Source organism: Tessaracoccus yangjingae (genome assembly GCF_055326235.1).
Genome location: NZ_JBUZNN010000002.1, coordinates 1 through 55,743, shown reverse-complemented (window position 1 = coordinate 55,743; position 55,743 = coordinate 1). Strand labels below are relative to the sequence as shown.

Here is a 55,743-nt window from a genome sequence, read left to right as displayed (position 1 = left end):
CTGGCGGTGCCTGATCCGGCGCCAGTCCCCACCCCCTGATCCACGCTTCACCGACCCCGAGGACAGGGCGAGGGTATGGCGGGTCTACAGTTCAAGCATGGTTGAACCAACCGTCATCGAACTGTCACTGCGCGAGGACCGAGCCGTGGCCGTTCTTCAGGCCGTGGCGGACCCCGTCCGGTGGCGGGTGCTGACGCGCCTCTCGTCGTCCACGCAGTGCGTATGTGACCTCCAGTCCGCGATCGACGTCGCCCCCAACCTGCTCAGCTACCACCTCAAGGTGCTGCGCGAGGCCGGACTCATCGTCGGCACGCGTCGCGGCAGATGGATCGACTACACCCTGGCCGACGGGGCCGCCGAGCTGGTCCGCTCCGCTCTGCCCGGCGAGCTGAGGCTGTGACCGGGATGTCCGCCACGCTCACCCCCCGCTCCACCACCGCCCTGGTCGGTGCCCTCGCAGCCGCCGCCGTCGCGTGGGCCGGGCTGTACGCGCTCAACGAGGTGCTCTGGGACGCGCTGTTCGAGCGCGTCCTCGGGCTCGACCTGGCGCAGCGCATTCCGGGCGCCGTCCACTTCTTCCTGTACGACACGTCGAAGATCCTCCTGCTGCTGATCGGCATGATCTTCGCGATCGGGATGGTGCGCACCACGCTGCGCCCCGAACGCGTCCGGCAGTTCCTCGAGGGCAAGCCGCTGTGGCTCTCCCTCGTCCTGGCAGCCCTGTTCGGCGCCATCACACCGTTCTGCTCCTGCAGCTCCATCCCGCTGTTCATCGGCTTCGTGGGCGCGGGCATCCCGCTGGCCGTCACGCTGACCTTCCTCATCGCATCGCCGCTGGTCAACGAGGTCGCGGTGGTGCTGCTGGCAGACACCTTCGGCATCCCCACCACCGTCGCCTACGTGGCCGCAGGGCTCACCGCCGCCATGACTCTGGGCTTCACCTTCAGCCGGCTCAAACTCGACCACCTCGTCGCCGACTTCGTGTTCAAGACCCCCGTGGCCGTCCTGGACGCCGACGGCCATCGCCCCACGCTGCCCGAGCGGGTGGAGGCGGCCATCGACGAGACGCGCGACATCGTCGGCCGGGTCTGGAAGTGGATCCTGGTCGGCGTCGGGGTGGGGGCGTTCATCCATGGCTGGGTGCCCACCGAGTTCTTCGCCACCTACGCCGGCCCGGACAACCCCTTCGCCGTCGTCCTGGCCACCCTGGCGGGCGTGCCGCTCTACGCCAATGCTGCGGGGGTCATCCCCATCGCCGAAGCCCTCTGGAGCAAGGGCATGGCCCTGGGCACGGTGATGTCGTTCATGATGGCCACCGTCGCGCTCTCCCTCCCCGAGTTCATCCTGCTCAAGCAGGTGCTCAAGCCCAAGCTGCTGGCGCTGTTCTTCGGCAGCGTCGCCATGGCCATCATGCTCATCGGCTTCGCGTTCAACCTGTTCTCCTGACCACAACAGATAAGGAAAGACATGCTCATCAAGGTCCTCGGCCCCGGCTGCAAGAACTGCACCACCCTGGAGAAGAACGTGCGCGAGGCGCTGGCCCGCCTCGGTGTCGACGCGGAGGTGGAGAAGGTCACCGACTACGCCGACATCATGGCCCACGGCGTGATGTCGACGCCCGGCCTGGTCATCGACGGCGACGTGGTCTCCTACGGCCGCGTGCCCACCCCCACCCAGATCGTGGAGCTGATCGAAGCCCGCTAGGGGCCGCTCGGGGCACCCCGATAGGGTCGGGGCATGCGTGGTGAGTACAAGGTCCCGGGCGGCAAGCTGGTCGCGGTCGACGTCGAGACCGACGACGGCCAGATCACCGAGGCAGCGGTCTCGGGAGACTTCTTCCTGGAGCCCGACGAGGCTCTCGACGACATCAACGGGGCCCTGCTGGGCATGCCCGACACGTCGTCGGTGCAGGATCTCGCCGCCGCCATCGTCGCCCGCCTGGACCCGGCAGCGACACTGATCGGGTTCACCCCCGAGGCGGTGGGCATCGCCGTGCGCCGCGCTTTGGGCCACGCCACGGACTGGTCGCAGCACACCTTCGACGTCATCGGCCCGGTGTCGATGGACCCACGGATGCACGTCGCGTTGGACGAGGTGATCGCGGCCCGGCTTGCGCGCGGCGAGATCAACCCCAGCCTGCGGATCTGGGACTGGGATCAGCCGCTCGTGGTGATCGGGTCCTTCCAGTCCTACCGCAACGAGATCGACGACGAGGGCCGGGCCCGGCACGGCATCAACGTGGTGCGCCGGATCACCGGTGGCGGGGCCATGTTCATGGAGCCCGGCAACTGCGTGACGTACTCGCTCGTCGTGCCGGCGTCCCTGGTGGAAGGGCTGAGCTTCGAGCGCAGCTACGAGTTCCTCGATCAGTGGGTGATGGGCGCGCTGGCGGAGCTGGGCGTCAACGCGCGCTACGTGCCGCTCAACGACATCGCCTCGGACAAGGGCAAGATCGCCGGCGCCGCCCAGCGCCGGGTGACGGGCGGCGTGGTGGTGCACCACGTGACGATGGCCTACGACATCGACGCCGACAAGATGCTCGAGGTGCTGCGCATCGGCCGCGAGAAGCTCTCGGACAAGGGCACGAAGTCGGCGAACAAGCGCGTGGACCCGCTCCGCTCGCAGACCCGCCTCCCCCGCGACGAGATCATCGCATCGTTCCTGGCGCACTTCGAGGGACGGTACGCGACCCAGCGTCGGGGCTACGCCGAGGAGGAACTCGCCGCGGCGCAGCACCTGGTGGAGACGAAATTCTCCTCGGACGCGTGGACCAGACGCATCCCGTGAGTCACTCGCCGGGCTGGCGGACCCCGACGGTGAGGATCAGGTTCGCGTACAGGCGCTGATCGGCGCTGACGATGACGACGGACACGTCGTCGGACTTCGCCACGTCGTAGAAGTCCCACCGGGGGATCTCCACCACCTCGATGCCGGGGAGGGCAGCGCGGTACTCGTCGTGCGCCGGGATGGAGTCGGGCACCTCCGTCGCATCCGCTGCGGGCACCATGATGCCCGCCTGCTCGATGGGGATGGTGAGCTTCAGAACCTCGAGGATGTCGGAGACGGTCAGAAGCCCGGGCGCGAGGTTGAGGTAGATCCGCTCGGCCGAGGCGGGGGCGCCCGTGGCCGCCGGGTAATTGCCGTCGGTGATGAGGACCTTCGAGCTGTGACCGGCGCGGCCGAGGGCGCCTAGAAGCTGCGGGTGGGTCATGGGTCCGTAGAGCATGGTTCTCCTTCTTTCTGAGCCGGCGCGGGGGCGTCCGGTTGGTTGTCCTGGAATTGGAGGCCGGGGCGTGAACCGCGCGGGTGCGCGGCATCCCACGGCCGTGGTGATCACGTGCTCGCTCGCACCACCAGGATGGGCGTGATGGTGACCGACTCGGCGGGATCGCCGGTGAGGAGCAGGTTGAGCGCGGCCACGGCCGCCTCGCCCACAGCACGGAAGTCCTGGCGCACCGTGGTGAGCGGCGGCAGGAACGACTCCGACCCCAACGCGTCGTCGAACCCCACCACCTTGACGTCGCCCGGCACCCGCCGGCCCGCCATCTGCAGCGAGGTCATACAGCCCAGCGCGAGGTGGTCGTTGGCGGCGAAGACCGCGTCCACCCCACGGTCCAGACCCGACATCAACGGTCTGGCCGCCGAGGCGTCCCACGACCCGGCCGGAAGGATCAGCGGCTCGAGGTCCGCGGTCGCGCACGCCGCGAGGTAGCCCTCGTACCGCAGCCGCGCATCCACCCACTCGGTGGGACCCTCGACGTGCGCGACCCTCACCGCCCCGCGCCCCACCAGATGCTCGACGGCCAGCTGTGCCCCCAACCGGTGGTCCACGGCGACCCCGACCGCCTGCTCCGGCAGGTCGTTCAGCTGGCCCACGTACACGGTGGGCAGGCGGGAGGCGACGGTGCTCACCCACTCCCCCGGCTCGTAGCGCCCGCCGAGGATGATCACCCCGTCGGCACCCACCGGCACGAGTTCGCGCAGCGCCAGCCCGTCGAGCTCGGATCTGATGACGGAGGTCGAGATGTGCAGGCCCAGGGCTGCCAGCTGCTGACAGATCACGACGTAGGTGGTGGCGTGACCGTGGAGCAGCGGCACGGCGTCGATGATGTGGATGGAGCCGGTGCGGCGCGCCGACAGCGAGCGGGCCGCCATGTTCGGCTGGTAGTTCAGCTCCTCGATGGCGGCGAGCACCCGGACCCGGGTGGACTCGGCCACCACGTCGACGCCGCGCACCACGCGCGAAGCCGTCTGCATCGACACTCCCGCGGCCTCCGCAATGTCGCGGAGATTGGCCCGCTCCCCCCGCCTGGTCATGCCGGCTCGTACCTGATGGTCCGGGCGGAGGCGGCGATGACGGCGTTGCGGTCCTTCGGATCCAGGGTGCCCATGATCTCGAGCTGCGCCAGGAGCGATCCCAGGACCGATGCCTCCACCGGCCCCGCGACGACCGAAACCCCGACGGAGTCCGCCGTGAGCTGGCACAGGAGCGCATTGCGGGAGCCACCGCCCACGAGATTGAGCTGCCGGGCGGGGATGCCCGTCAGGGCGGACAGGTCGGCGACGCCCCTGGCGTACCGCGCCGCGAGCGACTCGAGGATGACGCGGACCACAGCGCCCTCGCGGAGCGCGCCGATGCCGGAGTCCTGGGCGCGCAAGGCGTCGGTGATCCTGCCCACCATGCCCCCGGGCTGGGCGAACTGCGGCTCGTCCGGGTTGATGAGAAGGCCCGTCGACGGCACGGACGCGGCGAGTTCGACCAGTTCGGCGATGCCATGCACGCCACCTGCGGCCTTCCACTCGCGCTGACACTCCTGCAGGATCCACAGCCCGGTGATGTTGAAGAGGGGGCGGAGACCGCCATCTGCCCGCGCCTCGTTGGTGAGGCCCAACTGGTACGCCTCCCGCGACATGAGCGGCTCGTCGCGCAGCACGCCGAGCACGGACCAGGAGCCGCAGGACAGGAAGTAGGACTCGTCGGCCGTGTCGCGCTGCAGGGCGTGGACGGCGCAGGCGGTGTCGTGCGCGCCGGCCCGCACGACGGTGAGCTGCTCGAGCCCCTCAACCGTGCAGGGACCCGCGACGGTGTGCTCGCGGGTGATCTCGCCAACCCAGGAGCGCGGGATGCCCAGCGCGGCGAACACCTCGTCGCTGAACTCGTGCGCGCCGGGCCGCGTCAGGCCGGTCGACGAGGCGTGCGAGCGCGACCATCCCCTCTCGCCTGAGAGGAGGTACGTGAAGTAGTCCGGCAGCAGGAGGATCTGTTCCACCCCCGCCGCGACATCCGGCTCCTCGGCGAGGAAGGCGAACAGCTGGTTGGCGGTGTTGATGGTGGCGGGCGCGATGCCGGTGGCGTCCCAGGCCGCCTCGTCACTCAGGCGCCGGCGGAACGCCTCGTGGCTGCGGGCGGTGCGCTCGTCGCGGTAGGCGCGGCCGGGTGTGACGGGACGACCGGACCCGTCGACGGGCACGTAGTCCACCCCCCAGGTGTCGACCGAGACGCTGACGGCATCCGGAAAGAGGGCGAGGGCGTCCCGCAGCCCGGCGACCACCTCGGCCCAGATGAAGTCGAGGTCCCAGGCCAGGTAGGCGTCCCTCATGGTGGCCTCGTGCGCGAAACGCCGCACCTCGACCTCCTCCACCCGACCGTCGCGGTAGGTGCCGGCGATGACCCGACCAGACGAAGAGCCGAGGTCCACTGCCAGCGCGGTGACGGGCTTCACGGTGTCCTCCAGGAGATGGTGGGCGGGCGGCGGGGTGGTGCCCCCCGTCGCGCCCAGTATGGAGCGCGACGGGGGTCATCACCTCAGGCGGGGGGTGCCTGAGGGATCAGTTGTAGAGCGGCCCGAACTGCGCGCAGGCGCGGTAGTCGGCGCTCTCCAGATCGGCTGTGCCGAAGCCCATCCAGTTCTTCGGGCGGAAGATCCGCTCCCGTGACACGTTGTGCATGTTCACGGGGATACGGAGCATCGAGGCCAGCGTGATGAGCTGGTGGCCGATGTGGCCGTAGCTGATTGCGCCGTGATTGGAGCCCCATGCGTTCATCACGTCGTAGACGGAGGTGAATGCGCCCTCGCCTGTGATGGTGGGCACGAACCACGTGGTGGGCCACCCCGGGTCGGTGCGCAGTTCGATGGCCTTGGCCACCTCGTCGGGCAGTTCGACGGTGTAGCCCTCGGCGAGCTGCAGCACCGGCCCGAGGCCGTCGACCCAGTTGACGCGGGTCATGGTGACGGGCACCTCACCCGCCGAGCGGAAGTGGGTGGAGAAGCCGCCTCCCCGGAAGTATCCGGTGTTGGCCGGGTGGAAGGTGGTGGCCTCGGTCATCGCGGCGATGTCCTCGTCCGTCAGCTCCCACCAGGGCTTGATGCATGCGTTGCCGTCGGCGTCCCTCGCGGCGAGGGTGCCGTCGAGGGTGGTGGCGCCGGAGTTGCGCAGGTCGATGATGCCGGCGGCCGCGCGGCCCTCGGGGCGGTGGCCGGTGACGCGCTCGATGGCGTCCGCGCTCCAGTAGGTGCGCACGTCGGAGAAGATCTGCGCACGGTTGGTGAGCAGATAGTTGAAGAGCATGGAGGCGCCGTTGAGATTGTCGTTCTCGGTGGCCATGACCTGCGGCTGTCGCTTGCCGTTCCAGTCGAACTGGGTGTTGAGCAGGGTCTCCATCAGGTCGCCATTGGGCAGGTAGTCGGTCCACTGGCGCTGACCCTGGAAGCCGGAGACGAGCGCGCCGTGGCCCAGCGCCTCCTCGGCGAACCCCTTCTCTGCCAGCTTCGGGTTGCCGATCATGAGGTCGCGGCCGATGAGGACGAGCTTGGTGACGTAGGCCCACCACTCCTCGTGGTCCTCTGCGGAGCGCTGCCACTCCTCCGGATTGAAGTCCTCACCCTGGACCAGGTTCTCGCGGACCCAGGCGTAGGCCTTCTCGTACTCCTCGTCGTCGTAGATGCCGAGCTTGATGCGGCGCTCCAGCTCCACCATGTCGACGTACTCGTTGCGCATGCCCAGCCAGTAGTTCCAGAACTCCTCCTTCACCACGCAGCCGGCGATGCCCATGGACACGCCGCCGATGGAGAGGAAGGACTTCCCCTTCATGAGCGCGACGGCGAGCCCGGCACCGGCGTAGTCCAGGAGCCGCTGGCGCACATCGTCGGGGATGGAGTCGTCGTCGGCGTCGCGGACCTCCTCGCCGTAGATGCCGAAGGCGGGGATGCCGAGCTGGGTGTGGCCGGCGAGCGCCGCGGCGAGGTAGACCGCGCCTGGGCGCTCAGAGCCGTTGAAGCCCCAGATGGCATGGGGCATGGTGCGATCCATGTCGATGGTCTCCGAGCCGTAGGCCCAGCAGGGTGTGACCGAGAGCGTCAGCCCGACGTTCTCCCGCTTGAACTTCTCCGCGGTGGCCTGAGCCTCGGGCACGCGGCCGATCGTCGAATCGGCGATGACGACCTGGACAGGGGTACCGTCCGGGTACCGCAGCTCGGCCTCGTAGAGCTCCTTGACGCGCAGAGCCATGTTCATGGTCTGGTCCTCGAGGCTCTCGCGGACGCCGTTGCGCCGCCCGTCGATGATGGGTCGGATGCCGATCTTGGGGTAGTTGGTCACGAATCACACCTTCTTAAATCAGTTACTTCTGTGTTCTTGTCTGGGTGTCCGGCGCGGTGTGGGGGTGGCGCAGCTGGCCGGGCGGGGGCTGCGCCGAAGTGTCAGGGCGTGGGACGGGGTGGGCCCGAAGGCCCACCCCGTGACTCTCACTCGTAGAGGTTGGCGGCGATGTCGGGATCGTCGATGTTGGTGGCGTCGTACCAGGCGAAGCCGGAGTCGATGATCTTCGGCAGCTCCTGGCCGTCGATGGCGCGGATGGCCGCGACGACGGTCTCGTAGCCCATCTTCACGGGCGACTGGGTGATGGCGCCGGCCTGCTGGCCGTTGCGGATGGCGTCGAGCTGAGCCTTGCCGGAATCGAAGCCCACCACGGTCAGTTCCTTGCCGGACTCGATGGCGCCCTGGAGCGCGCCGATGGCCGAGGCCTCGTTGGAGCCGTAGATGCCGGTGATGTCCGCGTTGGCCTGGATGAGGGCCTTGGCGGTGTTGGCGGCGAGACCCACCTCGCCCGCGTACTGCGGGTCAAGGACCTTGATGTCGGGCGCGTTGGCGGCCATGTACTCCTGGAAGCCCTCGCAGCGCTGCTTGCCGGTGGCCGAGGTCTGGTCGTGGCAGACCATGCCGACGGTGCCGGTGCCGCCGAGCAGCTCGACCATGTTCTTGGCCGCCTCAGCAGCCGCGGCCTTGTTGTCGGTGGAGACGGTGGTCAGCGGGATGTCGGAATCCACACCCGAGTCGAAGGCGATGATCGGGATGTTGGCGGCCTGGATCTCGGCCAGGACGGGGCCGGCTGCGCCGGAGTCCAGGGCGGCGAAGCCGATGGCGGCCGGAGCCGACTGCAGGGCGGTGCGGAGCTGATCGAGCTGCTGGGTGACGGCCTGCTCGTTCTCCGGGCCGACGAACTCGACCTTGTAGTTGTATTCCTTGCCGGCCTCCTCCGCGCCCTGCTTGACGGCCTGCCAGAAGCGGTGCTGGAAGCCCTTGGAGACGAGGTAGATGGTCTGGGTGCCGTCGCCCATGGGGACGTCACCCTCGGCGGGAGCCGAGGACTCGGCGGGAGCCGACGACTCGGCGGGAGCCGAGCTGCTCTCTGCCGGGGCCGGCGCGGAGGAGGTGGCGGTGGACGAGGTGGAGCAGGCGGTGAGGCCCAGGACGAGCACTGACGACACTGCCAGTGCGGAGCGCAGCATGCGCATGGCGGTTTTCCTTTCGGTTTTGGGAGGACCGCCCTCCCGTGATGTGGATGAAGTTGTGTTGGCTAGACGGCGGAGGCGCGCTGGCGGCGGAGGATGTCCGCGTAGACGGCGAGCAGGACGACGATGCCGGTGACGACGAGCTGCCACTGCTGGGCCACGCCCATCATCTGGAGGCCGACGGTCAGCGTCATCATGAGCAGGGCGCCCATCATGGTGCCGACGATGTTGGCCCGGCCGCCGGAGAGGGAGGTTCCGCCGATGACCACGGCGGCGATGACCTGGAGCTCCATGCCCAGACCCTCGGCGGGCTGGACGAAGCCGAAGCGGCCCGAGTACAGGATGGCGCCGAAGGCCGTGAAAATGCCGGCCGTCACGTAGACCAGGGCCTTCCAGAATTTGACGTTGATGCCGGAGAGCCTGGTGGCCTCCTCGTTTGAGCCGATGGCCAGGGCGTAGCGCCCGAGCAGGGTCTTGCCGAGGATGACCGCGGCGATGATGCCGAGGATGACGAAGATGAGGGCCGCGTTCGACAGGAACGGGATCAGGCGGCCGTTGGAGATGGCCGAGTAGTCCGGGTTGGCGATCTTGATGCTGGAGGCGTTGGAGATGATCAGCGACAGCCCTCGGGTCACCATCATCATCGCCAGCGTCGCGATGAACGGCGGGATGTGCAGGTAGGCGATGAGGAACCCGTTGACCAGGCCCATCGCCGCGCCCACCACGATGGTGAGGAGCAGCCCGATGCCCAACGGCAGGTTCATGAACTCCGCCGACATGAACACGCCCGCCATCACCGCGGCGAACGTCATGCCGGTGCCGACGGAGAGGTCGATGCCGCCTGTGGCGATGACGAAGGTGGCACCCAGCGCCATGGTGCCGATGGCGGCGGCCTGGAGCAGGATGTTGGGGATGACCACGCCGGCGTTGAAGTTGGGCGCGAAGATCATGAAGAACACGAAGACGACGATCAGCGCGGCGAAGACGAACAGCTGCTGAAGCGACGACTTGATGAACTGCTGCACCTGCGAGGGCTGGGCGGGTGCGGCCTTGGTGGCGGCGTCAGTGCTCACGCTGCGGTTCCTTTCAACTGAGCCTTGCCGACGGTGGCGAGCTCCATGATGTTTTCCTGGGAGGCGTCCTCGTTGTCAAGGAAGCCTGTGATGTGTCCGTGCGCCATGACGGCGATGCGGTGCGAGACGCGCAGCACCTCCGGCAGCTCGGACGAGATGACGATGATGGCCTTGCCCTGGCCGGACAACTGCTCGATGAGGTTGTAGATCTCCTCCTTGGCGCCGACGTCGATGCCGCGGGTGGGCTCGTCGAAGATCAGCACGTCACAGTTGCGCACGAGCCACTTGGCGATGACCACCTTCTGCTGGTTGCCGCCCGAGAGCTTGCCCAGCAGCTGGTTGACGTTGGGCGTCTTGACCCGCAGCTTCTGCGAGTACTCGGTGCCGACGGTGCGGATCTTGCCGTCGAGGATGAAGCCGCCGATGTGGAAGTCCTTCATGGCCGCCATGGCCGTGTTGGCCTTGACGTCCTGGTCCAGCAGGACCCCGAACTGCTTGCGGTCCTCCGAGAGGTAGCCGATGCCGGCGCGCACCGCGTCCGCCGCCGTGCGGATGTTCACCTTGCGGCCGTGGACGGTGATGTCTCCGCTGGTGCGCGGGTCCGCGCCGAAGATGGCCCTCGCCACCTCCGTGCGCCCGGCGCCCATGAGGCCGGCGAAGCCGAGCACCTCGCCCTTGCGGACCTCGAAGCCGACGTCGCGGACGAGCTTCTTGGTGCTGAGGCCCTCCACCTTGATCACGACCTCGTCGGAGACGCGGGCGGTGCGCGGCCGGGCGTCCCCCGAGACCTCGCGGCCCACCATCATCGAGATGATCTCGCGCATCTCGACCTCCTTGGTGGTGACGGTGCCGATGTACTGGCCGTCCCGCAGCACCGAGACCCGGTCCGTGATCTCCTCGATCTCCGGCATGCGGTGCGAGATGTAGATCAGGCCCGTCTCGGGGGTGATGAAGTCCCGGATCATGACGAACAGCGCGTCGGTCTCCGCGAGCGTGAGCGCCGCCGTCGGCTCGTCCATGACGAGGATCCGCGAGTCGTAGGACAGCGCTCGGGCGATCTCCACCATCTGCTGACGCGCCACGGACAGGTCCCGCACGTAGCTCTTGGGGTTGAGGTTCATGCCCAGCCGGTCGAACAGCTCCCCCGCGTCCTTGTTCAGCTTGGCGTCGTCGATGTAGCCACCCTTGTGGCTGCCGGGACGACCGAGGAACAGGTTCTGGGCCACCGTGAGGTCCGGAACCATGTTGAGCTCCTGGTGGATGATGCTGAGGCCCAGGTCACGCGCATGGTTGGTGTTGCGCACCTCCACCTGCTTGCCCTGCAGCCAGATCTCCGCCCCGGGATCCGGGGTGTAGATGCCGGTGAGGATCTTCATCAGCGTCGACTTGCCGGCGCCGTTCTCACCGCAGAGGCCGAGCACTTCACCCGCATTGAGATCCAGGTGGACGTTGCTCAGCGCCTTGACGCCTGGGAACGTCTTCGAGACGTTCTTCAGCTCGAGAAGTTTGGTCACACGTACTCCTTCGTACCTGCCGGATCGGCGGGCTTTGAGCGCCCAGCCCGACGAATGCTAACGCTATCATTCGTCCGGCGGGCGCGCCACCTCCGTTACCGAACTGTGACGAATCGATACCCGTGGGGGTATATGATGACGGGCATGAACCTGACTCGAACCCTGCTCTCCCTCGTCGTCGCCGTCGCCGCTCTCCTGGGGCTCAGCGCCTGTACCGACGCGGGTGCCGACGCCGCGCGCACCGCCATCTCCGAGGGCGCCACCGTGATCGACGTGCGCACCCCGGCCGAGTACGAGGCGGGCAACATCGACGGCGCCCTCAACCTCGACGTGCAGGCCGCGGACTTCGCCGACCGGGTCTCCGAGCTGCCCAAGGACGACACCTACGTCGTCTACTGCCGCTCGGGGAACCGCTCCGCGGCCGCGATCGACATCATGGAGGACCTCGGCTTCACCAGCCTCGTCGACGGCGGCGCGTACTCCTCGCTCAAGTAGCGGACAGCACAGACGGCGAGTGGCCGGCCCCCGGAGGGACCGGCCACTCGCCGTCTGTCAGTTCAGAGCGTCAGCTCACTTGGCGCCCATGGTGGTGCCGGCGGAGCGGAGGTTCTGGCAGGCCTCGACGATGCGGGCGGCCATGCCGGCCTCGGCCAGCTTGCCCCACGCGCGGGGATCGTAGGCCTTCTTGTTGCCCACCTCGCCGTCGACCTTCAGCACGCCGTCGTAGTTGCTGAACATGTGCCCGGCCACGGGGCGGGTGTAGGCGTACTGCGTGTCCGTGTCGACGTTCATCTTGATGACGCCGAAGTCCACCGCGTCGGAGATCTCCTGGGCGGTGGAGCCGGAGCCGCCGTGGAAGACCAGGTCGAACGGCTTGTCCTTGCCGTACTTGGCGCCGACGGCGTCCTGGATCTCCTTGAGCACCGACGGGCGGAGCTTGACCGCACCCGGCTTGTACACGCCGTGCACGTTGCCGAAGGTGAGGGCCGTCATGTAACGGCCCTTCTCGCCCAGGCCGAGCACCTCGATGGTGCGCATGCCGTCCTCGATGGTGGTGTAGAGCTTGTCGTTGATCTCCGCGGAGACCCCGTCCTCTTCGCCACCGACGACGCCCACCTCGATCTCGAGGATGATGTTGGCGGCCTTGGTGAGGGCGAGCAGCTCGTCAGCGATCTGCAGGTTCTCCTCCATGGGCACCGCGGAGCCGTCCCACATGTGGGACTGGAACAGGGGCAGCTGGCCGTTCTTCACGCGCTCGGCCGAGATGGCCAGCAGCGGGCGCACGAACGAATCGAGCTTGTCCTTGGGGCAGTGGTCCGTGTGCAGCGCGATCTGGATGGGGTAGTTCTTCGCCACCTCCTGCGCGTAGGCCGCGAGGGCGGCGGCGCCGGTGACCTTGTCCTTGATGGTGGCGCCGGAGGCGTACTCGGCGCCGCCGGTGGACACCTGGATGATGCCGTCAGAGCCAGCCTCCGCGAACCCCTGGATGGCCGCGGTCACCGTCGACGATGAGGTGATGTTGATGGCCGGGTAAGCGAACTTGTTCGCCTTGGCCCGATCGAGCATTTCGGCATAGATCTCGGGAGTAGCAATGGGCATGGATGCCTCTTTTCTGGGTGAGACTTCGGGTCGCCCCAACCTTATCGTCTCGGCGCGCCCCGAGGGAGGGCGGGGTCAGCTCCCGCGGGCCTGTGGTCAGAGCACCTTGTCGAGCGCCGAGACGTCCAACCCGACGCGCCCGAGCGAGTAGGCACGGGCCGCCGAATCGATCACCGCGGGGCTGGCGTCGACGAAGCTGGCGGGCACCTTGCCGACCGGGGCGCCGTCGGCCTCCAGCATGATCGACGGCCCAGCACCCGAGAGCCCCCCGGTGAGGCGGAGGGCGGTGACGCGGTCCCACGGGACGGCCGGCGCGGGAGGGGTGACGAACTCGACCCCGTAGGCGTCGAAGTAGAAGGCCACGCCGTCCTGGATGCGGCCGAGGTCGCGCTTGGCGCGCTGCAGCCCGACGACGGAGAGGACCAGCCAGAAGGCCGACGACCCCACCCAGATGGCCACCATGGCGATGGTCCACTCCCGCGACCAGTCACGCCCGATGGTGAGGACGAGCACCGCCAGGATGGCCAGCGAGATGACGGTGGAGATGATGCGCCACCGGAGGGCCGAGCGCTTCTGCGCCACGCGCGCCGCCGTCGGAAGTGGGGTCAGTCCCGCGGCGAATCGCTGTGGCTGCATGCCTCCCACCCTAGCGGGCGGCAGCTCAGCCGACGGTGGTCGATGCGGCCGGCGACGACGCCCAGGAGCCCAGCAGACGCAGGCTTTCGGCGTCGCGGGTGCCGGGCTCGGCGGTGAAGACGGTGAGCTGCGCCCGCTGGCCCACCACGTCGAGGCCGTCGTAGTGCAGCGTCAGGTCCCCCACCACGTGGTGATGGAACCGCTTCACGCCGGTGTCCTGCTGCCAGACGTCGTGCCGCGCCCAGAGCCCCCGGAACTCCTCGCTCCGCGTCGACAGCTCACCCACGAGATCCTGCAGCTGCTTGTCGTGAGGGTCGCGGCCGGCCTCCGTGCGCAGCATCGCGACGTTGACGAAGGCAACCTCCTCCCAGTCCGGGTAGAACACGTGGGAGCGGGGATCGAGGAAGAGGTAGCGGGCGAAGTTGGGGGGCTGGGATGACGAGCCGGTGATCATCTCGTCCAGCAGTGCGCGTCCCAGCGTGTTCCACGCGAGCAGGTCCGTGCGTCCGTTCCCGATCAGCGCCACAGCGGTCGACATCGAGTCGAGGAACCACTGGAGACTGGGCGAGGGCTGCCACCGCTTGGCGGGCCTGCCGCGACGCCGGGACGCCGGCGCGGAGCCCTCGGCCTGCCGGGCGAGCCGGTAGAGGTGGTCGCGCTCCGCGTCGTCCATCTGCAGGGCTCGGGCCAACCCGTCGAGCACTGCCGCCGACGCCCCGGCGATCGCTCCCCGTTCGAGGCGGGCGTAGTACTCGACGCTGACGCCGGCCAGCATCGCGGCCTCGCTGCGGCGCAACCCCGCCACGCGCCTGTCGCCGATGCGCGGCAGCCCGGCGGCCTCGGGCTCGACCCGCGCACGCCGCGACATGAGGAATTCGCGCACCTCTGATCTGTTGTCCATGTGTGCCAGCGTAGGTCGGCCGAGGCTGGTCAGGGACGCCCTGCCAGGGCACGTCAGGGCAGGGACTCCCCCGCCCGCCCGGCCTCCGGTGCACTGGAAGCATGACACGACGACTCCTCGCAGCACTCTCCTTCGCCGCTCTTCTCGCCGCCTCCGCCTGCACCGCGGCGCCATCCTCGACCGCGACCCTGCTGGAGGTGTCGCTGGACGCCTCCCCCGCCGGGCTCACGGTGGCTCCCCACCTGCCCGCGAGCCTCACCTTCAGCGACCGCATGGGCACCGCCCAGGTGGCCCAGCTCCCGTCGGCCCTGCCGGTTGCGGCGTCTCCCGAGGTGTCCACCTACCAGGCGGGCGACGTCGCCTACTCGTTCGACGAGCATGCGCTGGTCGTCTTCACCGTCGACGGCGCCGGGGCGGGAGAGACCCGCCTCGTGCGGGTCGGCAGGGTCGCGCAGGGGCTGGCCGAGTTGTCCGGCTGCGTCCGGGACTGCACCGTCGCCCTGGTGGCCGAGGGGTCCGCCGCCTCCCGGTGATCGGGGCCGCGACATCCTGCGGCTGTCGGCCGCCTCAGCCAGCCGGGGCGTGCTGGAGCGACCAGTGGTACATCGCGATGGCCGCGGCTGCGCCCGCGTTCATCGAACGCGTCGAGCCGCGCTGCGTGATGGCGACGAGCCGCTCGCAGCCCTCGACCATCGCGTCGGTGAGCCCCGGCCCCTCGGAGCCGAAGACCAGGCAGCAGCGCTCAGGCAGCTGCGCCGTCTCCAGCGGCACCGCTCCGGGCAGGTTGTCCACGCCGATCGGCGTCACCCCCTCGGCCGCGAGGTGGGCGAGCAGCGAGGCCTCGTCGTCGTGGTGGACCACGTGCAGGTAGCGGTCCGTCACCATGGCGCCGCGCCGGTTCCAGCGACGGCGCCCCACGATGTGCACGGCCGCGACGTTGAACGCGTTGGCGGTCCGCACGATGGAGCCGATGTTGAAGTCGTGCTCCCAGTTCTGGATGGCCACGTGCAGCGGCGCGCGCGTCCGGTCGAGGTCGGCGACGATGGCCTCCATCCGCCAGTACCGGTACCGGTCGATCACGTTGCGCCGGTCCCCCTCCGCCAACAGCGCGGGGTCCAGGCGCTCGTCCTCGGGCCACGGCTGGGGGTGCGGCCCCACGCCGACGGTGGGCGCCGTCGGATCCGCCGGCTCGCCGGTCACGCCGGCGTCAGAGTGGTGGGCGGCGTCGGGGCTGGCCACGGAATCGGTCACGAGGCGAGCTTGGCCCACGCCGCCGGGCGAGGCAACCCGGGAACGCGGCAGCGCCCCGGCCGACCGGCCGGGGCGCTGTGCAGGGGTGGATCAGGCAGCCTGCTGGATGGCGGAGATCTCCACCTCGATGGCGACCTTGTCGGAGACCAGGAAGCCGCCGGTCTCGAGCGCGGCGTTCCAGGTGAGGCCGAAGTCGGCGCGCGAGATGTTGGTGGAGCCCTCGAAGCCGACGCGGACGTTGCCGAAGGGGTCCTTCGCGGCGCCCTGGTACTCGAGCGGGAGGGTGATGGAGCGGGTGGTGTCCTTGATGGTCAGGTCACCGGTCACCTCGACGACGTCGCCCTTGATCGCGAAGTCGGTGCCCTTGAAGGTCCAGGTGGGGTGGTTCTCGACGTCGAAGAAGTCGGCGGAGCGGATGTGGCCGTCGCGGTCGGCGTTGCGGGTGGTGACCGAGCCGGCGTCGATGGTGACGTCGAGGGTGGAGTTGGCGGGGTTGGCGCCGTCGACCACCGCGGAGCCCTCGAAGGACTCGAAGGAGCCGCGGACCTTGGTGACCATCGCGTGGCGGGTCACGAAGGAGAAGGCGCTGTGCGAAGCGTCGAGGATGTAGGTGCCGTTGAGCTCGTTGATGGTCATGTGGGGTTCCTTTCGTGGGCTGTTGGTTCAACCCTAAACCATTCTTGTTGAACTGTCAACCATCTTCTTGAAACTTCTTCTACCGGGCATGACGGAGGCCCGCCCCCGGGCAGGGGACGGGCCTCGTCGGGTGGGGCTCAGCTGGAGAACGGCGGCCGGTAGCCACCCGTCTGCCCCTGGTCCCCCTGCGACGGCGGGGGCACCGCCGGCTGCGGGGGCAGCTCCTGCTGCGCGTGCTGCGGCGGCTGGTAGGGCTGGGCGTAGTCGTCCTGGCGGGGCGCCTGGATCTGCTGCTGCGGCGGCTCAGGGGCGGCCGTGGGGCGCTGGGAGATCTCCCCGAAGTTCACGTCTGGGGCCTGGCGCACGATCGGGTCGTTGACCTCGAAGTACGTGGCCTTCTCGAACTTCGCGAACCCGGCGATGATGTTGCTCGGCACGGACTCGATGCGCGTGTTGTAATCGCGCACGTTGGCGTTGTAGAAGCGCCGCGACGCCGCGATCCGGTCCTCGGTGTCGGTCAGCTCGCGCTGCAACTCGAGGAAGTTGGTGTTGGACTTCAGGTCCGGGTACGCCTCCACGGAGACGAGCAGGTTGTGCACGGCCTGCGTCAGCTCGGCCTCGACGGCGGCGCGCTGCTCGCTGGGCTGCCCGTGGCTCTGCTGGGAGAGCGAGCGGGCGGTGTTGCGCAGCGCGGTGATCTGCTCAAGCGTGTTGCGCTCGTGCGCGGCGTAGCCGCGGACGGTCTCCACCAGGTTGGGGATCAGCTCGTAGCGACGGTTCAGCTCCACGTCGATCTGCCGCCAGGACTCCTGGATCAGGTTGCGGCTCTTCACGAAGCCGTTGTAGGCGCTGACGCCCCAGCCCACCACCGCAAGCGCGATGACGACCAGGACGATGAGGACAATCAGGAATGCATCCACTTCGGTCTCCTTCGATCAGTCGTCTTCACGGTAGCGCAGCGGGCGTTTCACCCGCAGCAACAGCACGCGCCGGCCCCGGATCGGCGCGCAGGTCAGTCGAGGTTGTGGGCGTCCAGGAACTGGAACACCTCGGTGTCGTCGACGCCGGGGAAGGTGCCCGGGGGCAGGGCCGCGAGCAGGTGCGCGTGCGTGCGAGCGCTGGGCCAGGCGCGCCCGGACCACCTCGTCGCGAGGTCCTCCGGCGCCCTGCGGCAGCAGGCCGGGTCCGGGCAGGTGGAGACGGAGCGTTCGCGGGTGTCGCGGCCGCGGAACCACTTGGAGTCGCGGTAGCGCACCCCGATGCCGGTGGAGAACAGCCCCGATCCGGTCTGCTCCACCCTGGCGGTGCACCAGAAGGTGCCCGTGGATGTGTCGGTGTACTGGTTGAACGCGTTGAACTTGTCCGCGACGGCGAAGACCTCCCGCGAGGTCCAGTAGCGGCAGGCCGGCTGGCCCTCGATCGCGCCGAGGTTGTCGCGGGGGAAGGCGACGCCGTCGTTCTCGTAGGCCTTGTAGATGATGCCGGACTCGTGCACGCGCTGGAAGTGGACCGGGATGCCGAGGTGCCTCGTCGCAAGATTGGTGAACCGGTGCGCCGCCGCCTCGTAGCTCACCGCGAACGCGTCGCGCAGGTCCTCCAGCGCCAGCTCCCTGCGCGCCTTCGCCTCCTGCAGGTAGCGCACCGTCGGCTCCTCGGGCAGGAGGAGGGCGGCGGCGAAGTAGTTGGTCTCGATCCGCTGGCGCAGGAAGTCGCCGTAGTTGGCGGGGGGCGCGTGGTCGAGCATGTGGTGGCCGAGCGCCTGCAGCAGCACCGATCGGGGGTCGTATTCGCGGGACTGGGCGGCGGCCAGATAGATGCGCTTGTTCTTGAGGTCGGTGACCGAGCGGGTCGAGTGCGGCAGGTCCCCCACGTGGTGCAGCGAGAAGCCGAGGTGGGCCGTGATCTCCCCGATGAGGTGCTGCGACAGCGGCCCCGAGACGTAGCCGCAGCGCTTCAGCAGCGCCGCCGCCTGCTCCTCGATGGCGCCGAAGTAGTTGTCGCGGGCACGCATCTCGTCGCGGAGGTGCGCGTTGGCGCGCCGGGCCTCCTCCGGGGTGGCCATGCGCTCGGCGGCGTCGTGCGCAAGCTCCCGGTGCAGCGCGACGAGCGCCTCGAGCACGTCGATCGGCATCCGCGGAGAGATCCGCACCATCGGAAGCCCCTTGGCCCGGGCCAGCGGGGACCGCATGAGGCGTTCCAGCTCGATCTCCAGTTGCGCGCGGCGGCTGGGCACGGGCGCGGTCAGGTCCTCAAGCGTGGCCCCGTAGACGCGGGAGAGCGTCTGCAGGTGCGAGACCCTGGCCTCCCGCTTGCCGTTCTCGATCAGGGACAGCTGCGACGGCGCCAGCCCGGACGCCTCAGCCACCTGGCTGAGCGTCAGACCGCGCTCCTTGCGGAGATGGCGCAGCCGGCGCCCGAGTGAAAACGGATCGAAAGGCCCCTGCTCCTGGGCCGCTGGGGAGTGCGGGTCATCGTCGACAGGCATGAAATCACCGTAGCGGAAATTTCTGCGTTTCTTCATCGCGAAGAGTTCTAGGAATTGCTCCCCGGGGACTGAAGGATCGTCACATCGACAGGGACGAGGCAGCACAGCAGCTGCCCCCACCGAAAGGATCGACCGAGATGATGATGGAACCGATGTCCGCGGAGCTGCTGGACTACGACTGGAAGATCAACCCCCGCTGGGCGCACGTGCAGCGCGACTACACCCCCGAGGACGTCGTCCGCCTCCGCGGGCGGGTCCAGGAGGAGCACACCCTGGCACGCCGCGGCGCCGAGAAGCTCTGGGAGCAGCTGCACAGCGAGGACTTCGTCAACGCCCTGGGGGCGCTGACCGGCAACCAGGCCGTCCAGCAGGTCAAGGCCGGCCTCAAGGCCATCTACCTCTCCGGCTGGCAGGTGGCCGCCGACGCCAACCTCTCCGGTCACACCTACCCGGACCAGTCGCTCTACCCCGCCAACTCGGTGCCGCAGGTGGTGCGCCGGATCAACAACGCGCTGCTGCGCGCCGACCAGATCGAGCACGCCGAGGGCATCCGCACCGTCGAGGACTGGCTGGTCCCGATCGTCGCCGACGCAGAGGCCGGGTTCGGCGGCTCGCTCAACGCATACGAGCTCATGAAGGCCATGATCGCCGCCGGAGCCTCGGGCGTGCACTGGGAGGACCAGCTGGCGTCGGAGAAGAAGTGCGGCCACCTCGGCGGCAAGGTGCTCATCCCCACCCAGCAGCACGAGCGCACCCTCAACGCCGCCCGCCTGGCCGCGGACGTGGCCGGGGTGCCGACGGTGATCATCGCCCGCACCGACGCCGAGGCCGCGACCCTCATCACCTCCGACGTCGACGAGCGCGACCGCGAGTTCCTCACCGGCGAGCGCACCAGCGAGGGCTTCCACAAGGTCCGCCCGGGCATGGAGCCCAGCATCGCCCGCGGCAAGGCGTACGCCCGGTACGCCGACCTGCTGTGGATGGAGACCGGCGTGCCGGACCTCGAGGCGGCCCGGACGTTCGCCGAGGCGATCAAGGCCGAGCACCCGGACCAGATGCTGGCGTACAACTGCTCGCCGTCGTTCAACTGGAAGAAGCACCTCGACGACGCCACCATCGCGAAGTTCCAGCGCGAGCTGGGCGCCATGGGCTACGCCTTCCAGTTCATCACCCTGGCCGGCTTCCACGCCCTCAACTACTCGATGTTCGACCTGGCCCAGGGGTACGCCACCCGCCAGATGTCGGCCTACGTCGAGCTGCAGGAGCGCGAGTTCGCCGCCGAGGAGCGCGGCTACACCGCCACCCGGCACCAGCGGGAGGTGGGCACCGGCTACTTCGACACCATCGCCTCCGCCATCAACCCCGCCAGCTCGACCACCGCGCTCGAGGACTCCACAGAGTCCGCGCAGTTCTGAATCCCCACCTCGCTCGAAGAGAAGGAGCACTCCCATGACGATGACCCTCACCGCCCCCGCCCACACCCACCCGCAGCGCGCCACGCACGTCCCCGTCGGGTCCCTCTGGGTGGACCGCACCCTCGTGGACTTCGTCGACCGCGAAGCCCTGCCCCAGGCAGGCGTGGACCGGGGGCGGTTCTGGGCCGGCTTCGAGCGCGTCTTCGGGGAGTTCTCCGGGCGCAACCGCGCCCTGCTCGACGAGCGCGACCGTATGCAGCGTGCCATCGACGAGTTCCACAGGGCCACCCCCGGGACCCCGTACGCGCCGCACTACCAGAGACTTCTGCGGGAGATCGGCTACCTGCTCGACGAGCCCACCGGCGTCCGCGCGCGCACCACGAACGTCGACACCGAGATCGCCGAGATGGCCGGCCCGCAGCTGGTGGTCCCGGTCACCAACCGCCGGTTCGCGATCAACGCGGCCAACGCGCGCTGGGGCTCGCTGTACGACGCGCTGTACGGCACCGACACGGTCAGCGAGGACGGAGGGGCGCACCGCGACGGCCCCTACAACCCGGTCCGCGGCGAGCGCGTCATCGCCTGGGCGCGCGAGTTCCTGGACCGGGCGGCGCCACTGGCCTCAGGGTCACACGCGGAGGTGGTCCGGTACCAGGCCGGACGGGACCTGCGGGCCACCCTGACCTCCGGGGAGACGGTGGGCCTGGCCGACCCGTGGTCGTTCGTCGGCTATTCCGGGGAGGCGGAGGCGCACACGTCGATCCTGCTCGAGCGCCACGGGCTCCACATCGAGCTGCGGATCGAACCGTTCGGCCCCATCGGGCGCACCGACAAGGCCGGGATCGACGACATCGTCCTCGAATCGGCGGTCACCGCCATCATGGACTTCGAGGACTCCGTGGCCACCGTCGACGGGCCCGACAAGGTGATCGGCTACCGGACGTGGCTGCAGCTCAACCGGGGCGACGCCGCCGAGGAGATGGACAAGGGCGGCCGGACCTTCCTGCGCACGATGGCCGACGACCGCGTCTTCACCCGGCCCGACGGCGGCGAGCTGCGCCTGCACGGCCGTGCGCTGATGCTGTGCCGTAACGTCGGCCACCTCATGACCACCCCGGCCGTCCTGGACTCCGAGGGCCGGGAGATGCCCGAAGGCATCCTCGACGCGCTGGTCACCAGCCTGTGCGCCATGCCCGGCCTATCGCCGGACAACCCGCGGCGCAACTCCCGCACGGGCTCGATCTACATCGTCAAGCCCAAGCAGCACGGGCCGGCGGAGGTGGCGTTCACCTCCGAGCTGTTCGCCGCCGTCGAGGACGTCCTCGGCCTGCCGCGCACCACACTGAAGATGGGGATCATGGACGAGGAGCGGCGCACCACGCTCAACCTCGCGGCCTGCATCGCGGAGGCCGCCGACCGGATCATCTTCATCAACACCGGGTTCCTGGACCGCACCGGCGACGAGATCCACACCTCCATGGAGGCCGGCCCGATGATCCGCAAGGCGGAGATGAAGCAGGCCGCGTGGATGGCCGCGTACGAGGACTGGAACGTCGACGTCGGCATCGCGTGCGGGCTGCCGGGCCGGGCGCAGATCGGCAAGGGCATGTGGGCCAAGACCGACCTCATGGCGGACATGGTGGAGGAGAAGATCGCGCATCCCGACGCCGGCGCGACGACGGCGTGGGTGCCCTCCCCCACGGCCGCGACCCTGCACGCCACGCACTATCACCGCGTCGACGCGCGGGGACGGCAGGACCAGATCGCGGAGCTGGGGCGGCGGGCCACCGTCGACCAGCTGCTCGAGATCCCGCTGGCGCCCAGCACCCGCTGGACGGCGGAGGAGCGGCAGCAGGAGGTGGACAACTCCTGCCAGTCCATCCTGGGCTACGTGGTCCGCTGGATCGATCAGGGCGTCGGCTGCTCCAAGGTGCCCGACATCACCGACACCTCGCTCATGGAGGACCGCGCCACCTGCCGGATCAGCTCGCAGATGCTCGCCAACTGGATCCGGCACGGGATCGTCTCGGAGGCGTTCGTGGTCCAGGCGCTCAAGCGGATGGCGGCGGTGGTCGACGAGCAGAACGCCGACGATCCCGCCTACCGGCCGATGACGCCGGAGGCGGGGGGCTCCTTCAAGGACTCCATCGCCTGGTGCGCGGCGCGGGACCTGGTGCTGCAGGGCACTTGGTCGCCGTCGGGCTACACCGAGCCGATCCTCCACGCCCGCCGGCGCGAGTACAAGGCGCGGTACGGGATCAGCTGAGCCCGAGATCCGCCAGGTCCACCGCGTAGCGGTACTCGAGGCCGGCGTCGCCCACCTTCTCGGCGGCGCCGGTCCCGCGGTCCACCACCACCGCCACCGCGACCACCTCGCCCCCGGCCTCGCGGACCGCCTCGACGGCGGTGAGGGCCGAGCCGCCGGTGGTCGAGGTGTCCTCCACCACGAGCACCCGTCGCCCCGCCACCTCGGTGCCCTCGATGCGGCGCTGCATGCCGTGCCCCTTGGCGGACTTGCGCACGACGAAGGCGTCGAGCCGTCCGCCCGCGGCGGCCGTGGCGTGCAGCATCGCGGTGGCCACCGGATCCGCGCCGAGGGTGAGCCCGCCGACGGCGTCGAAGTCCAGGTCGGCCACGAGGTCGTTCATGACGCGGCCGACCAGCGGCGAGGCTGCGCCGTCGAGGGTGACGCGGCGCATGTCGATGTAGTAGTCGGCCTCCTTGCCCGAGGCGAGCGTCACCCGGCCGTGCACGACGGTCAGGTTCTTGATGTGCTCGATCAGTTCGCTGCGGTCTGTCATGGGATCTCCGTGTTCTCCAGGATTCCGAAGCCGACGGATCGGTCCGGGGTCTCGATGAGGTCTTCGTGGGTGGTCAGGGTGAGGATGGCCTCGGTGGGCGCGAGGTCGGGCTTACCGGGGACGGGGTCGAGGACCCAGGTGTCGTCGCGGTGGACGGTGAGCTGCGAGGGCGGGAGCGTGATCCGGTAGGTGTAGGTGGCCAGCGCGGTCTCGATGATCACCTCGTCGCCTTCGGCCAGGTCCAGGAGCCCGGCGAATGGCGCCCCATGTGTGAGCCGCAGCCCGGCGAGCGCCACGTTGCCGACCTGGCCCGGAAGCGCCGTCGAGGGGTACCAGCCGACGGCCTCGGTGAGCAGGTCCTCGTCCACCCCGGAGACGACGGGCCACACCACGCCCTGAGAGGGGATGCGCAGGATCCAGGCGGGCTCGCCGGGCGCCGGCACCACCTCGGCGGGTGCCTGGCCGTCGTCGGTCGGGGCGGGTGTGGCGGTGGCCCACTCGGCCCGCAGCTGCCCGACGGACTCCGCGGCCGCGCTGCGCGCGAGCCAGGTGGTGCCGTAGACCTGCCAGGCGAGGAATCCGCCGACCCCGAGTGTCGCGGCGAGGAGCACGAGCGCCACGACGGCCAGCGGCGAGGCTCCGCGTCGCCCCGCCTTCGCCGTGTCGACCGGGGCCGGCTGTGGCAACGCGGCTTGTGCCGGCTGTGGCTCGGCGGCTTGGGCCGGCTGTGGCTCGGCGGCTCGGGCCGGCTCGGCCATGGTGTCCCCCGGTGAGCCGGGAGCGGGGGCGCCCAGCGCAGGCTCCATGCCGTCGCCCGCGGCCCGCTTCGCTTCCATGGGCGCCATTCTTCCCTACCCGGCAGCCCCGGGCCGCGCGGTGGACGTTCCTCCAGGCCGCCCCTCGGGCCCCTCAGCGGGGTGGGACCCGGCCTGGAGGAACACAATCCGCGCTGGTCACCCCTCGGCGACCCCTGCCGAGTCGAACGTCGCCATCTCGTTGAGGATCCTGGCCGAGGCCTGGACCGCGGGGAGGGCGAGCGCCGCGCCTGTGCCCTCGCCGAGCCGGAGGTCGAGGTCCACCAGTGGCTGAAGGTCCAGCCACGTCAGAGCCGCCCTGATGCCCGGCTCCACGCCGGCGTGGCCGGCGATCAGGTACCTGGTCACAGCCTCGTCGAATCCCGACGCGACACACGCCGCCGACGCGGCGATCACCCCGTCGACGATCACCGGTACGCGGCGGGCGGCCGCGCCGAGGATGAACCCGGCGAGGGCCGCGTGCTCCAGGCCGCCGACGGCGGCGAGGACACCCAGCGGATCGGCGGGGTCCGGGCGGTGCAGCCTCAGGGCGCCCTCGATCACGTCGATCTTCCGGGTCAGCATGTCGTCGCCGGCGCCCGCGCCGCGCCCCGTCACCGACATGACGGGCAGCCCCGAGAACACCGCGATCAGCGCGCTCGCCGGCGTGGTGTTGCCGATGCCCATCTCGCCGGTGAGCAGGATCTCGGCCCCGCCGTCGATGGCCTCGTCGGCGGCCTCGATGCCCACCTCGAGCGCCGCGCGGGCCTCATCGCGGGTCAGCGCAGGCTCGACGGCGAAGTCCCGGGTGCCGGCGCGGACCTTGCGCGCGCGGATCCCGGGGTGCTCCGGCACCTCCGCCGCGACACCCACGTCCGTGACCCACACGTCGGCCCCCACCTGGCGGGCGATGGCGTTGATGGCCGCGCCGCCGGAGGCGATGTTGAGCGCCATCTGCACGGTGACCTCCTGCGGCCAGGGGCTGATGCCCTGGGCGCAGACGCCGTGGTCGCCGGCGAAGAGGCCCACCACCGCGCGGCCGGGAATGGGCGGCGGGCAGGTGTCGGCGATGGCGGCCAGCCGGTTGCCGATCTCCTCCAGCCGGCCGAGGCTGCCGGCGGGCTTGGTGAGGCGGAGCTGGCGCGCCTGGGCGGCCGCGAGCGCCTCGGCTGAGGCGGGGCGGATGGCGGACAGGGTGTCGTCGAGCAGGGTCATGGGTGTCCTTTCACCGGATGGTTGGATGGGAGGCGTGATTCTGATCCTGGGCGGCACCGCGGAGGGCCGCCACCTGGCGGAGGGGCTGGCCGGGCGCGACGCTGTGCTGTCGCTGGCCGGCCGCACGCGTGCGCCGCTCACGGCTGGCGAGGTGCGCATCGGCGGCTTCGGGGGGGTTGACGGTCTGCGCGGCTACCTGCGTGGACGGGGCGTGACGGCCGTGGTGAACGCCACACATCCGTTCGCGGCGCGGATGTCGCGGAACGCGGCGGAGGCCTGCGCCGCCGAGGGGATCGCGCTCCTGCGGCTGCTGCGGCCGAGCTGGGCCTCGCATCCCCTGGCGAGCACCTGGCACTGGGTGGACGGCCACGGCGACGCCGCCCGCCTCGCCGCGACACTCGGAGCCCGCCCGCTGCTCACGGTGGGCCGCCAACACACCGCTGACTACGTGACGGATCTCGCGGACCGGGATGTGGTGGCCCGGGTGGCCGAGCCTCCCATCGCCTTTCTGCCGGCGCGATGGACTCTGCTCACCAGCCGTGGCCCGTTCACGGTCGACGGCGAGCGGGAGCTGATGGCCGCGCACGGCATAGACGTCCTCGTGACCAAGGACGCGGGCGGTGCGCACACCGACGCGAAGCTGGGCGTCGCCGCCGAGCGGGGCGCCGCCGTCGTGATGATCTGGCGGCCGGCGTCGCCGGAGGGGGTGCCCGAGGCGGCCGACGTCGCGGGCGCGCTCGCCTGGCTGGGCTGACGCGCTCACCGCGGGTCCGCCAGGTCCGCGAGGGTCGCGGCGAGGCGACGGTGGACGTCCGGGGTGCGCACGGCGAACCTCAGCCACGTCGGCCCCAGGCCGGGGAACGTCTCACCGCGTCTGACTGCCAACCCGCGCTCGGCGAGCTGTCCACGCAGCGAGGCCCGGGAGAGCGCGGAGGCGTCGGCGAGCACGAACGGCGCGTGGCCCGGGACGACGGCAAGGCCCGCGTCGGTGAGGCGGGCGGCGAGATCTTCTCGGGCGGCGGCGGCGTCCTCGGCGAGGCGTGCCGCCTCCTCCGCGGCGCGCGGGGATGTGCAGGCGACCGCCGCGCGGATCGCCGGGGTGGAGACGGACCAGGGCGGCTGCTGGGCGGCGAGGCGCGCGATGAGGGCCGGGTCGCCGACGACGTAGCCGATCCGCAGCCCGGCGAGCCCCCAGGTCTTGGTGAGCGAGCGCAGCACGAGCCGGCCCGGCATCTCGGGGGCGATGAGGGTCTCCGGCTCGCCAGGCACGGCGTCCATGAAGGCCTCGTCGACGACGAGGGTCGCGGCGGGGATCCGGGCCAGGTCGTCGGCGAGGTGGAGGACGCCGGTGGGGTTGGTGGGGTTGCCGACGATCGTGAGGTCCGCCGTCGGGACCCGTGAGGGGACGAGGCGGAAGCCGTCGTCGGCGGCCAGGAGGTGGCGGCGGGGGTCGCGGCCGGCTGCCCGGAGCGCCGCCTCGGGTTCGGTGAACTGGGGGTGGACGATGAGCGCGTCGCCGGGGAGGGCGCGGGCGATGAGGGTGAACGCCTCGGCGGCGCCGGCCACCGGAAGCACCATGGCCGGGTCGACGCCGTGGTGCGCGGCGAGCGCCTCGACGGCGGGGCGGGGGTCCGGGTAGGCGGCGAGGTCGCCGTCGCCGAAGACCTCCGCGGCCAGCCAGGCCGGGGTGGTGGCCACGCGGACGTTGACCGCGAGGTCGACCAGGCCTGGGGCGAGGTCGCGGTCGCCGTGATGCAGGAGGTCGACGTCCTGCCCGGTGGGGGCCGCGGGTGGGTGGGGTTTGAGCCGATGGATGGGTTCAACGCAGGATTTCGGGTTCGAAAACGCTTTCGGATGCTGCGAACCCATCCATCGGCTCAAACCCCCTCCCGTCCCGAAGGCATGGACCGCGTCGGCGAATCGCTGGGCCAGCTGGGGGTGCCCCGCCCAGTGCACGTGCAGGTACGAGGCGTGCAGGTTCTCCGCCGCGACACCGTCGGCACGCCCGTCCAGCAGCCACGCCGGTGTCGCTGCGTCGCCGGCCACGGTGGTGCGGTGGAACTCGTGCCCGGTCACCTCCTCGCCGGGGCGTCCCAGCAGCGTGGCCCGATCCGGCACCCCGACCCGGTAGCCCATCGTCAACCGCGGCCCCATCGCCGCGTCGGCCTCGACGGCGCCCACCATCGGCCGCCCGTCGAGGCTTCGACACAGGTACAGCAGCCCGGCGCACTCCGCGACCGTCGGCAGCCCGTCCTCGACCGCCGCCCGGATCTCCGCCGCCAACGCCTCGTTGGCCGCCAACTCACCTGCGTACACCTCCGGGAACCCGCCACCGAGCCACAGCCCGGCCGTCCCCTCCGGCAACGCCCTGTCCACGAGCGGATCGAACTCCACCACGCGACACCCGGCCGCCGCCAACAGCTCGTCCGTCTCCGGGTAGCGGAACGTGAACGCCCGCCCCCCGGCCACTGCCACCACGGGCCGACCGTCCGACGGCGGCGACACCTCCCGCGAAGGATCCCACGCCACCACGTCCAGCGCCGGCGCCCCCGCGGCCACCGCCAGCAGCGCCGCCACGTCCACGTGCGCGGCCACCACCTCGCCCATCGGCGCGACCCTCGAGTCGTCGCGTTCCGCCACCGGCACCAGGCCGAGGTGTCGCGACGGCGCCTCGATGTCCAACGCCCTCGGCAGCACCCCCAGCACGGGGAGCCCCACCTCCTCGACGGCGGCGCGGGCCTCCGCGGCGTGCCGGTCGCTGCCCACCTGGTTGAGGACCACCCCCGCCACGCGCACGCGGGGGTCGAACCGCGCCATGCCCAGCGCCACCGCGCCGACGCTCCGCGACGTGTGCCGGGCGTCGATCACCAGCACCACCGGAGCCCCCAGCAGCCGGGCCACGTGCGCCGTCGACCCGAATCCGCCGGTGCCGAGGCGCCCGTCGAACAGCCCCATCACGCCCTCGATCACCGCAACATCCGCACCCGCGGCGCCGTGCGCGAACAGCGGCCCGATCCGCTCCTCGCCGCACAGGAAGGGGTCGAGGTTCCGGCCCGGCCGGCCGGTGGCGAGGCCGTGGTAGCCGGGGTCGATGAAGTCCGGCCCGACCTTGAACGGCGCCACCTCCAGCCCGCGCGCCCGCAGCGCGGCCATCAGCCCGGTGGCCACCGTCGTCTTCCCCTGCCCCGACGACGGCGCCCCGATGACCAGCCGGCTCACCACTCGATGCCCGCCTGCCCGCGCTGGCCCTGCTGGAAGGGGTGTTTGACGAGGGCCATCTCGGTGACGAGGTCGGCGGCGTCGATCAGCTCCTGCGGGCATCGTCGCCCGGTGACGACGACGTGCTGGCGTCCAGGCCGCGACCCCAGCGCCTCCACCACCTCCGCGACGTCGATCCAGCCCCACGCCAGCGGGTAAGTGAATTCGTCGAGCAGCCAGAAGCGGTGCCGCTCCTCCGCCAGGCCCTCGCGGATGCTGCGCCAGCCCTCCCGCGCCTGCTCGGCCGGGTCGACGGCGGTGTGCGCCCGCGACCACGACCAGCCGGTGCCCATCTTCTCCCACGTCAGGCCGCCGCGTTCTGGCAGTGAGGCGAACGCCTCCTGCTCGCCGGTGCGCCACTTGGCGGACTTCACGAACTGGTACACGCCCACGTCCCAACCCTGCGCCCACGAGCGCAGCGCCATACCGAGGGCGGCGGTGGTCTTGCCCTTGCCGTCGCCGGTATGGACGGCGACGATCGGCCGCTGCCTCAGCTCGCGCGTCGTCGGCCCGGTCACCGCGGACCCTCCACGACGTACCCCCAGCTGACGACGGCCCGCGCGGGCGTCCATCCCAGGAGCCGGCCGATGGGCGCGGCGTGCTCGTGGTGCAGCCGGGCGAGCTGCCCGCCCCACCGTCGGTACGCCGCGACGCACACCTCCTCGGCCTCTACCGTCACGCCATGCACGACGATGCGGCCGCCGACCGGCAGCGCCTCGATCGCCCGCTCCACCAGCGACGCCGTCGCTCCCCCGCCGATGAATACCGCGTCCGGCCGCGGCAGGTCGGTCAGCGCCTCCGCGACACCGGACTCCACCAACCGCACCGCGCCCGCGGGCGCCAGCCGGGCCGCGTTCGCCGCGACCCTCGCCGCCCGCTCCGGCACCCGTTCGACGGCGACCGCCCGGGCCCCGTCGGCCGCCCGGCACCACTCGATGGCCACCGACCCGGCCCCCGCGCCGAGGTCCCACAGCAGCTCACCGGCCCGCGGCCGCAGCAGCGCGAGCGCGGACGCCCGGATGTGCCGCTTGGTGATGAGCCCGTCGTGCTCGAAGACGTCGTCGGGGAGGCCGGGGGTGCGGCCGAGGAGCGCGCCGTCGGGGTCGGTGATCATGCGCGGGATCCTTCGGGGAGGAGGGCGACGAGCTGGTCGAGGTCGCGGGGGGCTCCGGGGAGTCCGAGGCGCGCGGCCAGCTCCAGCGGCCAGGGGCGGCGGAGGTGGGCGTCGCGGAGGAGGACCGCATCGCCGAGCAGAGACGGCGGCCCCTGCGCCACGCGGCCGCCCACCACCACGGCCACCTCGTCGGCCCAGGCCAGGGCGAGGTCGACGTCGTGGGTCGCGAAGACGATGCCCGCGTCCAGGCCGGCCAGCGTGGCGAGCAGATCGGCCACCCCGGCGGGGTCCAGCCCGGCCGTCGGCTCGTCGAGGAGGAGCAGGTCCGGACGCATCGCCACCGCCCCCGCGAGCACCACCCGCTTGCGCTCGCCGAAGCTGAGCTGGTGCGTGGGGCGGGCGGCGAGGTGCGCGATCCCGAGCAGCGCGAGGGCCTCATGCGTGCGGGCGCGGGCGTCGTCGTCGCTGAGCCCGAGGTTGAGAGGCCCAAAGGAGACGTCCTGGGTGACGTCGGCGGAGAAGAGCTGGTCGTCAGGGTCCTGCAACACCAGCTGGACGCGCCGACGATGAGCCCTCAGCGCGGCCCGCGTGTGGGACACCGGCTCCCCGCCCAGCGTGACCCGGCCGTCACAGGGACGCAGCGCCCCGGCCAGGCACTTCAACAGCGTGGTCTTGCCCGACCCATTGGCACCCAGCAAGGCCACCCGTCGCCCGGGGTCGGCGGTGAGGTTCGCCCCGGTCAGCACTGCGGGCCCGCCGGGATACCCGACGACGACCCCCTCGGCCCGCAGCATCACGCCACCGCCCAGCAGGCCAGCCAGATGCCGGCGATCAGAGCGGCGCCTGCGGCCAGCGCCCACGACCCGGCGCCCCCGGCCTGACGCAGCGTGGGCAGCGACTCCTCGTAGCCCCGCAGCTCCAATCCGGCCTGCAGCCGGGTGGCGCGGCGCCAGCTCATCAGCAGCACGGAGCCGACGCCGTCGACGGCGGCCCGGAACCGGCGACGAAACGGCGCGTCGCCCCCGAGGCGCGCGGCCTGCGCCGCCTGCAGCGCCAACGCGCTGCTGAGCAGCACGAACAACAGCCGGTACATCAACTCCGCGATCTCCAACAGCGGCCCAGGGATGCCACGACGGTGGAGCCAGCCCAGTACGTCGACCATCGGCGTGGTGGTGGCCAGCAGCAGCACCGCCAGAGTCCCCGCGACGCCGTGCGCGAGCATGTCCGCCGCCCGGAGCCCACCGTCGGCGGTGACGCGGAGCCCGTTGCCCACCTCGACCGCCAGCGGCAGGGCGCCCACCACGAGGAACGCCAGCGGCGGCACCGCGACCGCGACCACCAGGCCGGGCCGGATGCGGGCCGGGCCGAGCATGAGGATCAACGACGAGGCCGCAACCAGCAGGCTCCCGGGCCAGGCCGGCGTAAGCAGCGCCGTCAGCACCAGGGCGACGGCCAGACCCACCTTGTGCCCGACGGCGATCCCCCGCCACGGCCCAGCCCAGGCGGCGTCGTCGACGGCGGTGACGGGGACGCTCACGGGCGTGCCCCGGGCGCGCATCGACAGAAGCGTGGGTCGCCGCCGCGGGTCGGCGTCACGGTGTGACTTTCGTGGGCGAACTCACCCCAGGGAGTCACACTCGGACGTCGGGGCGGCCTGCCGTCGGGCGCGTGATCCGTCATGACCCGCGCCGCGCCGTCAACCGGCCGAGGACGAAGCCCAACAGGATCCCGCCCAGGCCCGCCTGGAGGGCGAAGAGCCCCGACTCGAGCTCCGCGCTCCCGGGCCGGAACAGCGGCTCGAACCACGGCGCGCCGGCGGTCAGCTCCCCCGCGGCGGCGTCGGTGCCGACGAACTCCGCCCCTGACGGGGCCAGCGCCAGGCTGCCGAGATAGACCGCCACGATGGCACCGACGAGCGCCACCCCGATCCAGATGTCGCGACGGCTAAACACCGGCCTCCTCCTTGAGCAGACCCAGCCGGGTCAACTCCGGGCGCGCTGCACGCGTCAGGAACCCGACCAGCAGCACGCCCAGCAGCCCCTCGGCGGCCGCCAGCGGCACCTGCGTCACCGCGAACAGCGCGAGGAACTTGACCAGCGCCCCCCACAGGCCACTCGTCGGATCCGGATACGCCAGCGCCAGCTGCACCGACGTCACGGCGTAGGTGGCCAGGTTCGCCGCGGCCATCGCCAGGAACACCGACACCCACAGCGGGGCCGACAGCCGCGAGACCCCCCGATAGGCCCCGTACGCCGCCCACGGCCCGACGATCGCCATCGAGAACACGTTCGCCCCCAGAGTCGTCAACCCGCCGTGCGCGAGCAGCGTCGCCTGAAACAGCAGCACCAGCGTGCCGAGGAACGCCATCGCCGGCGGCCTCAGCAGCACCGCCCCCAGGCCGGTCCCCGTCGGATGCGATGAGCTCCCGGTGATCGACGGCAGCTTCAGCGCGCTCACCACCAGCGTGAACGCGCCCGCGGCGGCGAGGATCAGCTTGCGCTCCGGGTGCTCACGCACGGTGGTGAGCACGGCGCGGGCGCCGTGGACGACGAACGGGGCGGAGGCGGCCAGCCAGGCCGCGCAGTGCAACGGGGGAAGCATCCCCTCGGCGATGTGCATCGCTGTCTCAGGTCCCTTCGCCCGGGATGACGCGTCCCGGGCAGTCGGCCGTGAGGGTCCAGTTCCTGACTTCCGCCCGACGGCGGTCCACAGTGGCGCGACCGTGCCGGCTCGTTCCGGCTTCCTGGTCCCCTCGCGGTGTGAATGTGTGGGGCCAGTCAACCAGAACCCACCGGACCCCGGGATTCCGGGGTCCACTAGGGTCAACGACGTGCGCTACGACTACCTGACCGACGGCTCCGAGATCTACCGCCAGTCCTTCCGGATCATCCGGGAGGAGACCGACCTCACTCGCTTCCCCGATGATGTGGCCCGCGTCGTCGTGCGCATGGTCCATGCGGCCGGCGCCCCGGACGTCGCCGACGACGTGGCGTTCACCCCCGGCGTCGTGGCCGCCGCCAACGCCGCGCTGCGGGCCGGCGCGCCGATCCTGTGCGACTCCTCCATGGTGGCCACCGGCATCATCGCCTCCCGCCTCCCGCGGGACAACGACGTGATCTGCCACATCAAGGACCCCCACCTCGCCGCTCTCGCCGCCGAGAAGTCCATGACCAAGACCATGGCCGCGATCGACCTGTGGCTGCCCCGCCTAGACGGCGCCGTCGTCGCCATCGGCAACGCCCCCACCGCACTCTTCTGGCTGCTGGAGGTGGTCGCGGAGACCGGCGTGAGGCCGGCCGCGGTGATCGGGATTCCCGTCGGTTTCGTCGGCGCCGCCGAGTCCAAGCAGGCGCTGGCCGACAACGACCTTGGTCTCGAGTACCTTGTCGTCCACGGCCGACGGGGAGGCTCGGCCCTCACCGTCGCCGCTGTCAACGCCATCGCCAGCACCGACGAGCTGACCAACACCTCGCGTCAGGCCTGAGAATCCCGGGCCTGGCCCCGGCACGGCTACGCTGATGCGCATGTCCGCACGCCGCCACACCCCGCGCGAAGAGGTGGTGTACAAGAACAAGTACGTCGGCACGGTGGAATACCACACCAGCCGCTCCGGCTACGGCGATGCGTCGCTGGTGGCCTACCGGTTCCCCTGCCAGGTCCCGCAGAAGACGAGCCCGGACTTCGTACTCATCCACGGCATCGGCGTGTCCGCGCGCTCGTACGGCCCCACGGCGGTGGAACTCGCCAACCACGGCGACGTCCACCTCATCGATCTGGCCGGATACGGCCGCTCACCCCGCCCCGATCGCGATCTGAGCATCGCCGATCACGCCGCCCTCGTCGGCAAGTACCTGGCGGACAAGGACCTCGACCACCCGGTCGTCGTGGGCCACTCGATGGGCACCCAGGTGGTGGCGCAGCTCGCGGCCGACTTCCCTGAGGAGGTCGACCACATCGTCCTGATCGCGCCGGTGGTGACGCCGTCGGCCCGCTCGTTGGCGAAGGTCGCGGGGCTTCTGATGGCCAACGGGTTGAAGGAGCCCCCGAAGGTCGCGGCGATGGCCGTCTACGACTACCTGTTCCGGGCCGGCGTGCCCTACATGGTCCAGCAGACCCCGCACCTGCTCCAGATGGACATGGAACTGGTCGCCGGGCGGATCGACGCCAAGACGCTCGTGCTCTGCGGGCTCGACGACCCCATCGTTCCCCTCGACTGGGCCGAGAAGCTGGCGGGCACCTTCAAGCACGGCTGGTTCGCGACGGTGCCGGGGCCGCACGCCACCATGTTCGCGTCGCCGAAGCTCATCGCCGATCTCATCGACGAGCACGCCCACCGCTGAGTGGCCCGCCCGGCCCATGGACGAGTGTGGCGCCGAGGTCCCCCCAAGAGCCTCGGCGCCACACCCTCACCACTGCGAATGAAGACCTGTCAGCACCCCGGAAGCCACGGGAAGAGCTCGCACAGATCGGCCGGGTCACCGACGGACCCCACCGCCCATGACCACTTCCCTGCGATGAGGTGTCCGTAGATCGTCATGGCCGCAGTGTCGCCGCGATCCGGCGCGAACGCATCCGGGAGGGTACGAAAGTACCTTCGCGCGCTCCTCCGCTCGTCGGGCGGACGTCATCGACCCATAGGATGACGACGTGGGACGGAAAGCACTTTCGAGCGGCGCGCTGGAGATCCTCATCGCGCTCGTGATCATCACGGCCGAACTCCTCGCGCCCCGGGCGCGGATGGTTCTGACTCCTGAGGTCGTGGCACTCGACATCGCCGCGTTCGTCACGGTGGTGGTCGCGGTCCGGTGGCCGCGGGTCGGCGCGGCGATGACCATCACCGTGGCCATCGCGGCGGCGGCAATCGACGAGAACTCCCTCGGCTTCTGGGCCTACCTGCTCCTGCTGCCGGTGGTCGCGGCCCTCCGGAACGGCCGGTGGGCACAGGCAGCGGCCATGGTCGCAACCGTGTTCACCGCATCGGTGACCGCCTCTGCCCGCAAGCTCGGCGACGAGTTCAACGCGTTCGGAGTGATCCTCGGCTGGCTCGCCATCGACGGAATCTTCGTGCTCGTCGGCTTCGGCCTCAACGCCGTCTCACGCAATGCTGCCGAGGCCGAGTCCAGGCGCCAGCGGGACCTCAGGCTCCAGGCCACCCTGGACCTCCATGACTCGGTGGCGCGCGAGCTCACGGTCATCGCGATGGAGGCGGACGCGGCCCAACAGGCCGGGGGTGCCACCCCAGAGGCGCTGGACGCGCTGTCCGAGCGGGCCCGCAACGCTGGGGCCGCCCTCCGCGACACCATCCGCATGATGCAGCTGGGGGAGGCCGCGCCGACGGACGCGGACTTCCGGGAGACCTTGACGCAGGAGGTCCGCCAGCTCAAGCGGCGCGGCCACGAGGTGACCACGTCCGGAGACCTCAGCCCAACATTGCCCGCATCCGTCGACCGCGCCCTCGCGCAGATCCTCCGCGAGGCTCTCCACAATGTGGCCAAACACGGCCTGAAGCACGGGCCCTGCACCATCGTGGGCGAGCTGTCCGCCGTCGACTACCAGCTGATCATCACCAACCAGATGTCACCGGATCGGACGCCCGGCACGGGCCTCGGCACCCTTGGCATGCGCCACCGCGCCAAGCTCGCCGGCGGTAGCCTCCGGCTGGCATCGGCGAACGGCATCTGGACGTGCCTGGTGGAGATGCCGCTGACCGTGCGGCAACTGCAGGCATGATCACCGTCGGGATCTGCGACGACGACCCGCTCGTGCTGAGCTACCTCGCCGCAACCCTTGCCCGCGTCGACGACATCGCCGTGGTCCACCAGTGCGCGGGGGGTCACGAGGCATTGGCCGCGCCCCCAGTCGACCTGTGGCTGATGGACATCCGGATGCCCGGCATCTCCGGGGTGGAGACCTGCCGCGCTCTGACCTCCCGACCGGACCCGCCGCGCGTCTTGTTGCTCACCAGCCTCAGCACCACCAGTCTCACGGAGGCGGTAGGCGCCGGCGCCTGCGGCTTCCTGTTCAAGGACACGCCGGCCAAGGCGCTCGCCGCGGCCATCCGGACCGCGGACGCCGGCATCTTCGTCCACTCCCCCGACGCGGCACGGGGCCTGACTACCAGGGTGACCAGCCGGGAGTCGGCCCCCGACGGGGTGCTGAGGGACGCCGTCGACCACGAGCTGATCCGCGCCATCAACGCTGGCCGCAGCTACGACCAGATGGCCGAGGCCTTGGGCATGTCCGTCTCGGGGGTCAAGAAGCGGGTGGGCACCCTCATGAGGCGCGCGGGGGTCAGCAGCCGCCCCCAGCTGATGGCACAGTCCGTCTCTTGGTCAACGCACCCATCGGAGTCGCCCCGCCCGGATAGTCCTGCTCCGTCCTAGTTGACGGTCCAGCGCGGCTTGGTCAGATCGCACTCTTTGGGGATGTGCGTGTCATCGGAGACCTCAGCCGAGGCCGCGGATTCACCGCCGGTCAGTTCAACCGGCCGAGCAAGTTCGAAGGTACCGTGCTCTGTCTCGAGTGCACCATGGTCACCCCAACTCGGGGCGCCGCGGAAGACCGGTAGATAGTCGGTCCCATCTTCGGCAGTCAGGTACAGGCAGCCATCGTTGAGCTGCAGCATCCCGCTGACCAGGGCCGTGGGTCCGCCGTCGTTGAGCGCCCCCTCCCGCCAAGCTACCTCGGGGGCAGCCTGGCTCGCCGTGCAGCCGAGGCAGAGGCCCACCCAAGCCCAAGCGACCAGCTTGTGGGTCTTGGCAAACATCAGCGGCGCCCGCTCCAACGCCCCAAGAAGAAGGCGCCCAGCAACAACGCGGCAATGAGAGTGAGTGCGGCTGCGATTGACCACCACTCTGGCTCAATCAAGGGACCGAGTTCCATCTCAACCCTCCCTAGTACAGACTCACACTAAGAGCACGGCCCGCGGCGATTATTACAGCGTTGGACATAGCAACGAAGTCTGGGTAAGTGAGCCGGCTCACCGAGCCGTCACTGAAGGTGGCGATCTCATTGATCATGAAGTCTGATCTGGTCATCTTCGCGTCCACAGGCAACCTTCCTGGGAGATGCGATTCCGGCAGCATTCCCTAGTGAAGTAACTCGTCATGGCATCATACTACTCTGACAGGACTCCCCAGAAAGAGCGGCCAAGGAGGCGAACAGTGAGGATTGACCGAGAGTTATGAATCCCCGGTGTGACACGAATGCATCGAAGAGAATCTGGGTACTTTCGTACCCGCGCCGCGCCAGCACACTCAACTAATAGGGCAACCTTGAGTCGCATTTCCGTTTCCTGCCGCTGCGCGCAGGGAGCGAAGTTCAGCCAGCCCCGGCCGGCCAGAAGGCGCTCCCTCCCGGCTACGCTGGCGACGTGCCCCTCACCGCCCCTCACCCTGTGACTCGTGGCTGCTGACATGGCGCGCCGCACGCAACTCGACGACTCCTTGCTCCGGCCCGGCTGGACCACCGGCGCCTGCGCCACCGCCGCCGCGACCGCCGCCTACGAGGCACTGCTCACCGGCGAGTTCCCGGACCCCGTGGAGGTCGAACTGCCCCAGGGCCGCCGGCCCTCGTTCGCACTCACCCTCGAACAGCTGACCGACGGCGTCGCGATCGCCGCCGTCACCAAGGACGCCGGCGACGACCCCGACGTCACCCACGGCGCCCTCGTCCGCGCCTGGGTGCGCCCCGGCCCGCCGGGCTCGGGCGTGCGGTTCGTCGGCGGCCCCGGCGTCGGCACCGTCACGCTCCCGGGGCTCCCGCTTCCCGTGGGCGAGCCGGCCATCAACCCCGCACCCCGGGCGATGATCACGACGAACCTCGCCGCCGTCGCCCGCCGCCACGTCGTGCCCCTCGACCTCGAGGTGACCATCGGGGTCGACGACGGCGAGGCCATCGCCCGGCACACCTGGAACCCGCGCATCGGCATCCTCGGGGGGATCTCCATCCTCGGCACCACCGGCGTCGTAGTCCCCTACTCGTGCTCCGCGTGGATCGACTCGATCCGCCGCGGCGTCGACGTCGCCCGCGCCGCCGGCCTCCAGCACCTCGCCGCCTGCACCGGGTCGACGTCGGAGCACGTCGTCACCGAGCTGTATGGCCTGCCCGAGCTCGCGCTCCTGGACATGGGCGACTTCGCCGGCGCCGTCCTCAAGTACCTGTCCCGGCACCCCGTCGAGCGCCTCACGATCTGCGGCGGGTTCGCCAAGCTCACCAAGCTCGCCGCCGGACACCTCGACCTGCACTCCCACCGCACCCGGGTGGACCTGTCCCACCTCGCCGGCCTCGCACTCCGGGCAGGCGCCGGCGAGACGCTCGCCACGGCGATCCGTGCCGCGAACACCGCCGCAGAGGCCCTCGGCCTGGCCGATGCCGACGGCATCCGGCTGGGCGACGTCGTCGCCACCGCGGCCCGCGATCACGCCCTCACCGTCCTGCGCGGCTCCCCCGTCGCGGTCGACGTCATCTGCATCGACCGGGGCGGCGCCGTCGTCGGCAACTCAGCCCGATGGGAGGATGCGGCACGTCGGTCCGGTGAATAATGGATGCCAGGCGTGCTCGTGTCGCCTCTTCCTCGCGGACTGCCGCGGGTCGAAGTGCCGCCGAGCCCCAGGACTGCGTCCGCCGTCGGCACCTCAGTGGAGGAGGGGCGATGTCTCCTCAGGAGCGGATTCAGCAGCGGCGCCGGTACCTGATGTGCCGGCCGGACTACTTCACGGTCAGCTACGAGATCAACCCGTGGATGAACCGCACGCGCGCGACCGATACGGCCAAGGCGGTGCGGCAGTGGCAGGAACTCCACGACACCTACGTTGCCCTGGGCCATCAGGTCGAGCTCATCGACCCGCTCCCAGGCTTGGACGACATGGTCTACACGGCCAACGGCGGGCTCGTCATCGACGGCGTGGCGTTGGGCGCCCGGTTCGCCGTCGCCGAGCGCCGGGGTGAGGAGGGCCCGTTCCGGGAGTGGTTCGCGGCCCACGGGTTCGACGTCGTGGAACCGGTCGCGACGCAGGAGGGCGAGGGTGATCTTCTGTTGGTGGGTGAGACGATCCTCGCCGGCTACGGCTTCCGGTCCCAGCTGGACAGTCACGCCGAGGTCGCAGACGTGTTCGGGCGCGAGGTCGTCTCGCTGCGGCTGGTCGACCCGACCTACTACCACCTCGACACCGCCGTCTGCGTCCTCGACCCGGTGGAGGGCCCCGGCGGCGTCGAGCGGGCCAACATCGCCTACCTGCCCTCGGCCTTCGACCATCGCAGCCGGGGCGAGCTCCTCGAACGGTTCCCGGACGCCATCCGGGTGCCCGCCGCCGATCCCGCGAGCCTCGAGCTCAACGCGGTCAGCGACGGCCGCAACGTCGTCCTGTCGCCTCCCGTCACCAGCCTCGACGCCCAGCTGCGCGAGCGCGGCTACCACCCGATCCACGTCGACGTGTCCGAGCTGCACCTCGGCGGCGGCGGCATCAAGTGCTGCACCCTGACCCTGCGAGGAGGCACCCCATGAGCACCACGGATGCTGACGCCTTGACGGCCCGCTTCATCCGAAACGAGGACGAGCACCTGGCGCGCAACTACGACCCGCTGCCCGTGGTCGTCTCGAGCGCCGAGGACGTGTGGGTGACCGACATCGAGGGCAGGCGCTACCTCGACCTGCTGTCGGCCTACTCGGCGCTGAACTTCGGGCACCGCCACCCAGATCTGGTCAAGGCGGCCGTCGACCAGATCGGTCGGCTCACGCTGACCAGCAGAGCGTTCCACAACGACCGGCTCGGGGCCTTCGCCACGGCCTTGGCGCAGCTGTGCGGCAAGGACCTCGTCCTGCCGATGAACACCGGCGCGGAGGCCGTCGAGACCGGCATCAAAGCCGCCCGCGCCTGGGCCTACCGGGTCAAACGGGTGCCCGACGGCGCCGCCCGGATCGTCGTGGCCGCCGGCAACTTCCACGGCCGCACCACCACCATCGTCGGCTTCAGCGATGACCCCCTCGCCCGGGACGGATTCGGGCCACCCACCCCCGGCTTCGTCACCGTGACGTATGGCGACGCCGCTGCGATCGAGGCCGCCATCGACGACAACACCGCAGCCGTGCTCATCGAGCCGATCCAGGGCGAGGCCGGCGTCATCATCCCGCCGGAGGGATACCTTCGGGCCGTCCGGGACCTGTGTACCGAGCGCAACGTGCTGTTCATCGCCGACGAGATCCAGTCCGGCCTCGGGCGGGTGGGGACGACGTTCGCGTGCGACCGCGAGGGAGTCGTCCCCGACCTGTACCTGCTGGGCAAGGCGCTCGGCGGCGGCATCCTGCCGGTCTCCGCCGTCGTGGGAGACCGGGACGTCCTCGGCGTGTTCCGTCCCGGCGAGCACGGGTCGACCTTCGGCGGTAACCCGCTCGCGGCGGCGGTCGGGCTGCGCGTGGTCGAGCTGCTGCGCACCGGCGATTTCCAGGAGCGCGCGACAGCCCTCGGGCATCACCTCAAGGGCCTCCTCAACGAGCTGCTGGGCCACGGGCTGACCGAGGTGCGGGTGGCCGGCCTCTGGGCAGGGGTCGACGTCGAAGCGTCGCGCGGCACCGGCCGCGACGTCGCGCAGAGGCTGCTGGCCCGCGGCGTACTGGTCAAAGACACCCACGGCCAGACCATCCGCATCGCACCTCCGCTGACCATCCAGGCGACGGACCTCGAGTGGGCGTTCGAGCAGCTGCGGCTCGTCCTCCGGACTCCCTGACCACCGAAACCGACTACCGCCGTTCGCAGACGGGGCCAGGCCGTCACCTGTCCTTGAGCTGCTCATGAAGGCCGCCTCGCAGCGCGAGTGGAACTGAGGCCACCCCGAGCGCCCACCCCGTCGCGGCGGCCGCACCGATGGCGAGGAGACCAGCACCCAACGTCGCCGCGACCCCGGTCAGCGGGACGCCCTGCTGCGAGACGGCCACCGCGAGCGCGGCGACGGTGGCGGCGCAGGCGAGAATCACCGACGGAACGAGAACCAGGGCCACCTCCCCCAACCCGAGGAACATGAGCTCAGCGCGGCTGCTGCCGAAGGTGCGGTAAACCGCGAGCTCAGGGCGCTTACCCCAGTAGGTGAGCAGGACCAGCAACCCGATCAGCACGCCCGCCACCAGTCCCGGGGCCAGTCCCGCGTACCGTTGCCACTGCTCCTGAGGGCTGAGGAGGGCCGAGTCGTCGACGGCGAACGGGCTGATCGCCACGCCGTGCCCTGCGAAAGAGAAATCGAGCAGGTCGCGGCCCGCCTCGAATGCCCCCGGGGCCATCCGAACCCAACACTCGCTCATCGCGAAATCGGGCGGGCGCACCACCACCACATTGGCTCGGAGCCGGGCCGGCTTCACCGAATCCGGCGTCCGCGCGTCGATGCGATGGGAGTTGCCCTCCGCGTCGTAGAGCACCATTCCCACGGCAGCGAGCCCGGTGTCGGCGAGGTCTGACCCCGCAACAACATCTCCAGGTGGTTCGGCAACCGCCCAGGCAGCCCAGAGTCCGGGGGTCGCGACATCGACGGTCACGCCCCGCGCCCCTTCGAACGCATGCCACTCACGCTGCTCCTGCCCGACGGCCCCGGCGCCCACCACCCCAGGCTGACCATTGAGTTGGGCGCAGATTCTGGCCGGCACCGGCTGCCCATCCGAATCGGCCTGAATCCACCAGACACTTCCTCCACGGACCAACTCACCCTCGTGCTGGTTGAGGACGCTCGAAGCGGACACGACGGTGGCAACCCCGCACACGGCGAGCACTGCGGCTGTGACCACTGCCAGCACGGCATGCCGGGGACCGAGGTTTCGGAATGCCTCGCGCAGCAGAAGACCCGGATGCCACACAGTTCAGCCTTCCCCCAGGGATCCGTCGGGCCGGATCCGCACGATCCGGTCCGCCATCGCCCCGATGCGCTCATCGTGGGTGGCCAGGAGCACCGCCGTGTGGCCGGCCGTCGCGAACAGCGCCTCCGCCACCACGTCCGCGGTGCGGGCGTCGAGGTTCGCCGTCGGCTCGTCGGCGAGCAGCAGGCTGGGGCGGCAGATCAAGGCGCGGGCGAGAGCAACGCGCTGCGCCTCGCCTCCGGAGAGCGTTCGCGCATCTCGTTGATCCGATGGATCCAGCCCGACGCTGAGCAGCAACTCGGTGGCCGTGGCATCGGCGGTGCCCGACGTGGAGCCCGCGGCCAGCGCAGGGAGCGCCACGTTGTCCAGAGCACTTCGCCGTGGTAGCAGGTTGACGCTCTGGAGGATCCAAGCGATCCGCAGCCGATGGCGATCCTGCACCGAGCACGCGATCCCATCGATCTGCACCCGCCCCGTCGTGGGAGCCGCGAGAAGACCCGCGACGTTGAGAAGTGTTGTCTTGCCCCTCCCTGAGGCCCCCATCAGGGCTACCGACTCCCCTGATGCCACCGTCAGATTCACCCTGTCCAGTACGGCCCGGTCTCCCCCCGCGTACCTGAACGCCACGTCGACCAGCCTCAGGGACATGTGGCCTCCGGTACGACCTCCAAGGGATTGACAAGGACCCGCGCGCCCTCGCCCAGATCAGGTGCGATCAGGGCGCTGCCGTCGATCGCCGAGCCGATCAACGTCACGGTGGCAGGGCTGTGGTCACCGGCCAGCAGAACGCAGGACGTACCCGACGAGTCCAGCACCAACGCCGCCGGGGGCACTGCCTGCCCCGGCTCCGGATCGGTCAATGCCACTCTGCCATCCACCGTGACATTCCCCGTCGTGTCCGAGGGGGGAGTGGTCTTCTCCTCGACGGCGCCATCGGCATCAGAGGCCGAGCCTGAATCCGCTACAGGATCCAGCAAGGTGGCCAACGCGGCTTCGTCGACAAGCGTCCAAGCCCCCTCGCTCAACATGACATCGTACGAACTGCCCAGGTAGGAGAACCGGTACGCTCCATCCGGCCCACCGCCCTCCACTTCAAACTTCAGACCCTCGACGGTCGTCACTCCGTCGAGGAAGGCCGTACCAGGGGCCGGCGCCGGCTGCCCGACGCGCAGGGAGACGGAGCCGACGCGGTAAGTGTCGGTTGGGAGCAGGATGAACCACCGCGGATCCAACACTCCGGTGGGCGACATCCCGAGCGATTTCTCGTAGGCGCGCACAGCCGAGGCCGTTGCACTCCCGAAGGTGCCCGACACCGACAGAGATGCTCCGGGGACGAGAAAATTGAGAAGTTCCTGGGCCACCTTCACATCGGCACCCTTGTCTCCCCTCGACAATGACCTGAACAGTGCAGTGCCGGCGAAGTAGGCACGCAGCGTCACCCCGTCGACATCCACGATTGCGCTGCCCGTTCCCAACTCATCCGAGCTCCCGGCATGGACAGCGGTGACAGTGCCCGCCGAGCCGTTCCACAGCACCGGCTCCGGCGCGACCCTGCGACCCGTCAGCGACGCCGCAGACGAGTAGTCGAGTTGCGCCTCGCGGACCTCGACAACCACCGGTACCGGCGGTGCATCGAGCGCCGCCAACTGACCGCGAAGCGCCAGTGCCAGCCAGGCGCCCGCGCCGATCAAGACCGCCACCGCGATGAACACGGTGACGGGGTACAACCACGACCGACGCCTCACGGGTTGTTCGCGTCTCCCTTGGGCCAGACGCCGCGGTAGCGCTCCATGCACGCCATGGCCTCAATCTCCTCTGGGGTGTCCGACAACTGCTCCCAAATGGCCTTGACGAAGACCCGCGAATCGTTCGTCCCGGCATCCAACCCTGTGACACCGAGGTCCCCCAGGCACTCCATGAGTTCTCGCATCACCGCTTCACGCTCGCTACCCGAGACCCGTTTGGTCTCCTGGTATGCGTTCACAATCTCGTCCATATGCTCCGCATAGCACTCGTTGTAGGCTTCATCGAGCTCAGCGTCACGACCCTGTGTGTTCTGGATTTCCATGGCGTAGTCGTTCGACAGCTCGCTCCAGTCAACGCGCGCATCGAATCCCTTGGAAACGAGGCAGTCCGCACCTGCCTGCCACGCCGCGCGATACTCGGCCTCGCTGGGTTCGCGCACCTCTGGCGAAGACTCGGAACACCCGGCGAGAGTCAAGACCGCGATGACACCCAGTGCAGATGCACTCGCCACCCGCCTAGCCCAGCCTTCGACCCACCCTCGCCTCAGCACGTCAGGGACTTCTGCCCACTGACTCTCGAGCCCTCACCATTGTCGGTGGATCTTGCCCACTGCTTGCCGCGGTAGGTCTTCGTGCCCGTCCCGTTGCAGTTATAGGAGGCCACCGGGCTGGCGAGGTAGGTAGAGCCGGCCGACGCAGGTGAGTACACCATGGACCCCAGACTGCCCCACACGACCGCGAGTCGCTGATTCTGGGCGCCAACCTTTTCCCCCACGGCAGCCGTGCAGGTAAGCACGGTCTGCGTCTTGACGTACACCCCATCGGTCCACGGCACGTATCCATCGAGCGTGCAGCGCGAGTCAAGCGCCTCGGCCGGCGAGACGAGCGAGCCCGCCACGAATCCTGCGGCTACAACGCTGACAACCAAAGCCCGAAGCCCCATGAGCCCCAACTCCTTCGATCGAGTGGGGACGGCGGAAGTCGCCCCACAAACAGACCCTGCACGATCCGGGAGATGATTCGCGGGACAACCGCAGAACGCGGATCGAAAGTACCTGGACACGGTACAGAAGTGCCGTGAATCAGGCCGGTGTGCTCCTTGTGCATCACGGTTGCGATCCGCGCCATCCACTGTAGGCCGGCACTCTCCTACCGCCCGAGGTCCAGGTCTCGGAGCTTGGCCATGAGTTGGGGGCGCGAGTGGACGTCCAGGCGTTTCATGAGCGCCGCGACACGCTTCTTCAGCCCGGACTGGGACATGCCAACACGCGGAGCAATCTGCGCGTATGTCTGGCCGGTCATCACCTCGGTCACGATTCTCCGTTCGTCGGCGGTGAGTTGGGGAGCCTCGCCCCGGGGGCGGGGCGAGGCGGCGTCGCGAGACCGGGGGATGATGACCGCGGCTTGCGGAGACTGAACCTGGAACCCCGCTGCTGCGGCCCGGACAGCGGTGTGGAGTCGATCCGGCTGTTCGTCCTTGAAAAGGTAGCCCGAGGCTCCTGACCGGTACGCCTCGGAGACCGTCTCCGAGGTGGAGGCTGTCAGGATCAGCACGCGGGGCGGATCCGTGCCAGCAGTCAGGACGGCACACGCCTGGATACCGGTCATCTCCGGCATGCGTTGGTCCATCAGCCACACATCAACCGGCTCATCGACAGCGATGGCTTCGTCCCCGGAACGGCAGACCGCGACCACGACGAGGTCGTCCGCGCGGCCGATGACATCGGCGACCAGCCGAAGGACCAGCGGATCGTCATCACAGACGCCCACCCTGATCATGCGACGCCACTGCGGGTGTCCTGCACGAGCGGAAGACTGGCCTCAAGTACCCACACGCCGTGGGAAAGGCCAGCCGACACCAAGCCCCCTCGCGCCCGCGCCTGGTTCCCCATGCTCTCCAGCCCCAGCCCCGAGTGGCCGCCCGCTGCCCCGGCGCGGGGTGTGTTGGTCACCGCGAAATCAAGGGCATCGTCGGTGGCCTCGACCATGATCAAGCACGGCCCGTCGGGGTTCCCGTGCTTGGCCACGTTGTGCAGCGCCTCCAGCATGATCCGGCCCGCCGCGTGATCCACCGCGGTGCGGAGTGGAGCGTCCACCTCGATGCTCACCCGAACCTCGAACCCGAGCCTCTCCAACTCAGCACGCCCCACATCCACCGCCATAGACAAACCCGTGTCCCGCTCAGGGGCTGCGGGCCGACCCCCCAGCAGCTGCATGGTTCGACGGATCGCGACACTCGCCTCCCGCGCCATCTGCGCCATCGACTCCAACTGCTCCGGAGTGGCCGAACCCGCCACAACGGCAGCATCCGCCTGCATGGCCAGAACAGCAAGATTGCGTGCGGTCGAATCATGCAGATCCCGGGCCAGGTCAAGAGCACGCTCCTGGTAGTCCCGGTGCACGCGCTCCTCGGCTGCCCTCGCGAGCGCGCGACCCGCGAACCCGACCGCCCAGACCATCCCGTACGTGAACAGCCAGGTGATCGTGATCCCGATCAGGTCCCTGTCGTCCGGGTGAACCCGATAACTCACCCACCACCCCGCCGCACCACCAATTGCCGTAGCAACACCCGCCAGTCCGATCCGGCCAAGCCGGATCGCCGTCACGGTCGGCAGCGCGCACAGATACAGAGCCATTCCCGAACCGTCAGGATCCAGCCAGAGAACGACAGCCAGCCCGGGCAGCAGAAGGCCGATCCCCAACCCCAGCCAGCGCAGAGCGACAAGCGCCAACACCAGCGCCAGCACATCCGCCGCCAATGCAGACACAGAGATCCGGCCGCCCACGAACGCAAACAACGAAGCCGCAATCATCAGCAGCGCGACGGCTGACTCAGCCCCACCCCACGCCAGCAGGCGATTCACCACCATTGCACGCTTCACGAGCACCCACCCTAGGACGCCCACAACTCCGACACCCGCAAGAAGGATCTTTCGTACCCAATCCGGGCACGAATGAACCCACCCACACCCCACGGGCACCTACGTCCACCGGGACCCCTGTCTACTTGGGCAGCATGCCGATCATGGTCTCGCTCCTCGCATTGCTGCTCCTCATCGTCGCCCCCGCCGAGGCGCCCCCGCGCCCCGACGCCGAGGCCCGGGACATCTGCACGGTCTTCCCCTGGTACCCGGGCTGCTGACCGAGGTCAGCCCTCAAACGCTGAGAGAAGCCATGCCCATATGAGTGATACTCGCGCACCTGAAGGAGATCATGCAGGGCCCAGCATTCAAAGGTTCACGAAGGTACTTAAGTACCCTGAGGCGTGCAGCCGCCTATTGAAGCAGTCGACCCACGTGTTAGTGTCCGACACATGCATAGAAGACACTTCGCGACGGCATTGACATTCATCGCCGCTCTCTCACTGTCCGTGGCTGCACCACTGTCCGCCGGTGCCGCGACGGAATCAGGAATCACACCGACGTGTGTTGCCGGGGCGCGGCCTCTTGTGCGGGGAGAGCAGACGAGTCTCGATATCCTCCGTGTCGACATGCCCAGTGGCACAATTCGTCACAACAACGCGACAAAATACTACCTCGCCTATCAGCATCCAACCATGACCCGCGCTTCATGGTACGCGTCGTCCATCTCCTTGAAGGACTCAGGAACGTATGGTATTTGCGCGCCGGTCTAGTTCGATCGCAGCTGCGCTGCTGGCAGTTCTTGGTCTCTGCGGATGTGTTGCGCAGGAACCGGTTGCTGCCGCTTCCAGCTCGTCGGCGCCCGTCTTCGACCGCAATGAGCCTTGGGCGCCTTATCAGAGCATCACTCTCCCGCCGATGACAATGGAGCAGAAGCTGGAGTTCCGGCAGCAGTGGCTCGATGCGGAGTGGCAATCCGTTGTGCAGCAATGGCCAGAGCTGGCAGAAGAGGATGCACGACCGACGGTGGAACTGGTCTCGTTCGGGGATCCCCTCGGCGGAGATGAATTCTTGGCACAGTGTTTCACAGATGCTGGATACCCGGCCGTCGCGGAGGAGGGTGGAGTCAGTTTCCCGGGCGGGGTCCAGGCGTCGCCACAGTACGGCCTGGCACATTACGTCTGCTACTCGAAATTCACGCCGGATCCGCTGATGCTTCGCGATTGGAACGATGATCAACTCGGTCTCCTGTGGGAGTATCTGACTCAGTGGCGAAATCCTTGCCTGGAATCCTTTGGGCTTGTCACCAGTGAAGGTCCCGACCGCGCGTCGTTTATCAACGAGTTTTTCACAGACGGCTCCGAAGCCCGCGCTTGGGCATTCAGCGACCCCACCATCGGATCCGACAACCGAGACGACATTCTAGCGGCGTGCCCCTCGCTCCCCCGGGAACACTTCTATGGCTCCTGACATCGCCACATCCGACACGGCTCCGCCAGGTCCGCCTCGCCGATGGCCAGTGATTCTGGTCGGTGCCCTGCTGCTGGCCACCGCGGCCTTCTGGGCGGGAAGGGTCACCCTGACTCCGCCGCCCGGGTTACTTGAGACTGCGGACGAGGATCTAGTGGTCACGGTGACCGAGCGCACGATCGGCCAAACCCTCGACTACGGTGCCCGAACATCCCGCGCATCCCGAACCATCGCCACCAACGCTCTGGCTGGGGTCGTCACGGCGGCGCCGGACCAGCCGGTGGCTGTCCGCGCCGTCGGCGACGTGCTCTACGAAGTGGGGGGCATTCCAGTGCGCATCGTCGAAGGAGAGGTACCCTTCCACCGCGATCTGTCCCTGGGCATGGCCGGCCGGGACGTGGAGCAGCTGGAGGGCGCGCTCGTCGCTCTGAAATACCTCGACGTGGCAGACTCCACCTTCGACGAGGCCACCGGCCGCGGCGTGTCCGAGTGGCAGCGCAACCTCGGCGTCGCCCCTACAGGAATGGTGGGCCTCGGAGAGCTGGTCGCCGCCGACTCACTGCCCGCCGGCGTTGTGGTCGACGCGCAACAGGTCTGGGCGGGGGCGGTGCTGGGCGGCGGCGAGGTGGCCGTCTCGATGACGACAGGCGACCCGCAGTTCATCCTCCCGTTGTCACCCGGACAGATGAGCCTGGTCCCAGCGGACGCGCCGATGACGGTCGAGGGTCTCGGGCACAGCTGGCCCGCGGTATGGGGGTCGAGCCGGCCCAACGACGAGCTGGGCGCGGGCGAACTCGTGACGTTGACCAGCCCAGACGGCGGGCCGGTGTGCGGAGACGACTGCGACGCCGTGCCAGCCGAGCAAACGTGGGTGACGGTGCACATCGAAGTCATCCCCAGGACCACCGGCCCCACGCTCCCGGTGGCCGCCGTCTCTACCGACGCCACCGGGCAGGCCTGGGTGACCGTGGTCGACGGCAACGCGCGCGAACGCAGACCCGTGACGGTCAGCAGGTCGCACGCGGGGCTTGCCGTCGTCGAGGGGGTCGAGCTAGGCGAGTCTGTACAGGCCCTCGCCTCGGCCGACGTCACCCCCGAGGCGTCAGGCACATCGACGTCCTCCGCGAGGCCGTCACCGAGCGAGACTCCGTGACATCGGTGCTCTCCGTGTCCGGGCTGCGGTTCACCTACCCGAGGGGACGCGAGCCGGTCCTCGTCGACGTGTCGGCCGAGTTCGACGCCGGCGAGACGGTTGCGCTGACGGGCCCCAGCGGACGCGGGAAGTCCACCCTCCTCTACCTACTCGGGCTGCTGCTCACGCCGGACGAGGGTGAGGTGGAAGTGCACGGACGGCCCACCTCCACGCTCAACGACGCCCAGCGCTCCACCATGCGCGCCCGCCACATGGGCTTCGTGTTCCAGGACGCCGAGCTCGACCCCGCCCGCACCGTCCTGGATTCAGTGGTTGAACCCACCCTGTACGCCGGCCACCGCAGGAGGGATGTCATCGCCAGAGCGGGAGAACTGCTCGGCGCGTTCGGCGTGGAAGCCCGGGCTGATCACCTCCCGGGGCAGATCAGCGGCGGCCAGGCGCAGCGGGTGGCGCTGTGCCGGGCGCTGATGAACCGCCCCACGATCCTGTTGGCGGACGAGCCCACCGGCAACCTCGACCGCACCAACGCGGAGAACGTCTTGGCCCGCCTCGTCGGGGCCGCCAAGGACGAGTCCGTGGCCCTGATCATCGCCACGCACGACCCCTTCGTCATCTCCCGGGTCGACAGGGTGGTCGAGCTGTGAGGGCGGTCTCGCTCCTCCGGGAGGCCGTTGCCTCCGCGATGGCTGCCCGGGTCCCCACGATCCTCATCCTGCTGGCTGCGGCCGCAATGACCTTCGCCGCAGCCGCCACCTCCGGGCGCGGGGCAGCCCTGCAGGAGCAGTTGGAGCAGCGCCTGGAGGACGCCGGCGCCCGCGTGATCGCGGTCACCGACCAGGGCTCCGATGGGTTCCTCACCCCCGAAGCGGTCAGCGTCATCGCGGACCTTTCCAGCGTCGACACCGTCGCAGCGGTGACCAAGGCGTCCACGGTTACCAACGCCGCCCTCGGCTGGGGCGGGCCGACGGTGAGCGCCTGGGGCCTCGTCGGTACCAGCCCCGACGACGTGGTCACCCTCCGCGCCGGCCGTTGGCCCCAGCCTGGTGAGGCGATCGTTTCGGCCACCTCGGGCGCCACCCTCAGGATGGAGGCCCCGTCGGGGGCACTAGTCACGAGGGACAACCACACCTACGCCGTCGTCGGCACCTACGACGCGGCAGCCCCGTTCGACTGGCTCCGCGACGGCGCCATCTACGTTTCCGCGACACCCGGGGTTGGTGAGCAGGCACGAGTCATCGTCGACGATGTGGGTCAACTGGGCCCCACCGAACGCGGTCTCCGGAGGTTGCTGGCGCCCACCGACCCCGCGAACCTGGGCCTCTCCTCCCCACGGGACCTCGCCGAGACCTCCCACCTGGTGGGCGGGGACGTCCGGTTGGCCGGCTACGAGACCACCCTCATCGTCCTGCTCGTCGGCGCGCTGTTCGTGGGCGCCGTTGCCCTGGCCGACGTGCTCATCCGGCAACGCGACCTCGGCCGACGGCGAGCCCTCGGCATCACCCGCTTTGACCTCATGAGCCTGATCGTTCTTCGCGCCGCGCTGTCCACCACCGCCGGCGCGGTGCTGGGCATCGTCGCGGTGACGGCCTTCGGCATGGCCACGGAAACCATCGCTCCGCTCGGGCATACCGCCGCCACCGCCACCCTCGTGGTTGTGGCGGCCCTCGTCGCGACGGTGCCCGCAGGCATGGTGGCCGCACACCGCGACCCCGTGGCGGTACTCCGAACGGCCTGACCAGCCGCGGATGCTGTGGGATCCGATCCCTGGCCCCGCCTGCCCGCCGGACCCAGCTGGGACCTACCTCAACCCGGGCCCTGACGCGTCCTGGCCGACGAGCAGGGCGTGACCGTGGGTCGACCCGCCAGTCTGCGCGCCTGGATCACCGCATACGCCACCGCTGGCACCGCGGCCGGGGAAACCAGCGGACCGCCGCCAGCCCCGTCGACGCGGACCCGCCCACCAAGGCACCACCATCCGCTACCGGCGAGCTCAATGGCACGACACCCGCTGAGAGAAGGTCGTGCGCAGGTAACGTGATGCGCACGGTGCGCAGGCGAAGGAGGCCAGGAGTGGTGCGATTCATCCTCGAACTGATCATCGGCGTCGCAGTGGCCGCGATCGTCACCGCGGCCGTCATGGTCACGATGTTCTACCTCGGCCCCTGGGCCGATCCGCCCGGGATGGACGAACTCTGGTGGCTGCTGTCGACCGCAGCGGCCTTACTCGCGTCCTGGCGATGGTGGGCACGCCGACGCACCTCTTCGGACCGGAGGTAGGGCTCGTAGTCCTGGCAACGCTGAATGGCTTGGAGAATGTCGGCGAACCGCTCCTGATCAGATCGGGTCACAACGGCACCGCGTCGGCTAGAGCGCTGGACGACACGTCATCCCGCAGCAGTGGCGCAGCCACGACGTCAACCCTCGCCCCGAGCACCTGGCTCAACTCTTCGGCGACCCCTGCCACGCGGAGCAGGTCGTTCCCCCCGCCCGGCAGCAAGTCGACCAAGAGATCGATGTCACTGTCGCCCGTGGCGTCGCCACGGGCCACAGAGCCGAACAGTCTCGGGTTGGCCGCGCGATAGCGACAAAGGATGCCGTCCAGGGCATCGCGATGCGCGATGATCGCCGCACGCAGCGACGCGCTCTCGGCCGTCACGATGCTCATGCACCGAGGGTACCCCGCGACCAACGCGCTCGGTACTGCCGATCCCCCCGACAGCGGCATAGAACGGACGTGTGGTGGAGCGTTGCTGCAACGGATCAGGGTTCGTGAGACTGTCGCCATTGTGGCGAGGTGGAGTCAGGGACCGGGTAGGCGTGGCGGCACAGGCGGGTGTGTACTTCCGACATGAGTGATTTCGGGACCCGGATCCGGGAGAGTCTCCGCCGAGCGTCGCCAATCCCGGTTTCGGCGGTCCCGCTCGGTCCGGTCGACCGCGCCGCCCGACCGGGCCCCCAACCTGCCGCCCCTACAGTACGGCGCTGGCTGGCGGCAGCCGTTGGCATCATCGTGGCGGCCGGCATCGGACTGGCCGCCTCGGGCTGCAGCACGCCAGTCTCCGACGCGCCCGCGGCCCCGCCCAGCCGGACCACCGTGATAGTCGACCTTTACTCGGGACGGGAGAACCCGCAGCTCCCGCTCGACCCTGACGTTGCCGAGGAAATGTACCTGATGATCGGCGATAGTGCGGCTGCCGGGGAGGTGATCCCTGCCGACCCGCCGGACCCCGGGCCCGGCTTCCGCGGCTTCGTCGTCACCCCCGCCGACGCGAACCTCCCGGTGCTGCGGATCCTGCCGACGGCCGTCTATGTAGACGAGTCGGGCACCCCCGGGCGCGTCGACGACCCCGGCAGCGGCTTCTACAACCGGGTGTACGACGCCATCCGCCCGCTGCTCGACGACGCGACCCGGACCGCCCTGCCAGATTCGAACCCGGCGATCCCCGAAGTCACCGCCACGATCCCGCCCCAGGTGGGCGCAGCCGCGACCTGGACCCTCGCCGACTCCGAGCGCGTGACCGCCACGTCGACGACCGTCACTATCGAGGTCACTCGCGCAGAATGCTCCAGCGGGGTGACCGGAGCGATCGCCCAGCCAGTTGTCTCACTCGGCATCGACGACATCATCATCCGGGTCGACGCCGAACCGCTCCCTGGCAACGAGCCCCAGAACTGCCAGGGCAACGACAGCGTCCAGATGACCGTTTCCCTTCACGAGCCCATCGGCGATCGCGCCCTGGTCGACGCCGCCTGCCTCAAAGGCCCGGCAGTCCGCACCAGCTTCTGCGAAACCGGAGCCACCCGCTGGAGCCCATGACGTCGCCAAGCGACTGTGGCCCACGGTGGCCCCAGGTCTGCTTTCGCTGGTCGCTGTCACTGCGTGGTTTGCATCCTTGGCTGTGCAGCCCTCCGTCGTGCCGTGAGCGCACTCAGCTCCTCAGGTCCGAGCCTCACCTCGTGGGAAGCGGTGTCGGCAGACATCGGGTCATTTGGCTCCTGAGCCCGATCTGGTTTCGCGGCATGGACCCACTCCGACGGGCGGGGTGTTCCCAGCTACAGGGTCCGAGAGGGCTGGCCCGCTGTCAGACTGGGCCCATGGAACGCGTAATGCCGCCCGCGGAAGAGCGGTTCGACCCGATCACCGGGCGGTGGATCAACGCTCCACTTCCCGATCCCGCCCGAGCCTGGGTTAACCCAGCCGGCGACGCTCCCGTGACCGTCGTCGGCGAGATCCCGCCTGAACTCTCCGAGCACGACAGGCCACCCACCCCCGGCTCCACCGATGGAGAGGCGCGGGCCACGCGGACCCAGCGCCTGCGTTGGCTGATCATCGTCGTTTTGGTGGTCGCGGTCATCGCGCTCGGGATTGCGACACTTATCGCCACGGCGTAGACGCAGCATCAATCGCAGGCCCACGAGTTCGACGTCGAAGACCCGCCGACTCAAGCCCAGGATCACGATCGCGCGAGCCCGACCGCAGACTTCTCAAGGCGGAGCGCAGCTGGACATGCAAACGCGAGAAACGTACGCTCGGCGGCATTATGTGGGTATCTCTTGTCAAGAGGCTTCGTGGGTGTCGAGGCCGGTGAGCAGGTTGTCGTAGATCTCGGCGCGGCGGATCTGGCCCTTGGCGCAGGCGTCGTCGCGTTGGGCGAGCAGGGTGGGGCGGAACTCGATGGTGGTCTGGAAGAACGTGCAGGACCCCACCGCTGACCGGGGGCACCGTTGAGACATCAGCTGCTGCACGTCCGCCCGTCTGGGTGTTCCTGTCGCGATCGGTTCGTTGGTGACCCTCCGGCGCCGCACGCGTCCGCGTCTTCTGGTCGATGGCTGGTGAAGCAGCTGGCCTGGGTGTGTGCGTTGAGCGTCCTGGTGTTGACCGCCTGCACGGTGGACGAGCCTCGGGAGCCGAGGGTGAGGGTCACGTCCTCGGCCTCAGTCGCGGCGAGCTCACAGCAGTCGGCCACCCCGGCCGAGACAAGCCCCGAGGACACGCCCATCGTTGTTGTCCCGGTGGAGCCATCTGAGTCATCCGGAGCGACCTCTGAGCCCGGTCGGTCCGAGCCTGTTCCCGACGCGGCGCTGGCTGCTCAGATGGTATGCGAGCCGATCAGCCGCGCGACGCGTCTGAGCCATGAATCACGGTGGGGGCCTGTGGACTGGGACGAGGCCGTGCAGATCGCGGTGGGTGAAGGCCTGACCGCGGGAATCAACTGGTGGGTCGTCGTGGCAACCCCCGACGGCGTCACGGGCCGCGCCCGGCTCACCAACGCCGACAGCCTGGATGACCCTGCGGACGCGGAATGGCTGATCGCATCGGGCTGGCAGGCCTCCACTGGCGAAGGCATGGCCTCCAACGATTCCTTCTACTGGCAGTACTTCCCCCATGTGAAGTGGGACGCTGCCGGCCACGAGCGCCTCCACGCCGCCGTCGCGAAGGGCTTCGAATGTCTCGACCTCGAATACCCTGAACCCGACCCGTTGAACCGTTGACCACCGGGCAGAGCGACCATCTACCGTTCGCCGCTGGGGCAGGGAGGAGACGCCGGGGTGACTGCCTCCGATGTGATCGGGTCCCTGATCGTCGGGCTTCAGCTGTTGATGTCGCGTTCGACGTGATCGGTTCCCAGGACGTCGACGAAGTCGGAGGGGAGTCCGTCGACCCATTCCCGGGTGGTGATCCTGCTGCTGAAGGAGAGTTCCGGGGTGAGGGTTCCCGACTCCATGATCTGGCCGGTGGCGTCGAGGACCAGCCAGCGTTCCACGCCTGGACGAGACGTCGGATCGGTCATCGCGGCCCGGTAGCCGGTGACGCCATCAAGGTCGACGGTGGTCACTGTCATGGTGGGGGTGGCTGTCTGTCCGTCCTTGGTGGTCTCGGCGGCTTGGGGGTGTTCCGCGATGCGCTGCAGGACGGTGATCGCGGCTGCACGCAGCTCCGGGGGCGCGGTCTCGGTGAGCAGGATCTCGTGGATCCCCTTGAACACCCGCTCATCTGCGCTGTTGTTGCCGGTGCCTGATCTGAGTGCGGCATCCAGGGCGTCCGGGGCCGTGGGCAGGGATGTGATCGTTGATTGGTCTTGTCCGGTGAGCAACCAGAACTGCTGGTCACCGGTGCGCCGGCTCCACAGCCAGCCGTCACGGTCGATGTAGTCATCGAAGTAGGTGACGCCCGAGTCGACTGGCATCGGCTGCTGAGATGAGCCCTGGCCAGCGACGCTGTGTTGCTCCTCCACCCTGACCACGTGCAGGAACGCGTCGGGCTCTCCCACGGGCGCAGCGGCGGCCGCGACGGCCACCGGCCCCAGCATCGCTACGGCCGAAACGTATCGAGGTGACGGCAGGTTGCGGGGTGTGGCCAGCGTCGGTGAACTACTGCCAGTCACCCCAGCCACTGGCGGGTCGGCAACGGAGTGGCCATTGAGGGTCACCAGCGCCTGGAACGCAAGCCCCAGCACAGCCAGGCCCGCTACCGCGGCAGCGACCGCCGCCGGCCAGCGGCGGCTGCGGCGGATCGGCACCACACTGGCACGTGCCTGCACCTCGTGGAACACCGATTCCCGGCGCTGGGCATCGAACTCGGCATCGATGGCCTCATCGGTGGGCCGAATGGACTCAATGTCGCGCATGTCAGTCATACCTTTCCCCGGACAGGTCGCAGCACGGGTGCCGCGGCTGTGGATGGTTCCATCAGGTCGGTGAGCCGGTGGCGGGCCCGTGAGAGCCTCTTCGTGAATGCCGGCGTTGAACATCCCGCCACCGCGGCGGCACTGGTGTGGTCCAAACCGTCCCAGCCGACCAGGAGGAGGGCTTCGCGCTCCTCGTCGCTGAGGCGACGCAGAGCATCGAGGAGGAGCTGCCGGTTCACCACCAGGCTGGCCATCGACTCGTGGCGTCTGTCACGAGAACCCGCAAACAGTGCGTCGGCGAGCCGGTCGCGGCGCTGCCGCGCACGATGCTGGTCCACGAGCGCTCGCTTCGCCGTGACAATCAGCCAACCCATCGGATCGGCGTCAAGAGAGGCCAAGTGGCGCCACGCCTGGACGTAGACCTCAGCCAACACCGACTCGGCCACATCCGGATCGGCATGCCGCCGCAGATAGGCATAGACACGACGCGAGGTGCCGTCATACAACCGCCGGAAAACCTCGTCCCCTGGAGCATTCACATCCCGTATACGTTCCTCACCCA

The 55,743-nt window shown here is 69.7% G+C and carries 60 protein-coding genes (1 of these 60 only partly in view); 25 read left to right on the top strand and 35 right to left on the bottom strand.

All coding sequences use genetic code 11. The features are described from left to right. The 5 genes in view from ACZK5D_RS03135 to lplAB are tightly spaced (at most 58 nt apart) and all read left to right on the top strand, a layout consistent with a single transcriptional unit that may run on beyond the window. A protein-coding gene (locus ACZK5D_RS03135) for a hypothetical protein (RefSeq protein WP_463664240.1) crosses the window boundary here: on the top strand, positions 1-39 show its 3' portion. The gene continues 402 nt to the left of window position 1, outside the view; only the last 39 of its 441 coding nucleotides appear in the window; the start codon falls outside the window, past its left edge; it ends in the stop codon at positions 37-39. 58 nt (positions 40-97) lie between these two features. Continuing rightward, positions 98-400 carry an ArsR/SmtB family transcription factor gene (locus tag ACZK5D_RS03130; RefSeq protein ID WP_463664239.1) on the top strand — a complete coding sequence of 101 codons (303 nt, stop codon included), beginning with the start codon at positions 98-100 and terminating at the stop codon, positions 398-400. Between the two features lie 5 nt (positions 401-405). Then, a complete protein-coding gene (locus tag ACZK5D_RS03125) occupies positions 406-1,446 on the top strand; it encodes a permease (protein WP_463664238.1) in 1,041 nt (346 codons plus the stop codon). Between the two features lie 21 nt (positions 1,447-1,467). Beyond that, positions 1,468-1,704: a thioredoxin family protein gene (locus ACZK5D_RS03120; RefSeq protein WP_463664237.1), complete on the top strand. Its 237-nt coding sequence runs from the start codon at positions 1,468-1,470 to the stop codon at positions 1,702-1,704. A 33-nt stretch (positions 1,705-1,737) separates the two neighbouring features. Then, positions 1,738-2,787, top strand: coding sequence for a lipoate-protein ligase LplAB (gene lplAB, locus ACZK5D_RS03115; protein WP_463664236.1), 1,050 nt, complete (start codon positions 1,738-1,740; stop codon positions 2,785-2,787). Between the two features lies 1 nt (position 2,788). Here lplAB and ACZK5D_RS03110 read toward each other — a convergent pair whose 3' ends face one another. The 7 genes from ACZK5D_RS03110 to ACZK5D_RS03080 all read right to left on the bottom strand — a co-directional run bounded on the left by ACZK5D_RS03110 (position 2,789) and on the right by ACZK5D_RS03080 (position 11,379). After that, complete coding sequence (locus ACZK5D_RS03110; RefSeq protein ID WP_463664235.1) at positions 2,789-3,226, bottom strand: RbsD/FucU family protein; 438 nt, start codon at positions 3,224-3,226, stop codon at positions 2,789-2,791. Positions 3,227-3,333: 107 nt separating this feature from the next. Beyond that, positions 3,334-4,317, bottom strand: coding sequence for a LacI family DNA-binding transcriptional regulator (locus ACZK5D_RS03105; protein WP_463664234.1), 984 nt, complete (start codon positions 4,315-4,317; stop codon positions 3,334-3,336). Continuing rightward, positions 4,314-5,723, bottom strand: coding sequence for a rhamnulokinase (locus tag ACZK5D_RS03100; protein ID WP_463664233.1), 1,410 nt, complete (start codon positions 5,721-5,723; stop codon positions 4,314-4,316). Before ACZK5D_RS03100 ends, ACZK5D_RS03105 begins: the two co-directional genes overlap by 4 nt. A 106-nt stretch (positions 5,724-5,829) precedes the next feature. Further along, the gene (locus ACZK5D_RS03095; RefSeq protein WP_463664232.1) at positions 5,830-7,599 is read right to left on the bottom strand and encodes an L-fucose isomerase; all 1,770 of its coding nucleotides are present in this window, start codon (positions 7,597-7,599) and stop codon (positions 5,830-5,832) included. A 146-nt stretch (positions 7,600-7,745) separates the two neighbouring features. Next, entirely contained in the window at positions 7,746-8,795 is a 1,050-nt protein-coding gene (locus ACZK5D_RS03090) for an ABC transporter substrate-binding protein (RefSeq protein ID WP_463664231.1), read from the bottom strand. A gap of 62 nt (positions 8,796-8,857) precedes the next feature. Beyond that, positions 8,858-9,865, bottom strand: coding sequence for an ABC transporter permease (locus tag ACZK5D_RS03085; RefSeq protein WP_458996066.1), 1,008 nt, complete (start codon positions 9,863-9,865; stop codon positions 8,858-8,860). Beyond that, positions 9,862-11,379: a sugar ABC transporter ATP-binding protein gene (locus ACZK5D_RS03080; RefSeq protein WP_463664230.1), complete on the bottom strand. Its 1,518-nt coding sequence runs from the start codon at positions 11,377-11,379 to the stop codon at positions 9,862-9,864. The genes ACZK5D_RS03085 and ACZK5D_RS03080 overlap by 4 nt, the downstream gene beginning before the upstream one ends. Positions 11,380-11,523: 144 nt before the next feature. Here ACZK5D_RS03080 and ACZK5D_RS03075 point away from each other — a divergent pair, with 144 nt between their 5' ends. After that, a complete protein-coding gene (locus tag ACZK5D_RS03075) occupies positions 11,524-11,874 on the top strand; it encodes a rhodanese-like domain-containing protein (protein ID WP_463664229.1) in 351 nt (116 codons plus the stop codon). A 75-nt stretch (positions 11,875-11,949) separates the two neighbouring features. On the opposite strand, the gene fbaA is transcribed toward ACZK5D_RS03075, so the two are convergent. From fbaA to ACZK5D_RS03060, 3 genes are all read right to left on the bottom strand, one after another. Further along, entirely contained in the window at positions 11,950-12,978 is a 1,029-nt protein-coding gene (fbaA, locus tag ACZK5D_RS03070; RefSeq protein ID WP_458996063.1) for a class II fructose-bisphosphate aldolase, read from the bottom strand. A gap of 96 nt (positions 12,979-13,074) precedes the next feature. Next, entirely contained in the window at positions 13,075-13,614 is a 540-nt protein-coding gene (locus tag ACZK5D_RS03065) for a hypothetical protein (RefSeq protein WP_463664228.1), read from the bottom strand. A gap of 25 nt (positions 13,615-13,639) precedes the next feature. After that, positions 13,640-14,515 (bottom strand): helix-turn-helix transcriptional regulator, encoded by an 876-nt coding sequence (locus ACZK5D_RS03060; RefSeq protein ID WP_458996061.1) that lies wholly within the window; start codon positions 14,513-14,515, stop codon positions 13,640-13,642. 101 nt (positions 14,516-14,616) lie between these two features. On the opposite strand from ACZK5D_RS03060, the gene ACZK5D_RS03055 reads away from it, so the two are divergent. Continuing rightward, on the top strand, positions 14,617-15,048 hold the full coding sequence (locus ACZK5D_RS03055) for a cyclophilin-like fold protein (protein ID WP_463664227.1): 432 nt from the start codon (positions 14,617-14,619) through the stop codon (positions 15,046-15,048). Positions 15,049-15,082: 34 nt separating this feature from the next. On the opposite strand, the gene ACZK5D_RS03050 is transcribed toward ACZK5D_RS03055, so the two are convergent. The 4 genes from ACZK5D_RS03050 to ACZK5D_RS03035 all read right to left on the bottom strand — a co-directional run bounded on the left by ACZK5D_RS03050 (position 15,083) and on the right by ACZK5D_RS03035 (position 18,887). Beyond that, complete coding sequence (locus ACZK5D_RS03050; protein WP_463664531.1) at positions 15,083-15,673, bottom strand: TrmH family RNA methyltransferase; 591 nt, start codon at positions 15,671-15,673, stop codon at positions 15,083-15,085. A 183-nt stretch (positions 15,674-15,856) separates the two neighbouring features. Next, on the bottom strand, positions 15,857-16,402 hold the full coding sequence (locus tag ACZK5D_RS03045) for a YceI family protein (protein WP_463664226.1): 546 nt from the start codon (positions 16,400-16,402) through the stop codon (positions 15,857-15,859). Between the two features lie 137 nt (positions 16,403-16,539). Next, positions 16,540-17,322, bottom strand: a complete 783-nt coding sequence (locus ACZK5D_RS03040) for a LemA family protein (protein ID WP_458996058.1) — start codon at positions 17,320-17,322, stop codon at positions 16,540-16,542. A 92-nt stretch (positions 17,323-17,414) separates the two neighbouring features. Beyond that, positions 17,415-18,887, bottom strand: coding sequence for a helix-turn-helix domain-containing protein (locus ACZK5D_RS03035; protein ID WP_463664225.1), 1,473 nt, complete (start codon positions 18,885-18,887; stop codon positions 17,415-17,417). Between the two features lie 137 nt (positions 18,888-19,024). On the opposite strand from ACZK5D_RS03035, the gene aceA reads away from it, so the two are divergent. Both aceA and ACZK5D_RS03025 read left to right on the top strand, forming a co-directional pair. Further along, on the top strand, positions 19,025-20,302 hold the full coding sequence (gene aceA / locus ACZK5D_RS03030; protein WP_458996056.1) for an isocitrate lyase: 1,278 nt from the start codon (positions 19,025-19,027) through the stop codon (positions 20,300-20,302). Between the two features lie 34 nt (positions 20,303-20,336). Continuing rightward, positions 20,337-22,568 carry a malate synthase G gene (locus ACZK5D_RS03025; protein WP_463664224.1) on the top strand — a complete coding sequence of 744 codons (2,232 nt, stop codon included), beginning with the start codon at positions 20,337-20,339 and terminating at the stop codon, positions 22,566-22,568. Here the strand turns inward: ACZK5D_RS03025 and pyrE are convergent. The 3 genes from pyrE to cobT form a co-directional block, all read right to left on the bottom strand. After that, positions 22,561-23,103, bottom strand: coding sequence for an orotate phosphoribosyltransferase (gene pyrE / locus ACZK5D_RS03020; protein WP_463664223.1), 543 nt, complete (start codon positions 23,101-23,103; stop codon positions 22,561-22,563). The two genes, ACZK5D_RS03025 and pyrE, sit on opposite strands and share 8 nt — an antisense overlap. Continuing rightward, positions 23,100-23,939, bottom strand: a complete 840-nt coding sequence (locus tag ACZK5D_RS03015) for a sortase domain-containing protein (protein WP_463664222.1) — start codon at positions 23,937-23,939, stop codon at positions 23,100-23,102. Before ACZK5D_RS03015 ends, pyrE begins: the two co-directional genes overlap by 4 nt. Positions 23,940-24,056: 117 nt before the next feature. Then, positions 24,057-25,112 carry a nicotinate-nucleotide--dimethylbenzimidazole phosphoribosyltransferase gene (gene cobT / locus ACZK5D_RS03010; protein ID WP_458996052.1) on the bottom strand — a complete coding sequence of 352 codons (1,056 nt, stop codon included), beginning with the start codon at positions 25,110-25,112 and terminating at the stop codon, positions 24,057-24,059. A gap of 34 nt (positions 25,113-25,146) precedes the next feature. Here cobT and ACZK5D_RS03005 point away from each other — a divergent pair, with 34 nt between their 5' ends. Continuing rightward, a complete protein-coding gene (locus tag ACZK5D_RS03005) occupies positions 25,147-25,866 on the top strand; it encodes a cobalt-precorrin-6A reductase (RefSeq protein WP_458996051.1) in 720 nt (239 codons plus the stop codon). A gap of 5 nt (positions 25,867-25,871) precedes the next feature. On the opposite strand, the gene cobBC is transcribed toward ACZK5D_RS03005, so the two are convergent. The 7 genes from cobBC to ACZK5D_RS02970 form a co-directional block, all read right to left on the bottom strand. Further along, entirely contained in the window at positions 25,872-28,331 is a 2,460-nt protein-coding gene (gene cobBC, locus ACZK5D_RS03000; protein WP_463664221.1) for a bifunctional hydrogenobyrinic acid a,c-diamide synthase/histidinol phosphate aminotransferase CobBC, read from the bottom strand. After that, on the bottom strand, positions 28,328-28,942 hold the full coding sequence (gene cobO, locus ACZK5D_RS02995) for a cob(I)yrinic acid a,c-diamide adenosyltransferase (RefSeq protein ID WP_463664220.1): 615 nt from the start codon (positions 28,940-28,942) through the stop codon (positions 28,328-28,330). Before cobO ends, cobBC begins: the two co-directional genes overlap by 4 nt. Next, positions 28,885-29,484: a precorrin-6Y C5,15-methyltransferase (decarboxylating) subunit CbiT gene (cbiT, locus tag ACZK5D_RS02990; RefSeq protein ID WP_463664219.1), complete on the bottom strand. Its 600-nt coding sequence runs from the start codon at positions 29,482-29,484 to the stop codon at positions 28,885-28,887. Before cbiT ends, cobO begins: the two co-directional genes overlap by 58 nt. Next, positions 29,481-30,293: an energy-coupling factor ABC transporter ATP-binding protein gene (locus ACZK5D_RS02985; RefSeq protein ID WP_463664530.1), complete on the bottom strand. Its 813-nt coding sequence runs from the start codon at positions 30,291-30,293 to the stop codon at positions 29,481-29,483. The genes cbiT and ACZK5D_RS02985 overlap by 4 nt, the downstream gene beginning before the upstream one ends. Further along, entirely contained in the window at positions 30,278-31,042 is a 765-nt protein-coding gene (gene cbiQ / locus ACZK5D_RS02980; protein WP_463664218.1) for a cobalt ECF transporter T component CbiQ, read from the bottom strand. Before cbiQ ends, ACZK5D_RS02985 begins: the two co-directional genes overlap by 16 nt. Before the next feature lie 118 nt (positions 31,043-31,160). Further along, positions 31,161-31,436, bottom strand: coding sequence for a cobalt ECF transporter S component CbiN (cbiN, locus tag ACZK5D_RS02975; RefSeq protein ID WP_463664217.1), 276 nt, complete (start codon positions 31,434-31,436; stop codon positions 31,161-31,163). Then, positions 31,429-32,103 (bottom strand): energy-coupling factor ABC transporter permease, encoded by a 675-nt coding sequence (locus ACZK5D_RS02970; RefSeq protein ID WP_463664216.1) that lies wholly within the window; start codon positions 32,101-32,103, stop codon positions 31,429-31,431. The genes cbiN and ACZK5D_RS02970 overlap by 8 nt, the downstream gene beginning before the upstream one ends. 211 nt (positions 32,104-32,314) lie before the next feature. Between ACZK5D_RS02970 and ACZK5D_RS02965 the strand changes: the two genes are divergently transcribed. The 4 genes from ACZK5D_RS02965 to ACZK5D_RS02950 all read left to right on the top strand — a co-directional run bounded on the left by ACZK5D_RS02965 (position 32,315) and on the right by ACZK5D_RS02950 (position 35,867). Further along, a complete protein-coding gene (locus tag ACZK5D_RS02965; RefSeq protein ID WP_463664215.1) occupies positions 32,315-32,968 on the top strand; it encodes a precorrin-8X methylmutase in 654 nt (217 codons plus the stop codon). Positions 32,969-33,008: 40 nt separating this feature from the next. Continuing rightward, positions 33,009-33,824 (top strand): alpha/beta fold hydrolase, encoded by an 816-nt coding sequence (locus ACZK5D_RS02960; RefSeq protein WP_463664214.1) that lies wholly within the window; start codon positions 33,009-33,011, stop codon positions 33,822-33,824. Between the two features lie 307 nt (positions 33,825-34,131). Then, a complete protein-coding gene (locus ACZK5D_RS02955) occupies positions 34,132-35,214 on the top strand; it encodes a sensor histidine kinase (RefSeq protein WP_463664213.1) in 1,083 nt (360 codons plus the stop codon). After that, positions 35,211-35,867, top strand: a complete 657-nt coding sequence (locus tag ACZK5D_RS02950; RefSeq protein ID WP_463664212.1) for a response regulator transcription factor — start codon at positions 35,211-35,213, stop codon at positions 35,865-35,867. The genes ACZK5D_RS02955 and ACZK5D_RS02950 overlap by 4 nt, the downstream gene beginning before the upstream one ends. Here the strand turns inward: ACZK5D_RS02950 and ACZK5D_RS02945 are convergent. Beyond that, the gene (locus ACZK5D_RS02945) at positions 35,864-36,250 is read right to left on the bottom strand and encodes a hypothetical protein (protein ID WP_463664211.1); all 387 of its coding nucleotides are present in this window, start codon (positions 36,248-36,250) and stop codon (positions 35,864-35,866) included. The genes ACZK5D_RS02950 and ACZK5D_RS02945 overlap by 4 nt on opposite strands. Positions 36,251-36,887: 637 nt before the next feature. On the opposite strand from ACZK5D_RS02945, the gene ACZK5D_RS02940 reads away from it, so the two are divergent. The 3 genes from ACZK5D_RS02940 to rocD all read left to right on the top strand — a co-directional run bounded on the left by ACZK5D_RS02940 (position 36,888) and on the right by rocD (position 40,209). Then, entirely contained in the window at positions 36,888-38,027 is a 1,140-nt protein-coding gene (locus tag ACZK5D_RS02940) for a cobalt-precorrin-5B (C(1))-methyltransferase (protein ID WP_463664210.1), read from the top strand. Between the two features lie 110 nt (positions 38,028-38,137). Next, complete coding sequence (gene ddaH, locus ACZK5D_RS02935) at positions 38,138-38,989, top strand: dimethylargininase (protein WP_463664209.1); 852 nt, start codon at positions 38,138-38,140, stop codon at positions 38,987-38,989. Beyond that, positions 38,986-40,209, top strand: a complete 1,224-nt coding sequence (gene rocD / locus ACZK5D_RS02930; protein WP_463664208.1) for an ornithine--oxo-acid transaminase — start codon at positions 38,986-38,988, stop codon at positions 40,207-40,209. The genes ddaH and rocD overlap by 4 nt, the downstream gene beginning before the upstream one ends. A gap of 43 nt (positions 40,210-40,252) precedes the next feature. On the opposite strand, the gene ACZK5D_RS02925 is transcribed toward rocD, so the two are convergent. From ACZK5D_RS02925 to ACZK5D_RS02900, 6 genes are all read right to left on the bottom strand, one after another. Beyond that, positions 40,253-41,254: a hypothetical protein gene (locus tag ACZK5D_RS02925; RefSeq protein WP_463664207.1), complete on the bottom strand. Its 1,002-nt coding sequence runs from the start codon at positions 41,252-41,254 to the stop codon at positions 40,253-40,255. A 72-nt stretch (positions 41,255-41,326) separates the two neighbouring features. Further along, entirely contained in the window at positions 41,327-41,971 is a 645-nt protein-coding gene (locus ACZK5D_RS02920) for an ABC transporter ATP-binding protein (protein ID WP_463664206.1), read from the bottom strand. Continuing rightward, complete coding sequence (locus ACZK5D_RS02915) at positions 41,962-43,035, bottom strand: peptidoglycan-binding domain-containing protein (protein ID WP_463664205.1); 1,074 nt, start codon at positions 43,033-43,035, stop codon at positions 41,962-41,964. The genes ACZK5D_RS02920 and ACZK5D_RS02915 overlap by 10 nt, the downstream gene beginning before the upstream one ends. 29 nt (positions 43,036-43,064) lie before the next feature. Next, a complete protein-coding gene (locus tag ACZK5D_RS02910) occupies positions 43,065-43,508 on the bottom strand; it encodes a hypothetical protein (RefSeq protein WP_463664204.1) in 444 nt (147 codons plus the stop codon). Positions 43,509-44,217: 709 nt separating this feature from the next. Beyond that, on the bottom strand, positions 44,218-44,847 hold the full coding sequence (locus ACZK5D_RS02905) for a response regulator (protein ID WP_463664203.1): 630 nt from the start codon (positions 44,845-44,847) through the stop codon (positions 44,218-44,220). After that, positions 44,844-45,950, bottom strand: coding sequence for a sensor histidine kinase (locus ACZK5D_RS02900; protein WP_463664202.1), 1,107 nt, complete (start codon positions 45,948-45,950; stop codon positions 44,844-44,846). Before ACZK5D_RS02900 ends, ACZK5D_RS02905 begins: the two co-directional genes overlap by 4 nt. An 897-nt stretch (positions 45,951-46,847) precedes the next feature. Here ACZK5D_RS02900 and ACZK5D_RS02895 point away from each other — a divergent pair. From ACZK5D_RS02895 to ACZK5D_RS02875, 5 genes are all read left to right on the top strand, one after another. After that, positions 46,848-47,399 carry a hypothetical protein gene (locus ACZK5D_RS02895; RefSeq protein WP_182781619.1) on the top strand — a complete coding sequence of 184 codons (552 nt, stop codon included), beginning with the start codon at positions 46,848-46,850 and terminating at the stop codon, positions 47,397-47,399. A gap of 49 nt (positions 47,400-47,448) precedes the next feature. Further along, complete coding sequence (locus tag ACZK5D_RS02890) at positions 47,449-48,552, top strand: peptidoglycan-binding domain-containing protein (protein ID WP_463664201.1); 1,104 nt, start codon at positions 47,449-47,451, stop codon at positions 48,550-48,552. Beyond that, entirely contained in the window at positions 48,549-49,196 is a 648-nt protein-coding gene (locus ACZK5D_RS02885; protein ID WP_463664200.1) for an ABC transporter ATP-binding protein, read from the top strand. The genes ACZK5D_RS02890 and ACZK5D_RS02885 overlap by 4 nt, the downstream gene beginning before the upstream one ends. After that, entirely contained in the window at positions 49,193-50,287 is a 1,095-nt protein-coding gene (locus ACZK5D_RS02880; protein WP_463664199.1) for an ABC transporter permease, read from the top strand. The genes ACZK5D_RS02885 and ACZK5D_RS02880 overlap by 4 nt, the downstream gene beginning before the upstream one ends. 335 nt (positions 50,288-50,622) lie before the next feature. Then, positions 50,623-50,829, top strand: a complete 207-nt coding sequence (locus ACZK5D_RS02875; RefSeq protein WP_463664198.1) for a hypothetical protein — start codon at positions 50,623-50,625, stop codon at positions 50,827-50,829. A gap of 67 nt (positions 50,830-50,896) precedes the next feature. On the opposite strand, the gene ACZK5D_RS02870 is transcribed toward ACZK5D_RS02875, so the two are convergent. Next, positions 50,897-51,217, bottom strand: a complete 321-nt coding sequence (locus ACZK5D_RS02870; RefSeq protein ID WP_463664197.1) for a nucleotidyltransferase family protein — start codon at positions 51,215-51,217, stop codon at positions 50,897-50,899. A gap of 507 nt (positions 51,218-51,724) precedes the next feature. Here ACZK5D_RS02870 and ACZK5D_RS02865 point away from each other — a divergent pair. Together ACZK5D_RS02865 and ACZK5D_RS02860 are read left to right on the top strand one after the other, a co-directional pair. Further along, the gene (locus ACZK5D_RS02865; protein ID WP_463664196.1) at positions 51,725-52,369 is read left to right on the top strand and encodes a hypothetical protein; all 645 of its coding nucleotides are present in this window, start codon (positions 51,725-51,727) and stop codon (positions 52,367-52,369) included. A 278-nt stretch (positions 52,370-52,647) separates the two neighbouring features. Then, positions 52,648-52,944, top strand: a complete 297-nt coding sequence (locus ACZK5D_RS02860) for a hypothetical protein (protein ID WP_463664195.1) — start codon at positions 52,648-52,650, stop codon at positions 52,942-52,944. Positions 52,945-53,109: 165 nt separating this feature from the next. On the opposite strand, the gene ACZK5D_RS02855 is transcribed toward ACZK5D_RS02860, so the two are convergent. Next, entirely contained in the window at positions 53,110-53,298 is a 189-nt protein-coding gene (locus tag ACZK5D_RS02855) for a hypothetical protein (protein ID WP_463664194.1), read from the bottom strand. Between the two features lie 408 nt (positions 53,299-53,706). Here ACZK5D_RS02855 and ACZK5D_RS02850 point away from each other — a divergent pair, with 408 nt between their 5' ends. Continuing rightward, complete coding sequence (locus ACZK5D_RS02850; protein WP_463664193.1) at positions 53,707-54,045, top strand: hypothetical protein; 339 nt, start codon at positions 53,707-53,709, stop codon at positions 54,043-54,045. A gap of 98 nt (positions 54,046-54,143) precedes the next feature. Here the strand turns inward: ACZK5D_RS02850 and ACZK5D_RS02845 are convergent, their stop codons facing one another. Continuing rightward, positions 54,144-55,181, bottom strand: a complete 1,038-nt coding sequence (locus ACZK5D_RS02845; RefSeq protein WP_463664192.1) for a hypothetical protein — start codon at positions 55,179-55,181, stop codon at positions 54,144-54,146. A 5-nt stretch (positions 55,182-55,186) separates the two neighbouring features. After that, positions 55,187-55,743, bottom strand: a 557-nt coding sequence (locus tag ACZK5D_RS02840) for an RNA polymerase sigma factor (protein WP_463664191.1), incomplete at its 5' end; no start/stop codon positions are given.

Excerpts from the sequence above, each read along its gene's own strand:
- rocD (WP_463664208.1), top strand. The coding sequence starts at position 38,986 with ATGAGCACCACGGATGCTGACGCCTTGACGGCCCGCTTCATCCGAAAC.
- ACZK5D_RS02905 (WP_463664203.1), bottom strand. The coding sequence starts at position 44,847 with ATGATCAGGGTGGGCGTCTGTGATGACGATCCGCTGGTCCTTCGGCTG.
- ACZK5D_RS03065 (WP_463664228.1), bottom strand. The coding sequence starts at position 13,614 with ATGCAGCCACAGCGATTCGCCGCGGGACTGACCCCACTTCCGACGGCG.
- pyrE (WP_463664223.1), bottom strand. The coding sequence starts at position 23,103 with ATGACAGACCGCAGCGAACTGATCGAGCACATCAAGAACCTGACCGTC.
- ACZK5D_RS02870 (WP_463664197.1), bottom strand. The coding sequence starts at position 51,217 with ATGAGCATCGTGACGGCCGAGAGCGCGTCGCTGCGTGCGGCGATCATC.
- cobT (WP_458996052.1), bottom strand. The coding sequence starts at position 25,112 with ATGACCCTGCTCGACGACACCCTGTCCGCCATCCGCCCCGCCTCAGCC.
- cbiQ (WP_463664218.1), bottom strand. The coding sequence starts at position 31,042 with ATGCGCGCCCGGGGCACGCCCGTGAGCGTCCCCGTCACCGCCGTCGAC.
- ACZK5D_RS02970 (WP_463664216.1), bottom strand. The coding sequence starts at position 32,103 with ATGCACATCGCCGAGGGGATGCTTCCCCCGTTGCACTGCGCGGCCTGG.
- ACZK5D_RS03130 (WP_463664239.1), top strand. The coding sequence starts at position 98 with ATGGTTGAACCAACCGTCATCGAACTGTCACTGCGCGAGGACCGAGCC.
- ACZK5D_RS03075 (WP_463664229.1), top strand. The coding sequence starts at position 11,524 with ATGAACCTGACTCGAACCCTGCTCTCCCTCGTCGTCGCCGTCGCCGCT.
- lplAB (WP_463664236.1), top strand. The coding sequence starts at position 1,738 with ATGCGTGGTGAGTACAAGGTCCCGGGCGGCAAGCTGGTCGCGGTCGAC.
- ACZK5D_RS02845 (WP_463664192.1), bottom strand. The coding sequence starts at position 55,181 with ATGCGCGACATTGAGTCCATTCGGCCCACCGATGAGGCCATCGATGCC.
- ACZK5D_RS03060 (WP_458996061.1), bottom strand. The coding sequence starts at position 14,515 with ATGGACAACAGATCAGAGGTGCGCGAATTCCTCATGTCGCGGCGTGCG.
- ACZK5D_RS03105 (WP_463664234.1), bottom strand. The coding sequence starts at position 4,317 with ATGACCAGGCGGGGGGAGCGGGCCAATCTCCGCGACATTGCGGAGGCC.
- ACZK5D_RS03055 (WP_463664227.1), top strand. The coding sequence starts at position 14,617 with ATGACACGACGACTCCTCGCAGCACTCTCCTTCGCCGCTCTTCTCGCC.
- fbaA (WP_458996063.1), bottom strand. The coding sequence starts at position 12,978 with ATGCCCATTGCTACTCCCGAGATCTATGCCGAAATGCTCGATCGGGCC.
- ACZK5D_RS02860 (WP_463664195.1), top strand. The coding sequence starts at position 52,648 with ATGGAACGCGTAATGCCGCCCGCGGAAGAGCGGTTCGACCCGATCACC.
- aceA (WP_458996056.1), top strand. The coding sequence starts at position 19,025 with ATGATGATGGAACCGATGTCCGCGGAGCTGCTGGACTACGACTGGAAG.
- ACZK5D_RS02950 (WP_463664212.1), top strand. The coding sequence starts at position 35,211 with ATGATCACCGTCGGGATCTGCGACGACGACCCGCTCGTGCTGAGCTAC.
- ddaH (WP_463664209.1), top strand. The coding sequence starts at position 38,138 with ATGTCTCCTCAGGAGCGGATTCAGCAGCGGCGCCGGTACCTGATGTGC.
- ACZK5D_RS03025 (WP_463664224.1), top strand. The coding sequence starts at position 20,337 with ATGACGATGACCCTCACCGCCCCCGCCCACACCCACCCGCAGCGCGCC.
- ACZK5D_RS02895 (WP_182781619.1), top strand. The coding sequence starts at position 46,848 with ATGACAATGGAGCAGAAGCTGGAGTTCCGGCAGCAGTGGCTCGATGCG.
- ACZK5D_RS02960 (WP_463664214.1), top strand. The coding sequence starts at position 33,009 with ATGTCCGCACGCCGCCACACCCCGCGCGAAGAGGTGGTGTACAAGAAC.
- ACZK5D_RS03035 (WP_463664225.1), bottom strand. The coding sequence starts at position 18,887 with ATGCCTGTCGACGATGACCCGCACTCCCCAGCGGCCCAGGAGCAGGGG.
- cbiT (WP_463664219.1), bottom strand. The coding sequence starts at position 29,484 with ATGATCACCGACCCCGACGGCGCGCTCCTCGGCCGCACCCCCGGCCTC.
- ACZK5D_RS03090 (WP_463664231.1), bottom strand. The coding sequence starts at position 8,795 with ATGCGCATGCTGCGCTCCGCACTGGCAGTGTCGTCAGTGCTCGTCCTG.
- ACZK5D_RS02945 (WP_463664211.1), bottom strand. The coding sequence starts at position 36,250 with ATGTTTGCCAAGACCCACAAGCTGGTCGCTTGGGCTTGGGTGGGCCTC.
- ACZK5D_RS03015 (WP_463664222.1), bottom strand. The coding sequence starts at position 23,939 with ATGGAAGCGAAGCGGGCCGCGGGCGACGGCATGGAGCCTGCGCTGGGC.
- ACZK5D_RS03045 (WP_463664226.1), bottom strand. The coding sequence starts at position 16,402 with ATGACCATCAACGAGCTCAACGGCACCTACATCCTCGACGCTTCGCAC.
- ACZK5D_RS02920 (WP_463664206.1), bottom strand. The coding sequence starts at position 41,971 with ATGTCCCTGAGGCTGGTCGACGTGGCGTTCAGGTACGCGGGGGGAGAC.
- ACZK5D_RS03110 (WP_463664235.1), bottom strand. The coding sequence starts at position 3,226 with ATGCTCTACGGACCCATGACCCACCCGCAGCTTCTAGGCGCCCTCGGC.
- ACZK5D_RS03125 (WP_463664238.1), top strand. The coding sequence starts at position 406 with ATGTCCGCCACGCTCACCCCCCGCTCCACCACCGCCCTGGTCGGTGCC.
- ACZK5D_RS02865 (WP_463664196.1), top strand. The coding sequence starts at position 51,725 with ATGATCGGCGATAGTGCGGCTGCCGGGGAGGTGATCCCTGCCGACCCG.
- ACZK5D_RS03120 (WP_463664237.1), top strand. The coding sequence starts at position 1,468 with ATGCTCATCAAGGTCCTCGGCCCCGGCTGCAAGAACTGCACCACCCTG.
- cobO (WP_463664220.1), bottom strand. The coding sequence starts at position 28,942 with ATGGACGCCCGCGCGGGCCGTCGTCAGCTGGGGGTACGTCGTGGAGGG.